General features: G+C 70.9%; 54 protein-coding genes and 2 pseudogenes (1 of these 56 cut by a window edge). 35 read left to right on the plus strand and 21 right to left on the minus strand.

Annotated elements, in window-relative coordinates:
• Together ACWC94_RS25095 and ACWC94_RS25100 are read left to right on the plus strand one after the other, a co-directional pair.
• A partial coding sequence (locus ACWC94_RS25095) for a carbohydrate ABC transporter permease (RefSeq protein WP_450799190.1) occupies nt 1–1,280 on the plus strand: 1,280 nt, incomplete at its 5' end.
• 10 nt (nt 1,281–1,290) lie between these two features.
• Nucleotides 1,291–2,130 (plus strand): carbohydrate ABC transporter permease, encoded by an 840-nt coding sequence (locus tag ACWC94_RS25100; RefSeq protein ID WP_450799194.1) that lies wholly within the window; start codon nt 1,291–1,293, stop codon nt 2,128–2,130.
• Between the two features lie 49 nt (nt 2,131–2,179).
• Here the strand turns inward: ACWC94_RS25100 and pgl are convergent, their stop codons facing one another.
• From pgl to tkt, 5 genes are read right to left on the minus strand one after another with little or no spacing between them, the layout of a single operon-like run.
• Nucleotides 2,180–2,962 (minus strand): 6-phosphogluconolactonase, encoded by a 783-nt coding sequence (pgl, locus tag ACWC94_RS25105; RefSeq protein ID WP_450799196.1) that lies wholly within the window; start codon nt 2,960–2,962, stop codon nt 2,180–2,182.
• The gene (opcA, locus tag ACWC94_RS25110; protein ID WP_450799198.1) at nt 2,959–4,014 is read right to left on the minus strand and encodes a glucose-6-phosphate dehydrogenase assembly protein OpcA; all 1,056 of its coding nucleotides are present in this window, start codon (nt 4,012–4,014) and stop codon (nt 2,959–2,961) included. Before opcA ends, pgl begins: the two co-directional genes overlap by 4 nt.
• The gene (gene zwf, locus ACWC94_RS25115) at nt 4,011–5,549 is read right to left on the minus strand and encodes a glucose-6-phosphate dehydrogenase (protein ID WP_450799200.1); all 1,539 of its coding nucleotides are present in this window, start codon (nt 5,547–5,549) and stop codon (nt 4,011–4,013) included. Before zwf ends, opcA begins: the two co-directional genes overlap by 4 nt.
• A gap of 1 nt (nt 5,550) precedes the next feature.
• On the minus strand, nt 5,551–6,669 hold the full coding sequence (tal, locus tag ACWC94_RS25120; protein ID WP_450799202.1) for a transaldolase: 1,119 nt from the start codon (nt 6,667–6,669) through the stop codon (nt 5,551–5,553).
• 33 nt (nt 6,670–6,702) lie between these two features.
• Nucleotides 6,703–8,790, minus strand: a complete 2,088-nt coding sequence (gene tkt, locus ACWC94_RS25125) for a transketolase (protein ID WP_450799204.1) — start codon at nt 8,788–8,790, stop codon at nt 6,703–6,705.
• Between the two features lie 391 nt (nt 8,791–9,181).
• Here tkt and ACWC94_RS25130 point away from each other — a divergent pair, with 391 nt between their 5' ends.
• The 3 genes from ACWC94_RS25130 to ACWC94_RS25140 all read left to right on the plus strand — a co-directional run bounded on the left by ACWC94_RS25130 (nt 9,182) and on the right by ACWC94_RS25140 (nt 11,797).
• The gene (locus tag ACWC94_RS25130; RefSeq protein ID WP_450799416.1) at nt 9,182–10,138 is read left to right on the plus strand and encodes a heme o synthase; all 957 of its coding nucleotides are present in this window, start codon (nt 9,182–9,184) and stop codon (nt 10,136–10,138) included.
• A gap of 58 nt (nt 10,139–10,196) precedes the next feature.
• Nucleotides 10,197–10,517 carry a hypothetical protein gene (locus ACWC94_RS25135; RefSeq protein ID WP_450799206.1) on the plus strand — a complete coding sequence of 107 codons (321 nt, stop codon included), beginning with the start codon at nt 10,197–10,199 and terminating at the stop codon, nt 10,515–10,517.
• 173 nt (nt 10,518–10,690) lie between these two features.
• Entirely contained in the window at nt 10,691–11,797 is a 1,107-nt protein-coding gene (locus ACWC94_RS25140) for an amidohydrolase family protein (RefSeq protein WP_450799208.1), read from the plus strand.
• A 159-nt stretch (nt 11,798–11,956) separates the two neighbouring features.
• On the opposite strand, the gene ACWC94_RS25145 is transcribed toward ACWC94_RS25140, so the two are convergent.
• Genes ACWC94_RS25145 through ACWC94_RS25160 form a run of 4 tightly spaced genes read right to left on the minus strand, consistent with a single transcriptional unit; the run spans nt 11,957 to nt 15,555 of the window.
• A complete protein-coding gene (locus ACWC94_RS25145; protein ID WP_450799210.1) occupies nt 11,957–12,967 on the minus strand; it encodes a COX15/CtaA family protein in 1,011 nt (336 codons plus the stop codon).
• 47 nt (nt 12,968–13,014) lie between these two features.
• Nucleotides 13,015–13,731 carry an ABC transporter permease gene (locus ACWC94_RS25150; protein WP_450799418.1) on the minus strand — a complete coding sequence of 239 codons (717 nt, stop codon included), beginning with the start codon at nt 13,729–13,731 and terminating at the stop codon, nt 13,015–13,017.
• Between the two features lie 53 nt (nt 13,732–13,784).
• The gene (locus ACWC94_RS25155) at nt 13,785–14,708 is read right to left on the minus strand and encodes an ABC transporter ATP-binding protein (protein WP_450799212.1); all 924 of its coding nucleotides are present in this window, start codon (nt 14,706–14,708) and stop codon (nt 13,785–13,787) included.
• Nucleotides 14,709–14,739: 31 nt separating this feature from the next.
• Entirely contained in the window at nt 14,740–15,555 is an 816-nt protein-coding gene (locus tag ACWC94_RS25160; RefSeq protein ID WP_450799214.1) for an aminoglycoside N(3)-acetyltransferase, read from the minus strand.
• A gap of 183 nt (nt 15,556–15,738) precedes the next feature.
• Here ACWC94_RS25160 and ACWC94_RS25165 point away from each other — a divergent pair, with 183 nt between their 5' ends.
• From ACWC94_RS25165 to dapD, 11 genes are all read left to right on the plus strand, one after another.
• The gene (locus ACWC94_RS25165) at nt 15,739–16,473 is read left to right on the plus strand and encodes a helix-turn-helix transcriptional regulator (RefSeq protein ID WP_450799215.1); all 735 of its coding nucleotides are present in this window, start codon (nt 15,739–15,741) and stop codon (nt 16,471–16,473) included.
• Nucleotides 16,470–17,891 carry a Fe-S cluster assembly protein SufB gene (gene sufB, locus ACWC94_RS25170; protein WP_031166078.1) on the plus strand — a complete coding sequence of 474 codons (1,422 nt, stop codon included), beginning with the start codon at nt 16,470–16,472 and terminating at the stop codon, nt 17,889–17,891. The genes ACWC94_RS25165 and sufB overlap by 4 nt, the downstream gene beginning before the upstream one ends.
• Before the next feature lie 62 nt (nt 17,892–17,953).
• Nucleotides 17,954–19,138 carry a Fe-S cluster assembly protein SufD gene (sufD, locus tag ACWC94_RS25175; RefSeq protein ID WP_450799217.1) on the plus strand — a complete coding sequence of 395 codons (1,185 nt, stop codon included), beginning with the start codon at nt 17,954–17,956 and terminating at the stop codon, nt 19,136–19,138.
• Nucleotides 19,135–19,452 carry a non-heme iron oxygenase ferredoxin subunit gene (locus ACWC94_RS25180; protein WP_039655354.1) on the plus strand — a complete coding sequence of 106 codons (318 nt, stop codon included), beginning with the start codon at nt 19,135–19,137 and terminating at the stop codon, nt 19,450–19,452. The genes sufD and ACWC94_RS25180 overlap by 4 nt, the downstream gene beginning before the upstream one ends.
• A 7-nt stretch (nt 19,453–19,459) precedes the next feature.
• Nucleotides 19,460–20,224, plus strand: coding sequence for a Fe-S cluster assembly ATPase SufC (gene sufC / locus ACWC94_RS25185; RefSeq protein WP_073892537.1), 765 nt, complete (start codon nt 19,460–19,462; stop codon nt 20,222–20,224).
• Complete coding sequence (locus tag ACWC94_RS25190; protein WP_450799219.1) at nt 20,221–21,477, plus strand: cysteine desulfurase; 1,257 nt, start codon at nt 20,221–20,223, stop codon at nt 21,475–21,477. The genes sufC and ACWC94_RS25190 overlap by 4 nt, the downstream gene beginning before the upstream one ends.
• A gap of 18 nt (nt 21,478–21,495) precedes the next feature.
• Complete coding sequence (gene sufU, locus ACWC94_RS25195) at nt 21,496–21,963, plus strand: Fe-S cluster assembly sulfur transfer protein SufU (protein WP_450799221.1); 468 nt, start codon at nt 21,496–21,498, stop codon at nt 21,961–21,963.
• A complete protein-coding gene (locus tag ACWC94_RS25200; RefSeq protein ID WP_030792219.1) occupies nt 21,960–22,292 on the plus strand; it encodes a metal-sulfur cluster assembly factor in 333 nt (110 codons plus the stop codon). The genes sufU and ACWC94_RS25200 overlap by 4 nt, the downstream gene beginning before the upstream one ends.
• 106 nt (nt 22,293–22,398) lie before the next feature.
• Entirely contained in the window at nt 22,399–22,722 is a 324-nt protein-coding gene (locus ACWC94_RS25205; RefSeq protein ID WP_450799223.1) for a DMT family transporter, read from the plus strand.
• The gene (locus ACWC94_RS25210; RefSeq protein WP_450799225.1) at nt 22,722–23,258 is read left to right on the plus strand and encodes a TetR/AcrR family transcriptional regulator; all 537 of its coding nucleotides are present in this window, start codon (nt 22,722–22,724) and stop codon (nt 23,256–23,258) included. Before ACWC94_RS25205 ends, ACWC94_RS25210 begins: the two co-directional genes overlap by 1 nt.
• A 63-nt stretch (nt 23,259–23,321) precedes the next feature.
• Nucleotides 23,322–24,308: a 2,3,4,5-tetrahydropyridine-2,6-dicarboxylate N-succinyltransferase gene (gene dapD / locus ACWC94_RS25215; RefSeq protein WP_450799227.1), complete on the plus strand. Its 987-nt coding sequence runs from the start codon at nt 23,322–23,324 to the stop codon at nt 24,306–24,308.
• 133 nt (nt 24,309–24,441) lie between these two features.
• Here the strand turns inward: dapD and ACWC94_RS25220 are convergent.
• The 3 genes and pseudogenes from ACWC94_RS25220 to ACWC94_RS25230 form a co-directional block, all read right to left on the minus strand.
• Nucleotides 24,442–24,723, minus strand: a pseudogene (locus tag ACWC94_RS25220) (GntR family transcriptional regulator); the annotation flags it as partial.
• Nucleotides 24,720–27,443, minus strand: a complete 2,724-nt coding sequence (locus ACWC94_RS25225) for a tetratricopeptide repeat protein (protein WP_450799229.1) — start codon at nt 27,441–27,443, stop codon at nt 24,720–24,722. The pseudogene ACWC94_RS25220 and the gene ACWC94_RS25225, both read right to left, overlap by 4 nt.
• A 237-nt stretch (nt 27,444–27,680) precedes the next feature.
• Nucleotides 27,681–28,025 carry a hypothetical protein gene (locus ACWC94_RS25230; protein WP_450799230.1) on the minus strand — a complete coding sequence of 115 codons (345 nt, stop codon included), beginning with the start codon at nt 28,023–28,025 and terminating at the stop codon, nt 27,681–27,683.
• Nucleotides 28,026–28,541: 516 nt separating this feature from the next.
• Here ACWC94_RS25230 and ACWC94_RS25235 point away from each other — a divergent pair.
• Both ACWC94_RS25235 and ACWC94_RS25240 read left to right on the plus strand, forming a co-directional pair.
• The gene (locus ACWC94_RS25235; RefSeq protein WP_450799231.1) at nt 28,542–29,207 is read left to right on the plus strand and encodes an 8-oxoguanine DNA glycosylase OGG fold protein; all 666 of its coding nucleotides are present in this window, start codon (nt 28,542–28,544) and stop codon (nt 29,205–29,207) included.
• A 276-nt stretch (nt 29,208–29,483) separates the two neighbouring features.
• Nucleotides 29,484–29,849: a hypothetical protein gene (locus ACWC94_RS25240; RefSeq protein WP_450799232.1), complete on the plus strand. Its 366-nt coding sequence runs from the start codon at nt 29,484–29,486 to the stop codon at nt 29,847–29,849.
• A 107-nt stretch (nt 29,850–29,956) separates the two neighbouring features.
• Here ACWC94_RS25240 and dapA read toward each other — a convergent pair whose 3' ends face one another.
• Nucleotides 29,957–30,859, minus strand: a complete 903-nt coding sequence (gene dapA, locus ACWC94_RS25245; RefSeq protein ID WP_450799233.1) for a 4-hydroxy-tetrahydrodipicolinate synthase — start codon at nt 30,857–30,859, stop codon at nt 29,957–29,959.
• Between the two features lie 159 nt (nt 30,860–31,018).
• Between dapA and ACWC94_RS25250 the strand changes: the two genes are divergently transcribed.
• From ACWC94_RS25250 to ACWC94_RS25270, 5 genes are all read left to right on the plus strand, one after another.
• Nucleotides 31,019–31,159, plus strand: coding sequence for a hypothetical protein (locus ACWC94_RS25250; protein WP_450799235.1), 141 nt, complete (start codon nt 31,019–31,021; stop codon nt 31,157–31,159).
• Entirely contained in the window at nt 31,156–31,851 is a 696-nt protein-coding gene (locus tag ACWC94_RS25255; RefSeq protein ID WP_450799236.1) for a hypothetical protein, read from the plus strand. The genes ACWC94_RS25250 and ACWC94_RS25255 overlap by 4 nt, the downstream gene beginning before the upstream one ends.
• Nucleotides 31,852–32,097: 246 nt before the next feature.
• Nucleotides 32,098–32,655, plus strand: coding sequence for a DUF3618 domain-containing protein (locus ACWC94_RS25260; RefSeq protein WP_450799238.1), 558 nt, complete (start codon nt 32,098–32,100; stop codon nt 32,653–32,655).
• 86 nt (nt 32,656–32,741) lie between these two features.
• The gene (locus tag ACWC94_RS25265) at nt 32,742–33,350 is read left to right on the plus strand and encodes an ArsR/SmtB family transcription factor (protein WP_450799240.1); all 609 of its coding nucleotides are present in this window, start codon (nt 32,742–32,744) and stop codon (nt 33,348–33,350) included.
• A gap of 14 nt (nt 33,351–33,364) precedes the next feature.
• Nucleotides 33,365–34,102: an SRPBCC family protein gene (locus tag ACWC94_RS25270; protein WP_450799242.1), complete on the plus strand. Its 738-nt coding sequence runs from the start codon at nt 33,365–33,367 to the stop codon at nt 34,100–34,102.
• 12 nt (nt 34,103–34,114) lie between these two features.
• On the opposite strand, the gene ACWC94_RS25275 is transcribed toward ACWC94_RS25270, so the two are convergent.
• The gene (locus tag ACWC94_RS25275) at nt 34,115–35,941 is read right to left on the minus strand and encodes an endonuclease/exonuclease/phosphatase family protein (RefSeq protein ID WP_450799244.1); all 1,827 of its coding nucleotides are present in this window, start codon (nt 35,939–35,941) and stop codon (nt 34,115–34,117) included.
• A 266-nt stretch (nt 35,942–36,207) separates the two neighbouring features.
• Here ACWC94_RS25275 and ACWC94_RS25280 point away from each other — a divergent pair, with 266 nt between their 5' ends.
• From ACWC94_RS25280 to ACWC94_RS25300, 5 genes are all read left to right on the plus strand, one after another.
• The gene (locus ACWC94_RS25280) at nt 36,208–37,635 is read left to right on the plus strand and encodes a hypothetical protein (protein WP_450799246.1); all 1,428 of its coding nucleotides are present in this window, start codon (nt 36,208–36,210) and stop codon (nt 37,633–37,635) included.
• 173 nt (nt 37,636–37,808) lie between these two features.
• Nucleotides 37,809–39,257: an alkaline phosphatase PhoX gene (locus ACWC94_RS25285; protein WP_450799248.1), complete on the plus strand. Its 1,449-nt coding sequence runs from the start codon at nt 37,809–37,811 to the stop codon at nt 39,255–39,257.
• 146 nt (nt 39,258–39,403) lie between these two features.
• Complete coding sequence (locus ACWC94_RS25290; protein WP_450799250.1) at nt 39,404–39,904, plus strand: hypothetical protein; 501 nt, start codon at nt 39,404–39,406, stop codon at nt 39,902–39,904.
• A gap of 37 nt (nt 39,905–39,941) precedes the next feature.
• Complete coding sequence (locus ACWC94_RS25295; protein ID WP_450799252.1) at nt 39,942–40,580, plus strand: 2'-5' RNA ligase family protein; 639 nt, start codon at nt 39,942–39,944, stop codon at nt 40,578–40,580.
• Nucleotides 40,581–40,709: 129 nt separating this feature from the next.
• The gene (locus tag ACWC94_RS25300) at nt 40,710–41,282 is read left to right on the plus strand and encodes a TetR/AcrR family transcriptional regulator (protein WP_450799254.1); all 573 of its coding nucleotides are present in this window, start codon (nt 40,710–40,712) and stop codon (nt 41,280–41,282) included.
• Between the two features lie 92 nt (nt 41,283–41,374).
• On the opposite strand, the gene ACWC94_RS25305 is transcribed toward ACWC94_RS25300, so the two are convergent.
• The 7 genes from ACWC94_RS25305 to ACWC94_RS25335 all read right to left on the minus strand — a co-directional run bounded on the left by ACWC94_RS25305 (nt 41,375) and on the right by ACWC94_RS25335 (nt 48,763).
• Nucleotides 41,375–42,628: a TerD family protein gene (locus tag ACWC94_RS25305; protein WP_450799256.1), complete on the minus strand. Its 1,254-nt coding sequence runs from the start codon at nt 42,626–42,628 to the stop codon at nt 41,375–41,377.
• 82 nt (nt 42,629–42,710) lie between these two features.
• Nucleotides 42,711–43,700: a zinc-dependent alcohol dehydrogenase family protein gene (locus ACWC94_RS25310; protein ID WP_450799258.1), complete on the minus strand. Its 990-nt coding sequence runs from the start codon at nt 43,698–43,700 to the stop codon at nt 42,711–42,713.
• Nucleotides 43,697–44,524, minus strand: a complete 828-nt coding sequence (locus ACWC94_RS25315; protein WP_450799260.1) for a carbohydrate ABC transporter permease — start codon at nt 44,522–44,524, stop codon at nt 43,697–43,699. Before ACWC94_RS25315 ends, ACWC94_RS25310 begins: the two co-directional genes overlap by 4 nt.
• Nucleotides 44,521–45,459: a carbohydrate ABC transporter permease gene (locus ACWC94_RS25320; protein WP_450799262.1), complete on the minus strand. Its 939-nt coding sequence runs from the start codon at nt 45,457–45,459 to the stop codon at nt 44,521–44,523. The genes ACWC94_RS25315 and ACWC94_RS25320 overlap by 4 nt, the downstream gene beginning before the upstream one ends.
• Complete coding sequence (locus ACWC94_RS25325) at nt 45,456–46,826, minus strand: ABC transporter substrate-binding protein (RefSeq protein ID WP_450799264.1); 1,371 nt, start codon at nt 46,824–46,826, stop codon at nt 45,456–45,458. Before ACWC94_RS25325 ends, ACWC94_RS25320 begins: the two co-directional genes overlap by 4 nt.
• Nucleotides 46,827–46,911: 85 nt before the next feature.
• Entirely contained in the window at nt 46,912–47,682 is a 771-nt protein-coding gene (locus tag ACWC94_RS25330; protein ID WP_450799266.1) for a DeoR/GlpR family DNA-binding transcription regulator, read from the minus strand.
• A 271-nt stretch (nt 47,683–47,953) separates the two neighbouring features.
• Nucleotides 47,954–48,763 (minus strand): NAD-dependent epimerase/dehydratase family protein, encoded by an 810-nt coding sequence (locus tag ACWC94_RS25335; protein WP_450799268.1) that lies wholly within the window; start codon nt 48,761–48,763, stop codon nt 47,954–47,956.
• Nucleotides 48,764–48,974: 211 nt separating this feature from the next.
• Between ACWC94_RS25335 and ACWC94_RS25340 the strand changes: the two genes are divergently transcribed.
• The 7 genes and pseudogenes from ACWC94_RS25340 to ACWC94_RS25370 form a co-directional block, all read left to right on the plus strand.
• Nucleotides 48,975–49,916, plus strand: coding sequence for a 5-dehydro-4-deoxyglucarate dehydratase (locus ACWC94_RS25340; RefSeq protein WP_450799270.1), 942 nt, complete (start codon nt 48,975–48,977; stop codon nt 49,914–49,916).
• Nucleotides 49,917–49,947: 31 nt separating this feature from the next.
• Nucleotides 49,948–51,111, plus strand: coding sequence for a hypothetical protein (locus tag ACWC94_RS25345; protein ID WP_450799272.1), 1,164 nt, complete (start codon nt 49,948–49,950; stop codon nt 51,109–51,111).
• 177 nt (nt 51,112–51,288) lie between these two features.
• Nucleotides 51,289–51,870 (plus strand): TIGR03086 family metal-binding protein, encoded by a 582-nt coding sequence (locus ACWC94_RS25350; RefSeq protein ID WP_450799274.1) that lies wholly within the window; start codon nt 51,289–51,291, stop codon nt 51,868–51,870.
• Nucleotides 51,871–52,012: 142 nt separating this feature from the next.
• Nucleotides 52,013–52,696 carry a GntR family transcriptional regulator gene (locus ACWC94_RS25355; protein ID WP_450799276.1) on the plus strand — a complete coding sequence of 228 codons (684 nt, stop codon included), beginning with the start codon at nt 52,013–52,015 and terminating at the stop codon, nt 52,694–52,696.
• On the plus strand, nt 52,693–53,604 hold the full coding sequence (locus tag ACWC94_RS25360; protein ID WP_450799278.1) for a dihydrodipicolinate synthase family protein: 912 nt from the start codon (nt 52,693–52,695) through the stop codon (nt 53,602–53,604). Before ACWC94_RS25355 ends, ACWC94_RS25360 begins: the two co-directional genes overlap by 4 nt.
• Complete coding sequence (araD, locus tag ACWC94_RS25365) at nt 53,601–55,334, plus strand: L-arabinonate dehydratase (protein ID WP_450799280.1); 1,734 nt, start codon at nt 53,601–53,603, stop codon at nt 55,332–55,334. Before ACWC94_RS25360 ends, araD begins: the two co-directional genes overlap by 4 nt.
• Before the next feature lie 47 nt (nt 55,335–55,381).
• A pseudogene (locus ACWC94_RS25370) lies at nt 55,382–55,543 on the plus strand (pectinesterase family protein) (its annotated part continues 174 nt past the right edge of the window); the annotation flags it as partial.

Consider the following 55,543-nt stretch of genomic DNA (forward strand, 5'->3'; position numbering starts at 1 on the left):
GGCGGCGCGCCCGGCTGATCGCCCTGCTCTTCGTCTTCCCCGCCCTGCTCCTGCTGGGCGCGCTCGTCGTCTACCCGGTGCTGTTCTCCGTCGGCCGCAGCTTCTTCGACGCCTCCGGCACCCGGTTCGTCGGCGGCGGCAACTACGCCGAGATGTTCCGCGACCCGGCCACCCTGAAGGCCATCCGCAACACCACCATCTGGGTGGTGGTGGCCCCGGCCCTGCTCACCGGCCTCGGTCTGATCCTGGCCGTCCTGGTGGAGAAGGTCCGCTGGGCCACGGCGTTCAAGCTGCTGCTCTTCATGCCGATGGCCGTGTCCTTCCTCGCCGCCGGCATCATCTTCCGGCTCGCCTACGACGCGGACCCGAACAAGGGCGTGCTCAACGCGGCCGTGGTCTCCGTCCACGACGCCTTCAAGGGCTCGTCGTCGTATCCGACGGCCCGGGGCCGTGCGGGTCTGCTGACCCAGGACAAGGACGGCTCCTGGGGTGCGACCGCCTCCAGCGGCCACTCGGTCGCCCTCCCGATGGTCGGCGTCCTGCCCAAGGACCTGCCCGGCAGCGCCGCGCCCGCCCGGCCCGCGGCGGCGGAGAAGGCCGCCTCCGGCGAACTGCGCGGTGTCGTCTACCTGGACTTCACCCCCGGCGGGGGCGGCAGACCGGGCAAGGTCGACCCGAAGGAGAGCGGGCTGCCCGGCATGAAGGTCGAGGCGGTGCGGGACGGCGCCACGGTCGCGAGCACGACGACCGCGGCCGACGGTTCCTTCCGCTTCTCCGGGCTGCACGCGGGCCCGTACACGGTGAAGCTCCCGGAGTCCAACTTCGCGCCGCCCTACCAAGGCGTCTCCTGGCTCGGGCCGACCCTCGTCACCCCGGCGATCATCGGCGCGTACCTGTGGATCTGGACCGGCTTCGCGATGGTCCTGATCGGCGCGGGCCTGTCCACGCTGCCCCGGGACGCGCTGGAGGCGGCCCGGATGGACGGCGCGAACGAGTGGCAGATCTTCCGCCGGATCACGGTCCCGCTGCTCGCACCCGTGCTCACCGTGGTCTTCGTGACCCTCGTGATCAACGTGATGAAGGTCTTCGACCTCGTCTACATCATCGCGCCCGGACCCGTGCAGGAGGACGCCACCGTCCTCGCCACCCAGATGTGGCTCGTGTCCTTCGGCGGCGGCAACAACCAGGGCCTCGGCAGCGCCCTCGGCGTGCTGCTCCTGCTCCTGGTGATCCCCGCGATGGTCTTCAACGTCCGCCGTTTCCGCAGCAGTCAACGATGAGGAGTCAGCGATGAACGCGCTACGCCGCTCCCTGGGCAACGGTCTCGTCCAGGCCGTCCTCGTGGTCATCGGCCTGGTCTGGCTGACCCCGCTCGCGGGACTGTTCCTGTCCTCCCTGCGCTCGGCGCAGGACACGGCGAAGGGCGGCTGGTGGACGGCCCTGGCGAGCCCCGGCCAGCTGTCCTTCGACAACTACTCGGCGCTGCTGAAGAACTCCGGGATGACGCAGGCCTTCTGGAACACGGTCCTGATCTCGGTACCGGCCACGACCCTCGTCGTGGTGATCGCCGCCCTCGCCGGATACGCCTTCGCCTGGCTGGACTTCCCGCTGCGGGAACCGCTCTTCCTGCTGGTGGTGGCCCTGTTGGTGGTGCCGGTCCAGATCGGCCTGCTGCCGGTGGCCAAACTCTTCGGCGCCCTGGGCCTGTTCGGCACGATCCCCGGTGTCGTCCTGTTCCACGTGGCGTACGGGCTGCCGTTCGCGGTGTTCCTGCTGCGCAACTACTTCGCGGAGATGCCGAAGGAGATGCTGGAGGCGGCGCGGATGGACGGCGGCAGCGAGTGGCGCATCTTCACCCGGCTTGTCCTGCCGGTGGGGCGCCCGGCGATCGCCTCGCTCGCGATCTTCCAGTTCCTCTGGGTCTGGAACGACATGCTGGTCGCCCTGCTCTTCGCCGACAGTTCCTCCCAGCCGCTGACCGTGCAACTCCAGTCACAGATCCGGCAGTTCGGCAGCAACATCGACGTCCTGGCGCCGGGCGCGTTCCTGTCCCTGATCGTGCCGGTGGTGGTGTTCTTCGCCTTCCAGCGGCACTTCGTGCAGGGTGTGATGGCGGGGTCGGTGAAATGAGCGACGGCGGGAACCGGAGCTCCCGCCGTCCTCTCCCGCCGCACGTGCCTCACGGCGACGCGGGCGGATACAGCGACCGGGGCAGCTGGGAAGCCGCAGCCGCATCCAGCAGCCACAGGGTGCGGGCACGGCCGTACGCCCCCGCCGCCGGTGCCTGGATCTCACCGGCGCCCGACAGGGCGATGGCCGCGGCCTCCGCCTTGTCCTCGCCGGCCGCGAGGAGCCACACCTCGCGGGCCGACCGGATCGCCGGGAGGGTGAGGGAGACCCGGGTCGGCGGGGGCTTGGGGGCACCGCGGACGCCGATCACCGTGCGTTCCGTCTCCCGGACCCCCGGATGCTCCGGGAAGAGGGAGGCCACATGGGTGTCCGGGCCGACACCCAGCATCAGGACGTCGAAGGTGGGCACCGAACCGTGGTTCTCGGGTCCGGCCGCCTTCGCCAGCTCCGTCGCGTACGCCTCGGCCGCCGCATCGACGTCCTTGCCGTACGGGCCGTCGGAGGCGGGCATGGCGTGCACGCGCTCCGGGTCCAGCGGGACGGAGTCCAGCAGCGCCTCGCGGGCCTGCGTGACATTGCGCTCGGGGTCGCCCTCGGGGAGGTAGCGCTCGTCGCCCCACCACAGGTCGAGGCGGCCCCAGTCGATGGCGTCCCGCGCGGGCGCCGCCGCCAGCGCGGCCAGCAGGCCGTTGCCGTTGCGCCCGCCCGTGAGGACCACGGACGCGGTGCCCCGGGAGGCCTGCGCGTCCACGATCTTCGTGATCAGGCGGGCCGCGGCGGCCCGCGCCATCAGTTCCTTGTCGCGGTGGACGACCAGCTGCGGAGTGCTCACTTCGCCGCCGCCTTCCTCGCCGGTGCCTTCTTCGCGGTCTTGGCCGCGGCCTTCTTCGCCGGTGCCTTGGCCGCTTCCGCCACGGGCTGCGCCTCGGCCACCGGTTCCTGAACAGACTGCTCCGGAACCGTGTTCAGCCGCTCCACGCCATAGCGCAGTGCCGACGCGTAGGTGTCGTCCGGGTCGAGCCGGCGCAACTCCTCCGCGATCAGCTCGGCGGTCTCCCGCCGCTTCAGCGCCACCGCGCGGGCCGGCTGGCCCTCGATGGACAGCGTGGCGAGCGAGCCGTCCGCCCGGTCCAGCACGATCGGCCCGCAGTCGGTGTCCATGCGGACGGCCGTGAGGCCCGGGCCCGAGGACAGCGAGCGCTTCACCGGTACGTCCAGCCGGTCCGCGAGCCACATCGCCAGCAGCTCACAGCTCGGATTGAACTCCTCGCCCTCCACCTCGACGCCCTTCACCTCACAGACCACCTGGTCCAGGGCCGCCGCGAGCATGGAGCGCCACGGCGTGATCCGGGTCCAGGACAGGTCGGTGTCGCCGGGTGTGTAGGCCTCCGCGCGGGCGGACAGCTCCCGCACCGGCTGCTCGGCGGCGTAGGTGTCGGTGACCCGGCGCTGGGCGAGCGCGCCCAGCGGGTCCTTCGCCGGGTCCACCGGGGCGTTCACCGGCCACCACACGACGACCGGCGCGTCCGGCAGCAGCAGCGGCAGGACGACCGAGTCGGCGTGGTCGACGACCTCGCCGTACAGCCGCAGGACCACCGTCTCGCCGGTGCCCGCGTCCGCGCCCACCCGCACCTCGGCGTCCAGCCGCGAGGACGTGCGGTCGCGCGGGGAGCGGGAGACCCGCTTGATGACCACCAGCGTGCGCGAAGGGTGCTCGCGCGACGCTTCGTTGGCGGCCTTCAGGGCGTCGTAGGCGTTCTCCTCGTCGGTGACGATGACGAGGGTGAGGACCATGCCGACGGCGGGCGTGCCGATGGCGCGACGGCCCTGCACGAGCGCCTTGTTGATCTCTCCGGCGGTGGTGTCGGTCAGGTCTATCTTCATGGCCGGCGCCAGCTCCGTCCGTCTCGTGCGAGCATCTCGTCCGCCTCGGCGGGGCCCCACGTGCCCGACTTGTACTGCGCGGGCCTGCCGTGCTTGTCCCAGTACTCCTCGATCGGGTCGAGGATCTTCCAGGACAGCTCGACCTCCTCCGTGCGCGGGAAGAGGTTGGCGTCGCCGAGCAGGACGTCCAGGATCAGCCGCTCGTACGCCTCCGGGCTGGACTCCGTGAACGACTCGCCGTACGCGAAGTCCATGGAGACGTCCCGGATCTCCATCGAGGTGCCCGGCACCTTGGAGCCGAACCGCACGGTCACGCCCTCGTCCGGCTGGACCCGGATGACGATCGCGTTCTGGCCCAGCTCCTCCGTCGCCGTGGTGTCGAAGGGGGAGTGCGGGGCCCGCTGGAAGACGACGGCGATCTCCGTCACCCGGCGGCCGAGGCGCTTGCCGGTGCGCAGGTAGAAGGGGACGCCCGCCCAGCGGCGGTTGTCGATCTCCAGCTTGATCGCCGCGTACGTGTCGGTCTTCGACTTCGGGTCGATGCCCTCCTCTTCGAGGTAGCCGATGACCTTCTCGCCGCCCTGCCAGCCGCCCGCGTACTGCCCGCGCACGGTGCTGCGGCCCAGGTCCCTGGGCAGCCGTACCGCGCCGAGCACCTTCTCCTTCTCCGCGGCCAGCGCGTCCGCGCCGAAGGAGGCCGGCTCCTCCATGGCCGTGAGGGCCATGAGCTGGAGCAGGTGGTTCTGGATGACGTCACGGGCGGCGCCGATGCCGTCGTAGTAACCGGCCCGGCCGCCGATGCCGATGTCCTCGGCCATGGTGATCTGCACGTGGTCCACGAACGACCGGTTCCAGATCGGCTCGAACATCGTGTTGGCGAAGCGCAGCGCCAGGATGTTCTGGACGGTCTCCTTGCCGAGGTAGTGGTCGATCCGGAACACCTGGTCCGACGAGAACACCTCGTGCACGACCTTGTTCAGCTCCTCGGCCGACTCCAGGTCGTGGCCGAACGGCTTCTCGATGACCGCGCGCCGCCAGGAACCGCCCGACTGGTCGGCCAGCCCGTGCTTCTTCAGCTGCTGGATGACCACCGGGAAGGAGCGCGGCGGCACCGACAGGTAGAAGGCGAAGTTGCCGCCCGTGCCCTGTGCCTTGTCCAGCTCCTCGATGGTGGCGCGCAGCCGGTCGAAGGCGTCGTCGTCGTCGAAGGTGCCCTGGACGAAGCGCATCCCCTGGATGAGCTGCTGCCAGACCTCCTCACGGAACGGTGTGCGGGAGTGCTCCTTCACCGCGTCGTGCACGACCTCGGCGAAGTCCTCGTGCTCCCAGTCGCGGCGGGCGAAGCCCACCAGCGAGAAGCCCGGCGGCAGCAGACCCCGGTTGGCGAGGTCGTACACCGCGGGCATCAGCTTCTTGCGCGACAGGTCGCCCGTGACACCGAAGATGACCAGACCCGACGGCCCCGCGATCCGCGGGAGCCGTCGGTCGGCCGGGTCACGAAGCGGGTTCGCTCCGGAACCGGAAAGGGGTGACAAGTCAGCCCTCCGAAGGGGCGAGGCGCTCGAGCTCCGCCTGGGTGGACTTCAGCAGGTCGTTCCAGGACGCCTCGAACTTCTCGACGCCCTCGTCCTCCAGCACCTGCACGACGTCGTCGTACGAGACGCCGAGCTTCTCCAGCGCGTCCAGGTCGGCACGCGCCTGCGCGTAGGTGCCGGCGACGGTGTCACCGGAGATCTCGCCGTGGTCCTCGGTGGCCTCCAGCGTGGCCTCCGGCATGGTGTTGACCGTGTTCGGGGCGACCAGCTCGGTGACGTACAGGGTGTCCGGGTACGCCGGGTCCTTCACACCGGTCGACGCCCACAGCGGACGCTGCTTGTTGGCGCCCGCGTTCTCCAGCGCCTGCCAGCGGTCCGAGGAGAAGACCTCCTCGTACGCCTGGTACGCGAGACGCGCGTTGGCGACGGCGGCCTTGCCGCGCAGCGCCTTGGCCTCGTCGGTGCCGATCCCGTTCAGGCGCTTGTCGATCTCGGTGTCCACGCGGGACACGAAGAAGGACGCCACGGAGTGGATCAGCGACAGGTCCAGGCCGCGCTCCTTGGCCTTCTCCAGGCCGGAGAGGTAGGCGTCCATGACGGCCCGGTACCGCTCCAGGGAGAAGATCAGGGTGACGTTGACGCTGATGCCGAGGCCGATCGTCTCGGTGATCGCCGGCAGACCCGCCTGGGTGGCCGGGATCTTGATCAGGGTGTTGGGCCGGTCCACCAGCCAGGCCAGCTGCTTCGCCTCGGCGACGGTGGCCTTCGTGTTGTGCGCCAGGCGCGGGTCGACCTCGATGGAGACCCGGCCGTCCTTGCCGCCGGTGGCGTCGAAGACCGGCCGCAGGATGTCGGCGGCGTCGCGGACGTCCGCCGTGGTGATCATGCGGATGGCCTCTTCGACGGTGACCTTGCGGGCGGCGAGGTCGGAGAGCTGCTGCTCGTAGCCGTCGCCGGCGGAGATCGCCTTCTGGAAGATCGTCGGGTTGGTGGTGACGCCCACGACGTGCTGCTGGTCGATCAGCTCGGCGAGGTTGCCGGACGTGATCCGCTTGCGCGACAGGTCGTCCAGCCAGATCGCGACGCCTTCCTCGGAGAGGCGCTTGAGTGCGTCTGTCATGGAATTACATCTCCTACGTGTCGTATATGAGCGTCAGCGCTGGGCGGCGGTGAGGGATTCCCGGGCCTTGGCGGCCACATTCTCCGCAGTGAAACCGAACTCGCGGAAGAGGACCTTGCCGTCGGCGGAAGCACCGAAGTGCTCCAGGGAAACGATGCGGCCGGCATCCCCCACGTACTTGTGCCAGGTCAGCCCGATGCCCGCCTCCACGGCCACCCGGGCCTTGACGGACGGCGGCAGCACGGAGTCCCGGTACCCCTGGTCCTGCTGCTCGAACCACTCGACCGACGGCATGGACACGACCCGCGTGGGCACGCCCCCGGCCTGCAGCTGCTCGCGCGCCTCGACGGCCACGTGCACCTCGGAACCGGTGGCGATCAGGATGACCTGGGCCTCCCCGCCCTCGGCCTCGAACAGGACGTAGCCGCCACGGGCCGCGTCCTCGTTGGGCTCGTAGGTCGGCACGCCCTGACGGGTCAGCGCCAGACCGTGCGGCTGGCCCTTGCCGAACTCCTTGGTGTAGCGCCTCAGGATCTCGCGCCAGGCGATCGCGGTCTCGTTCGCGTCGGCCGGGCGGACGATGTTCAGGCCCGGGATGGCGCGCAGCGAGGCCAGGTGCTCGACGGGCTGGTGGGTGGGGCCGTCCTCGCCGAGGCCGATGGAGTCGTGCGTCCACACGTACGTCACCGGCAGGTGCATCAGGGCCGACAGGCGCACCGCGTTGCGCATGTAGTCGGAGAAGACGAGGAAGGTGCCGCCGTAGATCCGGGTGTTCCCGTGCAGGGCGATGCCGTTCATCTCGGCGCCCATGGAGTGCTCGCGGATGCCGTAGTGGATCGTGCGGCCGTAGGGGTTCGCCTCCGGCAGCGGGTTGCCCTCGGGAAGGAAGGAGCTGTCCTTGTCGATGGTGGTGTTGTTCGACCCGGCCAGGTCGGCGGAGCCGCCCCACAGCTCGGGGATCACCGCGCCCAGCGCCTGCAGCACCTTGCCCGAGGCGGCGCGCGTGGCGATGGCCTTGCCGGGCTCGAAGACCGGAATCTTCTCCTCCCAGCCGGTGGGCAGCTCACCCGCGCTGATGCGGTCGAACTCGGCCGCGCGCTCCGGGTTGTCGTCCCGCCACAGCTGCAGGGACTTCTCCCACTCGGCCTTCGCCTGGGCACCGCGCTCCAGGGCCTTGCGGGTGTGGCCGATCACCTCGTCGGAGACCTCGAAGGTCTGCTCCGGGTCGAAGCCGAGGACACGCTTGGTGGCCGCGACCTCCTCCTCGCCCAGCGCCGAGCCGTGCGCGGCCTCGGTGTTCTGCGCGTTCGGGGCGGGCCAGGCGATGATGGAGCGCATCGCGATGAAGGAGGGCCGGTCGGTGACGGCCTTCGCCTCCTGGATGGCGGCGTGGATCGCGACCGGGTCCAGGTCGCCGTTGGCCTGGGCCTCCACCCGCTGCACATGCCAGCCGTACGCCTCGTACCGCTTGACCGTGTCCTCGGAGACGGCCGTCTCGGTGTCGCCCTCGATCGAGATGTGGTTGTCGTCCCACAGCAGGATCAGATTGCCCAGCTTCTGGTGCCCGGCCAGCGAGGACGCCTCGGCGGAGATGCCCTCCTGCAGACAGCCGTCACCGGCGATGCAGTAGACGAAGTGGTCGAACGGGGACTCGCCCTGCGGGGCGTCCGGGTCGAACAGACCGCGCTCGTAGCGGGCCGCCATCGCCATGCCCACCGCGTTGGCCACACCCTGCCCGAGCGGACCGGTGGTGGTCTCCACGCCCTGGGTGTGCCCGTACTCCGGGTGGCCCGGGGTCTTCGAACCCCAGGTGCGGAAGGCCTTCAGGTCGTCCAGCTCCAGGCCGAAGCCGGCCAGGTACAGCTGGGTGTAGAGGGTCAGGGACGAGTGGCCGGCGGACAGCACGAAGCGGTCGCGGCCCACCCACTGCGGGTCGGCCGGGTCGTGCCGCATCACCTTCTGGAAGAGGGTGTAGGCGGCCGGAGCCAGGCTCATCGCCGTACCGGGATGGCCGTTGCCGACCTTCTGTACGGCGTCGGCGGCCAGGACACGGGCGGTGTCCACGGCCCGCTGGTCCAGGTCGGTCCACTCAAGGTCTGTGGTGGTCGGCTTGGTGCTCACCCTGGGTCAGGGCTCCTCTCCACATGTCGGTCGCCGGTCTTCGGGGCATGCGCCCACCCGGCCGCCGGCGTGCTTCTGCCCGCCGGCCGCTGCCGAGCCTACCCCTGTGAGGACGTGCATTTTTTCGAGTGTTTCCAGACTGCCGGGACTCCGTCGGATCCGCCTCCCGACTGGCCGAACGCCGTATTCGGCACATGAATACGGACACTGACATCTGAGCGCTCAATCGAGTGCCGGGGCCCCTCTTATGGGGCCCCTCTCATGGGGGCCGCCAACACGACCCCACCCCCGCGAAGGCCGGGGTATGGGCAACGTCTAAAGTGGCGTGGTACGCGCGAGCCTTTACCGGGACTTCACACGGGGGGGGCTTGCTGGGATGTCTCTGTCAGGGGTGTGCGTGACGGCCGTCGAATCACGTCCAGCGGGCGTGCTGGGTGGTGCGAGCCAAGGCCCGGTTCACCGGCCGTTCGGGGCCCGTGTCAAGGCGTTCGTGGCTCTGACCAAGCCGCGGATCATCGAGCTGCTGCTCATCACCACCGTTCCGGTGATGTTCCTGGCGCAGCAGGGCGTGCCGGACCTGAAGCTGGTCCTGCTGACCTGCGTGGGCGGTTACCTCTCGGCGGGCGGCGCCAACGCGCTCAACATGTACATCGACCGCGACATCGACGCCCTGATGGACCGCACCTCGCAGCGGCCGCTGGTGACCGGCATGGTCAGCCCGCCCGAGTGCCTGGCCTTCGGCATCACCCTCGCCGTCGTCTCGACGCTGCTGTTCGGCCTCACCGTCAACTGGCTGAGCGCCTGGCTGTCGCTCGGAGCGCTCCTCTTCTACGTCGTCGTCTACACGATGATCCTCAAGCGGCGTACGTCGCAGAACATCGTGTGGGGCGGCATCGCCGGCTGCCTCCCGGTCCTCATCGGCTGGTCGTCGGTCACGAACTCGATGTCCTGGGCGCCGGTCATCCTCTTCCTCGTCATGTTCTTCTGGACGCCGGCGCACTACTGGCCGCTGTCCATGAAGGTCAAGGAGGACTACGCGCGCGTGGGCGTGCCGATGCTGCCGGTCATCGCCTCCAACAAGGTCGTCGCCCGGCAGATCGTCATCTACAGCTGGGTGATGGTCCTGGTCTCGCTGCTCCCCACCCCGCTCGGCTACACCGGCTGGTTCTACACGGCGGTCGCCGTGGCGGCCGGCGGTTACTGGCTCTGGGAGGCGCACGGTCTGCAGAACCGGGCGAAGGCCGAGGTGACGGGCGTGAAGCTGAAGGAGATGCGGCTGTTCCACTGGTCGATCACCTATGTGTCGATCCTGTTCGTCGCGGTCGCGGTGGACCCGTTCCTGCGCTGACGCACGTCACACAGGTCCGCTCTCGCCAGTCGATCTACTCGTGAGTAGCATCCTGGTCATGGCAGACACGCAGCAGGTTGACCCGAAGGCCGAGCGCACGGCGGCGAAGCTCGCCCACCAGATCAGCACCTTCGCCAAGGCCCACGGCGGCGCCGAGGGCCAGGTGGCCCACATCGGCGAGCGCGGCGCCCGTATCGTGCTCGTGGGCGAGGACGGCGGCTGGGGCGACCTCGTGGCCCCCAGCACCGAGATCGCCGAGAAGGCCGTCGAGAAGTCCGGCATCACCGTCCACGAGTCCTTCGACGGCGAGTTCGCCGCGAAGGTGACGACCGGGCAGTACGAGTGGAAGCGCATGGCCGGCATGCAGATCGGCGGCTGACCGGCGCGCCGAAGAGGCGCGGGGCCGTGTCGATGTGCGGCTCCGCCGCGTGGGCGCGAGTAACCAAAGACGACCCGCGGCCGCCGAACTACGAACAGTCCCGAGCTCATCCGCGACCTCGAACCCCGTTCACCCGTTAGGCCGGTCAAGCCAGCGCACGCGGGGAGCCTCGGATGATCGAAACGCCGTCCCTCGTGGACCAGTACTGCCACGGCGTACTGCGGACGGAACTGGGCCTCGGCACCTTCGAGGCCCAGCTGGCCCGCACCGAGGGCCCACCCGCGCCCGGCACCACCCTCTTCGACACCCAGACGGGCTTCGCCGTACGGCGCTGGTGCCCGCCCCTGCTCGGCCTCGAACCGCACTGCCCGCCCGCCCGCTATCTGGCCCGGCGCCGCGAACTGGGCGTCCTGGAAACGGGCCGCAGGCTGCTGCGCGGCAGCGGTATCACCACGTACCTCGTCGACACCGGCCTGCCCGGCGATCTCACCGGCCCCGCCGAGATGGCCTGTGACGGCGGTGCCCAGGCCCGTGAGATCGTCCGCCTGGAGCTGCTCGCGGAGCAGGTCGCCGACACGTCGGGCACCGTCGAGTCCTTCCTCGCCAACCTCGCCGAGTCCGTCCACGGCGCCGCCGCGGACGCCGTCGCCTTCACCTCCGTCGCCGGCCTCAGACACGGCCTGGCCCTCGCGCCCGAGCCGCCGGGACCGGGGGAGGTGCGGGGCGCGGCGGGCCGCTGGCTGGCCGGGCGGCGGGTCGGCGGCGCGCTCACCGACCCTGTGCTGCTCCGGCACCTGCTGTGGATCGCGGTCGCCTCGGGCCTGCCCCTGCAACTGCACGCCGGGCTCGGCGAGCCGGGCTCCCGCATCGACCGCACCGACCCCGTGCTGCTCACCGACTTCGTCCGGGCCACAGCCGGCCTCGGTACCGACCTGATCCTGCTGCACGGCTATCCGTACCACCGCCACGCCGCCCATCTGGCCGGGGTCTTCCCGCACGTCTACACCGACTCCGGCGCCGGACTCGTGCGTACCGGCGCCCGCGCGGCCACGGTCCTCGCCGAGATCCTGGAGCTGGCCCCCTTCGGCAAGATCCTCTTCTCCACCGGCGCCCACGGGCTGCCCGAGCTGCACGTCGTCGGAGCCCGCCTCTTCCGCGAGGCCCTGAGCCGGATCCTGGGCACCTGGGTCGCCGACGGCGCCTGGTCGCTGGAGGACGCCCAGCGGGTGGCCCGCATGGTCGCGGCGGACAACGCGCGCCGGGTCTACGGACTGGGGTGAGCCGTCCGTGTCTCGTCGCCGGCACCCCCGCCGACACCGGCCGCCCGCACGTCACCCGGGCGCACGGACGCGTGCTGTACGGCGGTGCTCCGGGCGGCCCTCGGCGCTCGCGCCGAGGGCGAGGACGTCACGACGCGCTGGTCACCGCGTACGCGTGACTCACGCGCGCGTGCCCACGGTCACCTCGGCCGAGGGACCGGGCAGGTCGAGGGTGTCCTGCGGGCGCTCGCGGAGCGCCATCAGGACGCGCAGGACGCCGATCCACACCAGGCAGGAGCCGAACATGTGCAGCGCGACCAGCAGCCCGGGCAGATGGGTGAAGTACTGCACGTAACCGATCACGCCCTGACCGAGCAGGATCAGGAACAGCTCCCGTGTCCGCGCCAGCGGCCCCCGCGGCGCGTCCACCGCCTTCAGCACGAACCACAGCGCGAACGTCAGCGTCACCACGATCCACGCGAGCACCGCGTGCAGCTTGGCCACGGTCTCCCAGTCGATGGGGATCCGCTTGACCTCGCTGGAGTCACCCGCGTGCGGCCCGGCTCCGGTCACCACCGTGCCGGCGACGACGAGCAGCAGGGACGCGGCCACCAGGAACCACACCAGCTGCCGTACGGCCGTGCCGACCAGCGGCCGGGGCGCTCCGTCGCCCTCGCGGGTGCGCTGCCACATCACCGCGGCGACCGCGACCAGAGCCGTCGCCGACAGGAAGTGGACCGCGACGGTGTACGGGTTCAGGCCCACCAGCACCACGATGCCGCCGATGACCGCGTTGCTCATCACCAGCCAGAACTGCGCCCAGCCCAGCCGGGTCAGGCTGCGTCGGTACGGCTTCTCGGAGCGCGCGGCGATGATCGCCCAGCCGACCGCGGCGCACAGCACGTACGTCAGCATCCGGTTGCCGAACTCGATCGCGCTGTGGTAGCTCAGCGCGCTCGTCGGTGTGAGCGAGCCGTCGGTGCACTCGGGCCAGGTCGGGCAGCCGAGGCCCGAGGCGGTCAACCGGACGACACCGCCGGTGACGACGATGACCACCGACATCACGAGCGCGGCGAGGGCCGCCCGCTGGACGGTCCGGGGCTGCGGAGTCCAGTGGTCGGCGATGAAGGCGAGCGGGTTGCGCAGAGCCGCTACGGCGTCGGCGGGGTTCAGCTTGGGCACGGACACCATCGTAGGCCGCCGCTTGTGCACACTTTCACGAGGGTCCACCGTACGGCTCACTCCCAGCGGAAGAACCTTCCCGCGGCGGCCAGTCCGACGACCGCCCACACCGCCAGGATCCCCAGGTCGCCCCAGGGCATCCCGGCTCCGTGCTGGAGCACGTCCCGCAAGCCGTCCGACAGCGCGGAGATGGGCAGCATCCCGAGCACGTGCTGTGCGGCCGGGCCGAACTTGTCCAGCGGCACGATGACGCCGCCGCCGACGAGCAGCAGCAGGAAGACCAGGTTGGCGGCGGCCAGGGTCGCCTCCGCCTTCAGCGTGCCCGCCATCAGCAGCCCGAGCCCGGAGAAGGCGGCCGTACCGAGGACGAGCAGGAGCAGGACGGCGGCGGGGTTGCCGTGCGGGGACCAGCCCAGCGCGAAGGCGATCACCGTCAGCAGGATCACCTGGAGAACCTCGGTGACCAGCACGGACGCCGTCTTGGCGGTCATCAGGGCCCAGCGGGGCAGTGGCGAGGAGGCGAGCCGCTTGAGTACGCCGTAGCGGCGCTCGAAGCCGGTCGCGATGGCCTGCCCGGTGAACGCCGTCGACATCACGGCCAGCGCCAGGATGCCGGGGGCCAGGAAGTCCACCGCCTCGCCCTTGCCGGTGTCCACGATGTCCACGGAGCTGAAGAGCACCAGCAGCAGGGTCGGGATGACGACCGTCAGCAGCAGCTGCTCGCCGTTGCGCAGCAGCATCTTCGTCTCCAGCGCCGCCTGCGCCGCGATCATGCGGGGGAGGGGCGCCGCACCCGGCTGGGGGGCGTACGTACCGGTTGCGGTCGTCACGAGCGCAGCTCCTTGCCTGTGAGCTCCAGAAAAACGTCCTCCAGCGTGTGCCGCTCCACCGAGATGCGGTCCGGCATCACTCCGTGCTGGGCGCACCAGGAGGTCACGGTGGCCAGCAGCTGCGGGTCGACCTTGCCGACGACCCGGTAGCTGCCCGGGGTCAGCTCGGCGGCCGTGCAGTCGGCCGGGAGGGCCTTCAGCAGGGAGCCCACGTCGAGGCCGGGGCGGCCGGTGAAGCGCAGGGTGTTCTCGGCGCCGCCCTTGCACAGCTCCTCCGGGGAGCCCTGGGCGATGACCCGGCCGCCGTCGATGATGGCCACGTCGTCGGCGAGCTGCTCGGCCTCTTCCATGTAGTGCGTGGTGAGGATCACCGAGACCCCGTCCGCGCGCAGGTCCTTCACCAGGTCCCAGGTGGCCCGGCGGGCCTGCGGGTCCAGTCCGGCCGTGGGCTCGTCCAGGAAGACCAGTTCCGGGCGCCCCACGACGGCCATGGCGAGTGCGAGCCGCTGCTGCTGGCCGCCGGACAGCCGCCGGTAGCCGGTCCGCCCGCAGGCGCCCAGCCCCAGCCGCTCGATCAGCGCGTCCACGTCCAGCGGATGCGCGTGCAGCTTGGCCACGTGGCGCAGCATCTCGTCGGCCCGGGCGCCGGAGTACACGCCGCCGGACTGGAGCATCACACCGATACGGGGACGCAGCTCGGCGGACTGGCGCACCGGGTCGAGGCCCAGGACCCGCACCGTGCCGGAATCCGGCTTCCGGTACCCCTCGCAGGACTCGACCGTGGTCGTCTTCCCCGCCCCGTTGGGACCGAGTACGGCGGTCACGCCCGCCTCGGCCACCAGGTCGAGGCCGTCCACCGCGGTCTTCGTGCCGTACCGCTTCACCAGGGCCTGGACCTGAACCACGGGCTCGCTTCGCATGGGTCCAGAGTCTAGGGAAGCGCCGGGCCGGTCAGGCGCGGGGGTGGGAGATCTCCTCCTCACGGGGCCGGTGGACGGCCAGCCACCGCTCGGCGTAGGCCACGGCGTCCGCGACGGGGAACAGCCGGGCCTCGGCGGCGCCGACCCTTCCGCGTACCACGGGACGGTCCCGTTCGAAGTCGTGCCCCAGTTCGTCGAAGCGGTCGGAGGTGATCGACACCTCGACCACGGTCTCCCAGCCGCCGCCCGGCGCCGGGCGGCCGACCTCCGCCAGCGGGGACGGGATGCGGTACTCGGCCAGGTGGAAGCTGGTGCAGGAGTCGTATCCGGCGCCCAGCAGCAGCACCCGGGCGCCCAGCTTCTCCAGCCGGGCGAGCGGGCTGCGCTCGCCGAGCCGGCAGTCGGGCGCGTGGCCGCCGGTGATCTCCCGCGCGTGCGGGCCGAGCGCCGCGAACGAGGTCTGCGGGTGTGCGCTGCGCAGGGCGCCGGGCCAGGTCCGTACGGTCTCCGGGACCACGCCGACGCCGCGGGTGGGGGTGATCAGCGGGTCGTAGGCGGGCATCGTGGCGCGGATCCGGTCCCACCACTCCTCGGGCACCGGAGGGTTCCCCCACACGGCCGGGTCGGACAGGTCGGCCGACTGGGTCGGGACGACCAGCGTGCCCGACGGGCCGAGGGCGTCGAGGAGACCTTGGACGACCGCGACGGCGCCTCCGTTCACCCAGCCGAGCGAGCGGAGGGAGGAGTGCACCAGGAGGATCTCGCCGGTTTCCACACCCAGCAGACGCAGCTGTGCGGCGATGGTGTCGCGCGTGACGAGAGGGCCGGTCGGAGGGGGTGTCGGCATGGTTCGCGAGTCTTCCCGACGGACCCGTCCGCCGCCACCGATTTGCCTGGTCAGGGCCTCGCGAATGATCGATCAAAGATCGTTTCCGCAGGTCGGATTAGGTATCCCTAAGTGACGCAGGGCACCGCTCGATGATCCGGACGGCGCTTGTCAGGCTCCGCGGAATTACGCAACAATGGCGTTGTGAAAAACGTCGGCGAGGCTCGGGAGACCCCCCTGGGGGCCCCGCAGGAGGAACTCGCGACCGGTGAGCGCTCCACGCGCAACCGCGTCGCGCGATCCATCCTGGACCACGGCCCGTCGACCGTCGCCGAGCTCGCCGGCCGGCTGGGACTGACCCAGGCGGCCGTCCGGCGTCACCTGGACGCACTGGTCGCCGACGACGTCGTGGAGGCCCGCGAACAGCGCGTGTACGGCACGCGCACACGTGGCCGCCCCGCCAAGGTCTTCGCGCTGACCGACTGCGGCCGCGACGCCTTCGACCAGTCGTACGACAAGCTCGCCGCGGACGCGCTCCGCTGGATCGCCGAGCAGGGGGGCGGCCCCGAGGCGGTCGCCGCCTTCGCCCGCGCCCGGATCACCGCCCAGGCGCGCGCGTACCGCAAGGCGATCGAGGCCGTGACGCCCGACAAACGCGCGGAAGCGCTGGCCAAGGCCCTGAGTGTCGACGGGTACGCTGCTACGGCGCGCAGCGCACCGGTCGGCGAGCAGCTGTGCCAGCACCACTGCCCGGTCGCCCATGTCGCGGAGCAGTTCCCGCAGCTGTGCGAGGCGGAGACGGAGATCTTCGCGGAGCTGCTGGGTACCCACGTCCAGCGACTGGCGACCATCGCGCACGGCGACGGCGTCTGCACGACGTTCATCCCCAAGACATCCACTGACGCACCTGCAAGCACGGCCGGGAGGAACCCCGCATGACTCTCCCCACGGAGACTGCCCACCCCGAACTCGAGGGCCTGGGCAAGTACGAATACGGCTGGGCCGACTCCGACGTGGCCGGTGCCTCCGCCAGGCGCGGCCTGAACGAGGAGGTCGTCCGCGACATCTCCGGCAAGAAGTCGGAGCCGGAGTGGATGACCAAGCTGCGCCTGAAGGGCCTGAAGCTCTTCGAGAAGAAGCCGATGCCGAACTGGGGCTCCGACCTCTCGGGCATCGACTTCGACAACATCAAGTACTTCGTGCGCTCCACGGAGAAGCAGGCGGAGTCCTGGGAGGACCTGCCCGAGGACATCAAGAACACCTACGACAAGCTGGGCATCCCGGAGGCCGAGAAGCAGCGCCTCGTCGCCGGTGTCGCCGCCCAGTACGAGTCGGAGGTCGTCTACCACCAGATCCGCGAGGACCTGGAGGAGCAGGGCGTCATCTTCCTCGACACCGACACCGCCCTGAAGGAGCACCCGGAGCTCTTCAAGGAGTACTTCGGCACGGTCATCCCGGCCGGTGACAACAAGTTCGCCGCGCTGAACACCGCCGTGTGGTCCGGCGGCTCCTTCATCTACGTGCCGAAGGGCGTGCACGTCGAGATCCCGCTGCAGGCCTACTTCCGTATCAACACGGAGAACATGGGCCAGTTCGAGCGGACCCTGATCATCGTCGACGAGGGTGCCTACGTGCACTACGTCGAGGGCTGCACGGCCCCGATCTACAAGTCGGACTCGCTGCACTCCGCGGTCGTCGAGATCATCGTCAAGAAGAACGCCCGCTGCCGCTACACGACCATCCAGAACTGGTCGAACAACGTCTACAACCTGGTCACCAAGCGCGCCGTGGCCTACGAGGGCGCGACCATGGAGTGGATCGACGGCAACATCGGCTCCAAGGTGACGATGAAGTACCCGGCCGTCTACCTGATGGGCGAGCACGCCAAGGGCGAGACCCTGTCCATCGCCTTCGCGGGCGAGGGCCAGCACCAGGACGCCGGTTCCAAGATGGTCCACATGGCGCCGAACACCTCGTCCAACATCGTCTCCAAGTCGGTGGCGCGCGGCGGCGGCCGTACCTCGTACCGCGGCCTGGTCGAGATCGGCGAGGGTGCCCACGGCTCCAAGTCCAACGTGCTGTGTGACGCGCTGCTGGTCGACACCATCTCCCGCTCCGACACGTACCCCTACGTCGACGTCCGCGAGGACGACGTGTCCATGGGGCACGAGGCGACCGTCTCCAAGGTCTCCGAGGACCAGCTCTTCTACCTGATGAGCCGCGGTCTGACCGAGTTCGAGGCGATGGCGATGATCGTGCGCGGCTTCGTCGAGCCGATCGCCAAGGAGCTGCCCATGGAGTACGCCCTCGAGCTCAACCGGCTGATCGAGCTGCAGATGGAAGGCGCGGTCGGCTAAGACCCGCGGTCCGGACGACAGCTAGCGAAATCTGACGCAGGAAAGAGAGCAGACCGACAGCCATGGCTGAGGCTCAGAACATCCCCGTGGGATCCACCACCGCGGGCCAGATCGCGGTCGCCGCCGAGTCGACCGTCGTCTCGCGCATGAGCGCGCCCCCGTCCTTCGACGTGGCGGACTTCCCGGTCCCCCACGGACGTGAGGAGGAGTGGCGGTTCACGCCGCTGGAGCGGCTGCGCGGGCTGCACGACGGCACCGCGGTCGCCACCGGCGACGGCGTGAAGGTGGACGTCCAGGCCCCCGAGGGCGTGACCGTCGAGACCGTCGGCCGCGACGACGCCCGCATCGGCCGGGCCGGCACCCCGGTGGACCGCGTCGCCGCCCAGGCGTACTCCGCCTTCGAGCAGGCCGGCGTGGTCACCGTCCCCAAGGAGACGGTGCTCACCGAGCCGATCCGTATCGCCGTGCACGGCGAGGGCGGGGTCGCCTACGGCCACCAGGTGATCGAGCTGGGCGCCTTCGCCGAGGCCGTCGTCGTCATCGACCACACCGGTGACGCGGTACTCGCCGCCAACGTCGACTACGTCCTGGGCGACGGTGCCAAGCTGACCGTCGTCTCCGTCCAGGACTGGGACGACAAGGCCGTGCACGTGGGCCAGCACAACGCGCTGATCGGCCGGGACGCCACCTTCAAGTCGTTCGTGGTCACCTTCGGCGGCGACCTCGTACGCCTGCACCCGCGCGTCGCCTACGCCGGCACCGGCGGCGAGGCCGAGCTGTTCGGCCTGTACTTCACCGACGCCGGGCAGCACCAGGAGCACCGCCTGCTGGTCACCCACAACACCCCGCACTGCAAGTCGAACGTCGTCTACAAGGGCGCGCTCCAGGGCGACGACGCGCACGCGGTCTGGATCGGCGACGTGCTCATCGAGGCCAAGGCCGAGGGCACGGACACCTACGAGATGAACCGCAACCTGGTCCTCACGGACGGCGCGCGCGTCGACTCGGTGCCGAACCTGGAGATCGAGACCGGCGAGATCGTCGGTGCCGGCCACGCCTCCGCCACCGGCCGCTTCGACGACGAGCAGCTCTTCTACCTGATGGCCCGCGGCATCCCGGAGCACGAGGCCCGCCGTCTGGTGGTCCGCGGCTTCTTCGCCGGGCTCGTCCAGCAGATCGGTGTCGCCGACATCGAGGAGCGCCTGCTCGCCAAGATCGAAGAGGAGCTGGAGGCTTCGGTCGCATGACCTTCGTACGCGCCTGCGGGCTGAGCGAGCTGGAGGAGGACACCCCGAAGCGGGTGGAACTCGACGGCACGCCGGTCTCGGTCGTCAAGACCGAGGGGGAGGTGTTCGCGATCCACGACATCTGCTCCCACGCGAACGTCTCGCTGTCCGAGGGCGAGGTGGAGGACTGCCAGATCGAGTGCTGGCTGCACGGCTCCGCCTTCGACCTGCGCACCGGCAAGCCGTCCGGCCTCCCGGCCACGCGCCCCGTCCCCGTATACCCCGTAAAGATCGAAGGGGACGACGTTCTCGTCTCCGTCACCCAGGAGTCCTGAGGCACCCATGGCAACGCTTGAAATCCGAGACCTGCACGTCACCGTCGAGGCCGACAACGCCACGAAGGAGATCCTCAAGGGCGTCGACCTCACCGTGAAGCAGGGCGAGACGCACGCCATCATGGGCCCCAACGGCTCGGGCAAGTCGACCCTCGCCTACTCGCTCGCGGGTCACCCGAAGTACACGATCACCAGCGGCACCGTGCTGCTCGACGGCGAGGACGTCCTGGAGATGTCCGTCGACGAGCGCGCCCGCGCGGGCCTGTTCCTGGCGATGCAGTACCCGGTCGAGGTCCCCGGCGTCTCGGTCTCCAACTTCCTGCGCACCTCCGCCACCGCCATCCGCGGCGAGGCCCCCAAGCTGCGCACCTGGGTGAAGGAGGTCAAGGAGGCCATGGAACGCCTCAACATGGACCCGTCCTTCGCCGAGCGGAATGTGAACGAGGGCTTCTCCGGCGGTGAGAAGAAGCGCCACGAGATCCTTCAGCTGGAGCTGCTCAAGCCGAAGGTCGCGATCCTCGACGAGACCGACTCCGGCCTGGACGTCGACGCGCTCCGCATCGTCTCCGAGGGCGTCAACCGCGTCCGCGAGACCGGCGAGGTCGGCACCCTGCTGATCACGCACTACACGCGCATCCTGCGCTACATCAAGCCCGACCACGTCCACGTGTTCGCCGGCGGCCGCATCGTCGAGTCCGGCGGCCCCGAGCTCGCGGACAAGCTGGAGAACGAGGGCTACGAGGCATACGTGAAGGGTGGCGCATCCGCGTGACACAGCTGCCGGGCCTCCTCGACACCGAGGCGATCCGCAAGGACTTCCCCGTACTGGACCGCGTCGTCCACGACGGCAGGAAGCTCGTGTACCTGGACAACGCGGCGACCAGCCAGAAGCCGCGTCAGGTACTGGACGCCCTGAGCGAGTACTACGAGCGCTACAACGCCAACGTCCACCGCGGTGTGCATGTGCTCGCCGAGGAGGCCACGGCGCTGTACGAGGGCGCACGCGACAAGGTCGCCGCGTTCGTCAACGCGCCGAGCCGCGACGAGGTGATCTTCACCAAGAACGCCTCCGAGTCGCTGAACCTCGTGGCGAACATGCTGGGCTGGGCCGACGAGCCCTACCGGGTGGACCACGAGACCGAGATCGTCATCACGGAGATGGAGCACCACTCCAACATCGTGCCGTGGCAGCTGCTGGCACAGCGCACGGGCGCGAAGCTGAAGTGGTTCGGCCTCACCGACGACGGCCGGCTCGACCTGTCCAACATCGACGAGATCATCACCGAGAAGACGAAGATCGTCTCCTTCGTGCTGGTGTCGAACATCCTGGGCACGGTCAACCCGGTCGAGGCGATAGTGCGCCGCGCGCAGGAAGTCGGCGCGCTGGTCTGCATCGACGCCTCCCAGGCCGCCCCGCACATGCCGCTGGACGTACAGGCCCTGCAGGCCGACTTCGTGGCCTTCACCGGTCACAAGATGTGCGGCCCGACCGGCATCGGCGTCCTGTGGGGCCGCCAGGAGCTCCTGGAGGACCTTCCCCCGTTCCTGGGCGGCGGCGAGATGATCGAGACCGTCTCGATGCACTCGTCCACGTACGCCCCGGCGCCGCACAAGTTCGAGGCGGGCACGCCCCCGATCGCCCAGGCGGTCGGTCTCGGCGCCGCGATCGACTACCTCCAGTCGATTGGCATGGACAAGATCCTCGCCCACGAGCACGCGCTCACCGAGTACGCGGTCCAGCGCCTGCAGAAGGTCCCGGACCTCAGGATCATCGGCCCGACGACGGCCGAGGACCGCGGCGCGGCGATCTCCTTCACGCTCGGTGACATCCACCCGCACGACGTGGGCCAGGTCCTGGACGAGCAGGGCATCGCCGTCCGCGTCGGCCACCACTGCGCGCGGCCCGTCTGCCTGCGCTACGGAATTCCTGCGACCACGCGAGCGTCGTTCTACCTGTACTCCACGCCGGCCGAGATCGACGCACTGGTCGAGGGGCTGGAGCACGTTCGGAACTTCTTCGGCTGAGGGACGTGAGCTGAGACCGTGAAGCTGGATTCGATGTACCAGGAAGTCATCCTGGACCACTACAAGAACCCCCATGGGCGTGGTCTGAGGGATGGCGACGCCGAGGTACACCACGTGAACCCGACGTGCGGCGACGAGATCACCCTCCGTGTGAAGTACGACGGCACGAAGATCGCGGACGTCTCGTACGAGGGCCAGGGCTGCTCCATCAGCCAGGCCTCCGCCTCCGTGCTGAACGAGCTGCTGGTCGGCAAGGACCTGACCGAGGCGCAGAAGATCCAGGAGACCTTCCTGGAACTGATGCAGTCGAAGGGAAGGATCGAGCCGGACGAGGCGATGGAGGACATCCTGGAGGACGCGGTCGCGTTCGCCGGTGTCTCCAAGTACCCCGCGCGGGTCAAGTGCGCCCTCCTGAGCTGGATGGCGTGGAAGGACGCGACGGCCCAGGCGCTGGGTGGCGCCGCCGCCGAAAGGAAGACGGCATGACCGACACCGCTGAGATGAAGCCGGCCTCCGAGGAGGAGCTGCGCGAGGCCCTGATGGACGTCGTCGACCCCGAGCTGGGCATCGACGTCGTCAACCTCGGCCTGATCTACGGCATCCACATCGACGACTCCAACATCGCGACCGTCGACATGACCCTGACCTCCGCGGCCTGCCCGCTGACGGACGTCATCGAGGACCAGGCCAAGTCCGCCACGGACGGCCTCGTCAACGAGCTGCGCATCAACTGGGTCTGGATGCCCCCGTGGGGCCCCGACAAGATCACGGACGACGGCCGCGAGCAGCTTCGGGCGCTCGGCTTCAACGTCTGAGGCAGAGCCTGCGAAAAGGGGCCACGGCAGCACGCCGGGGCCCCTTTTCGTATGTGCGGAAGACGCATGTGTACGGCCGTACACAACGCTGTGTACGATCGTACACATGGGATACCTGACGCTCGCCGGCGCCATAGCCGCCGAGGTCGCCGCGACGACGGCGATGAAGTACAGCGAGGGGTTCAGCCGGCTCTGGCCCTCGCTCGTGACGACTCTGGGCTACCTCGTCTCCTTCGCGCTGCTCGCCCACACACTGAAGACCGTCCAGATCGGCACGGCGTACGCGATCTGGTCCGGAGTGGGCACCGCGGCCATCGCCGTCCTCGGCCTGCTGCTCTTCGGGGAGGGGCTGAGCATCGCCAAGGTGGGCGGGATCCTGCTGATCATCGGGGGAGTGGTCGTGCTGAACCTGGGCGGGGCGAGCCACTGATGCCGCGCCGCTACGACCCCGACCGGCGCCGCCGCATCATCGACGCGGCGATCCGTGTCGTCGGCAGGGACGGCATCGCCGGTCTGAGCCACCGCTCGGTCGCCGCCGAGGCGGACGTCCCGCTCGGTTCCACGACGTACCATTTCGCCACCCTGGAAGAGCTGATGGTGGCCGCGCTGCGGCAGGCGAACGAGAACTTCGCCAGGGTGCTGGCCGAACGGCTGCCGGAGCAGGACGGCGACGGCGACCTCGCCGGGGAACTCGCCGGCGCGCTCGGCGAGTGGCTGGGCGGCGACCGTACGGGTGTGGAGCTGGAGTACGAGCTGTATCTCGCGGCCCTGCGGCGCCCCGCGCTGCGCCCCGTCGCCGCCGAGTGGACCGAGGACGCGGCGGCGCTGCTGGCCCGGCGCACCGACCCGGTCACGGCCCGCGCCCTGCTCGCCCTGATGGACGGCATCAGCCTCCAGGTGCTGCTGACCGGCGGTTCGTACGACGAGGAGTACACCCGCGCCGCGCTGGCTCGGCTGATCCCCTGAAGGCGCGCCCGGCACGTGAGACGCGGTTCGCCCTCACGACCCCGCTCACGTTAGGTTTTCCCCATGACCGAGTCTGCTTCCCGCACCACCGGCGCCGTCGCCGCCGGCCTTGCCACCCTCGCCTCCGACGGCACCGTTCTCGACACCTGGTTCCCGGCCCCCGAACTGGTCGAGGAGCCGGGCCCGGCCGGCACCGAGCGGCTCACCGCCGAGCAGGCGGCCGAGCTGCTGGGCGGCGGCGCGACCGCGGCGATCGGCCCGGACGCCCGCCGGGGCGTCGAGGTGGTCGCGGTCCGCACGGTCATCGCCTCCCTCGACGAGAAGCCGCTCGACGCCCACGACGTCTACCTGCGCCTGCACCTGCTCTCGCACCGCCTGGTCAAGCCGCACGGCCAGAGCCTGGACGGCATCTTCGGCCACCTCGCCAACGTCGCCTGGACCTCGCTCGGCCCGGTCGCCGTGGACGACATCGAGAAGGTGCGGCTCAACGCCCGCGCCGAGGGCCTGCACCTCCAGGTCACCTCGATCGACAAGTTCCCGCGCATGACGGACTACGTCGCCCCCAAGGGCGTACGCATCGCCGACGCCGACCGGGTCCGCCTCGGCGCGCACCTCGCCGAGGGCACCACGGTCATGCACGAGGGCTTCGTCAACTTCAACGCCGGCACGCTCGGCACCTCCATGGTCGAGGGCCGGATCTCCGCGGGCGTCGTGGTCGGCAACGGCTCCGACATCGGCGGCGGCGCCTCCACCATGGGCACCCTGTCCGGCGGCGGCAACGTGATCATCTCCATCGGCGAGCGCTGCCTGATCGGCGCCGAGGCGGGCGTCGGCATCGCGCTCGGCGACGAGTGCGTGGTCGAGGCCGGCCTCTACATCACCGCGGGCACCCGCATCACCATGCCCGACGGCCAGATCGTCAAGGCCCGCGAGCTCAACGGCGCCTCCAACATCCTCTTCCGCCGCAACTCGGTCAGCGGCAAGGTCGAGGCCCGCCCGAACAACGCGGTCTGGGGCGGCCTGAACGACATCCTGCACAGCCACAACTGATCATTGGCGGCCGTGACCTGCGGCCGCCTTATCGATCAACGCTCTGACCTGCTGCTGAGCTGTCGGCAGTTGTCGACGTTGGTCACCATCGAGCGCCCTTCCACGGCCCCTGGGCGGCCCGGGAGGGCGCTTGTGCGTGGGCCCCGCTCCAAGAGACCGCGGCCATGCGGTTCACGTCGCCTGCCCCTGCGTGCGGCCCTCCCTCGGGGAGGACGACGAGTGTGCCGGCGGTGAGGTCGTACGGTTCCCATCTCGTGGACAGCTGCACCGGCTTGGCGTCGGCCAGGCACTCGTACGTCGTCCGGACGCACAGGTCACCATGGGCGATCCGGAGCCGAGTCGGGATCTCTGCGGGAGCCGGCGCTTTGGCCTCCGTCCGGCTCTCCCAGTCCCCTTGCCTGCCCGGGGCGTTCATGTCCGCCCGGAACGGCGACCCGTCGGGCCGCTCGCGCGCGGACGAACGGACTTATCGGCTTCTGAGAGGCGCCCTTGGTCGTGATCGGTCGTTGTGATTGCAGTACTCGGTTGCTGTACGGCTTGGGCAGCGCTGCGAACGTGAGTGAGGTTGTTGCGGGCGGTGAGCGTGTCGGGGTGGTCGGGGCCGAGGAGGCGTTCCCGGTCGGTCAGGACCTGTTCGAGTAGTTCGAGCCCTTCTTGGGCACGCCCCGCATCGTGGTAGGAGATGGCGAGGTTGTTGCGGGCGGTGAGCGTGTCGGGGTGGTCGGGACCGAGGAGGCGTTCCCGGTCGGTCAGGACCTGTTCGAGTAGTTCGAGCCCTTCTTGGGCACGCCCCGCATCGTGGTAGGAGCCGGCGAGGTTGTTGCGGGCGGTGAGCGTCGCGGGGTGGTCCGGGCCGAGGAGACGCTGCATGTCGGTCAGGACCTGCTCGAGCAGTTCGAGCCCTTCCTGGGCGCGCCCCGCATCGTGGTAGGAGTTGGCGAGGTTGCCACGGGCGGTGAGCGTGTCGGGGTGGTCCGGGCCGAAGAGGCGTTCCCGGTCAGCCACGACCCGCTCGTGCAGTTCGAGCGCCTCCTGGATGTGCCCGGCATCGCGGTAGGAGTTGGCGAGGTTGCTGCGGGCCGAGAGGGCGTCGGGGTGATCCGGACTGAGGAGACGCTGCATATCGGCCATGACCCGTTTGCGTAGTTCAAGCGCCTCCTGGATGCGCCCGGCATCGTGGTAGGAGTTGGCGAGGTTGTTGCGGGCGGAGAGGGTGTCGGGGTGGTCCGGGCCGAAGATGCGTTCCCGGTCAGCCACGACCCGCTCGTGCAGTTCGAGCGCCTCCTGGGCGCGCCCCGCATGATGGCAGGAGGTGGCGAGGTTGTTGCGGGCAGTGATGGTGTCGGGGTGGTCGGGGCCGAGGAGGCGTTCCCGGTCAGCGACGACCCGCTCGCGCAGTTCGAGGGCCTCCTGGATGCGCCCGGCATCGCTGTAGGAGACGGCGAGGTTGCTGCGGGCTGAGAGGGCGTCGGGGTGGTCGGGGCCGAGGAGGCGTTCCCGGTCAGCGGCGACCCGCTCGCGCAGTTCGAGGGCCTCCTGGATGCGCCCGGCATCGCCGTAGGAGTTGGCGAGGTTGTTGCGGGCGGTGAGCGTGTCGGGGTGGTCCGGGCCGAAAAGGCGTTCCATGCTGGCCAGGACCCGCTCGTGCAGTTCGAGGGCCTCCTGCGTGCGCCCGGCATCGCGGTAGGTGTTGGCGAGGTTGTTGCGGGCGGAGAGGGTCTCGCGGTGGTCCGGGCCGAAGATGCGTTCCCGGTCAGCCAGGACCTGCTCGTGCAGTTCGAGGGCCTCCTGAATGCGGCCGGCATGATGGTGGGAGACGGCGAGGTTGCTGCGGGCAGTGAGGGTGTCGGGGTGGTCTGGGCCGAGGATGTCGCAACTCTGCTGATAGGCCCTCTGATCGTATTCAAGAGCCTGTTTGTAGAGGCCTACTGCTGTCAGGCTGCTGCTGACCTGGTAAATGCACCTGTGTGTTGCTGGCTTCCACAGGTACGGGCGGGTGTGGTGGTCAAGAAGCATGGTGTTCGCGCGCAGTGCCGCGGACAGGTCGCGGTCGTGGTGATCGAGGTCGGGCCACAGGCTGAGGATCGTGTCAGCCGCGGTACGGGCAAGCGCGGGCAGTGCTTGGGGCGGGATCGTCTCGCGTATGGCCCGGGCGGTCAGGGCGTGGACGCGGATCGGTGCCTGGGTGGTGTCCTGGGCGATGAGGGCGTAGGTGCGCAGGCACTCCAGCGCGGTGTGGATGTCCTGCTCGGCGATGGCTGGCTGACGTCCGCGCAGCCAACGCCGGCGGCCGGGGCGCAACGTGCGCAGATGTGCCCTCACCGGCGGTGTGGTCCACAGGTCGGCGGGGTGGCCGAGCGGGTCCATGAGCGCGATGAGTTCCAGGAGCGGACGGGCGAGGCGGGTGGCGTCTGCGGCCTGCACGGCGTTGAGCGAGACGAGAAGGGCCGTGGTGACGGGACGTCCGTAGCCCTCGGTGTCCGCATTCGGCGGCAGGAGATCGCTCAACTTGTTGCCGGTGTCGCGGAAGCGCTCCAGATAGTCGGCGATGCTGCACCGCTTGTTGATCACGTAGGCGGCGGCGTGGCCAAGGGCCAGCGGTAGACGGCCGAGTTCCTCGGCCAGCCGGTCGGCCTCATCGGCGTCGTAGAGGCGGGGGTGCCCCGCGTCGGCGAGGCGGCGATGCAGGTAGGCGCGGGCTTCCTCGACGGTGTAGAGATCCAGGCGGATCAGCTTGCGCCCCTGGCCGCTGAGCAGGGCGTCACTGCGCCGAGTCGTGGCGAGGACCCAGCCGGTCCGGTGGCTGCCGTCGGGCCACCAGGGATCGACGGCTTCTGGGTCGATGATGTCGTCCAGCACGATCAGCCAACGCCGCTCGGTGGCAGGCAGCCACGCAAGGAACGCTTTGGCCGCGGCGGCGACATCCCCCGAAGCACTGCCCGGGAGGCCGAGCCGGTCGGCGGCATCGGCATAGGCGGTGATGATCTGGTCGGGCTCGGTCGCATTCGCCCACACCAGGACGTCCAGTCCGCTGTCCCGCGACCGTTCCTGGTCGCGCAGCTCACGGGCCAGCGCGGCGGCGAGCTGGCTCTTACCGACCCCGCCGTCGCCGGCCAGCACCTGCGAGAGCACCACACTGCCACCCGCAGAGCGGGCCTGCCTGACTGCCTCGCGGGCCTGGGCACGTGATTGAAAGGCCGCGGCCAGCCGCGGAACGGTGCCCACCCATACCGGCCACTCGACCTGAGACGCCGTCACGGGTGGCACCTGAACATGCACGTCACCCGCGATCTGGGTGACGGACCCCTGAGCATGGGCGCGCTGCCACATCCGGCGCTGACTCGGGCCCTGTCTCACAGCTGCGATCCCCCACTACGCCCGGTTGCCGCCGACCTGGTCGATGTCACCGCCGCCGCGCGCCTTCTGTCGGATGCTCTCCCGCAGAACACGACGGCGGGTCGCGGGCGTCCCACCCCGGTCTCCCCCCGTCTGTGTGATGTTCCCCTGCCCGCGCGCCGACTGCCGCGCCCTGCGCATCGGGGAGGCGCCCGTTGGGCCGGGACCGGCCTGGGACGCCCACCAGCCGACGGCCGCCAGAACGCCGGCCGCGACCACCCCCGCGACGGGCCCGATGACCTCCCACGGGTCCTTTCCACCGTCGGACAGCACCGCCCAGGGCACCGCGACAACGAAGAAGGCCACAACCGAAGCGGCCACCGCCACGATCCACCGCGCTACTGCCTGCATGCCCGTCCCCCGACACCCACCCGTGCCAACACGCTCTGGAACAACCCATGTTGGCACGGAACCTCTCGCCTGCACGCACACCTGCAGGGAACCGATGCGAACAACAGGGGGTCGGTCCACGCGGTCAATGAAGCCGACTGCCGCCGTGGACCATCGAGCGCGTGACAGCCGCGCATGACGCGCTGCCGGACGCCTACCAGGAGATGGTCTCCCTGGGGGCGGGCTGCGGCCTGCGACAAGGCGAAATCTTCGGCGGCAAGGAACGGCATGTGCCGTTGCCGGAGTCGGTCTCCTTCGCGGTGGCCGCGCACATCACCACACCCGCACCGGCCGAGATCACCTTGCCGTGGAAGACGCTCGACGGCCCGCCGATCAGGGCCTCGCACCACCATGTCCGCCCGCCGCCCCATATTCTTTGGCCCACGACCTCTTCGTCCCGAAGTAACTTGGACGGGGCACGCCGTCGTCATGGCCAGGGGGAGCATGATGGAGCAGCTTCGGAAGCTCGTTGTCCGCTACGGCGCGTGCGAACAGCAGCCCGTACGCTTCCGTCCGGAAACGTGGCGCTCGCGACTGGAGACGCACGGAGCGGCGCACGTACTCGATATCGGCAGGTCTGCGAACGGGACGAACGGTGGCCGTCTCGTCGACCGGGGCGACCTGACCCGTCTCCGTGACCGCGTCGGTGACGATCCCGGCGGCCTGCGCGACCTGTTCGTGGCCGTCATGATCTGGGGCTCGGGTACCACCAACGGACGTGGGCCGCGGTACACCGAAGCGGCGCTGTCCGACCCGCGTATGCCCACTGTCCTGCGGACCACGCGCGAAGCGGTTCGAGACGGCGACCTGAGCGGGGCCTATCGAAGGTTCGTCCTCAAAGGGGTGGGGCGGTCCTTCTTCACCAAGTGGTTCGCGGCCGTGGACGACCGCGACGCCGCATGCGACCGGGCCCTGATCCTCGACGACCGGGTCTTTCGTTCGCTGAACGCCCTCGGGTGGTCCAGTGGGAAGGCGGCCGGCACACGCCACTGGCCCACCCGGTACGCCACCTACGTCGGCGCCATGCACGGCTGGGCCTCGTCTGCGGGAGTCACGGCGGACTGGCTCGAGTGGCTCCTCTTCCATCTGAACGGTCGCGTTGACGAGCCCTGAGCCTGGGAAAGCCGAGGCGATCCACGGACGGCCGCAGGGCCCCGCGCGCCCGGGCACGGTTCCTGTCGGCCGCCCGCGGTGACCACACGAACCGAGGCGTGCTCCGGCGCCGGCCGGGGTGTGACCGCGGGCTGCTGCATTGGCATCACGGACGTCACCGGGTCGGGGCAATGCGCCACCGGCCCGCGAGCCGGACGTTCCAAACAAGTGCGACTATCACATCACTGTGACATGTCGGCTACGGACCGTCACTGCGTCCGGTAGGAGGACCCATCGATGAACCTCACCCCGAAGCGTCTGCTCGGCACTGCCGCGGCGGTGGCCACGGGCGCCACGGCCCTGCTCGGCGTCGGCGCAGGCACCGCCAACGCCACAGGCAGAGCGCACTGCGACCGTGCCGAACGGGCCATTTGGATAGACGACCCCAGCCGCAACATGACCGGTCACCACTGCAGCCTGCCGGACGACAAGAGCCGCTGGTACACCGTCGAGATCGACACCCTGGTAGAGCCGCACTACACGTCGGACTATCTGAACGGAAGCGTCGACCGGACCGAGACCCTGCACGACAGGACCATCAGGTGCCTGGGCTACACGTCCGAGAACGGCACGGTGAACTGGTTCGGCTGCGTACCCCGCTGACACCAGCGAGGGCTCCCGGGCCCATGCCCCTGCCCCTCGGCCCGGTCGGGCCTTCCCCGACGCGCTTCGTGCGCACTCGCCGGCGGTCACTCCTCACCGAGTGCTGATCACCCCGCGACCAGCTCCGCCCGCAGTGCCAGCAGCCCGTCGGCCGTCTCGCGGCCGGCGGGCAGCAGCGGTGCGCGTACGGGGCCGGCGGGCAGGCCGAGGCGGGTGAGGAGGGCCTTGGCGGTGACTGCCCCGGGCAGGCCCGCACCCGTCATCGCCTCGATCAACGGCGTGGTCCGCAGCTGGAGTTCCGTCGCCCCGGCGGTGTCGCCCGCGTCGAACGCGTCGAAGATCGCGGCGATGTGTCCGGGAACGGCGTTGGCGACCGTGCTCACACAGCCCGCCGCCCCGACCGCGTACAGCGCGAGCACATGCTCGTCGCAGCCCGCGTAGTACGCCAGGTCCGTGTGGGCCAGCACCTTCTGGGTGCCGAGGACGTCGTACGAGCAGTCCTTGACGGCCACGATCCGCGGGTGCGCGGCGAGGCGGATCACCGTGTCCGGCTCGACGCGGGTGCCGGTGCGGCCGGGGATGTCGTACAGCATCACGGGCAGGGCGCTTGCGTCGGCGACCTCGCGGAAGTGCGCCTCCACCGCCTCCTGCGGCGGCCTGCTGTAGTACGGCGTCACCACGAGCACTCCGTCGGCGCCCGCCCGGCCGGCCGCGAGGGTCAGTTCGACGGTGTGCCGGGTGTCGGCCGTGCCCACGCCCGCGACCAGGGACGCCCGGTCGCCGACCGCTTCCCGGACGGCCGCGATCAGCTCCGCCTTCTCGGTGTCCGTGGTGGTGGGGGACTCGCCTGTGGTGCCGTTCAGCACCAGGCCGTCGCAGCCCTCGGCCACCAGCCACGCGGCCAGCTTCCGGGCGCCGTCCAGGTCGAGGGCGCCCGCCTCGGTGAACGGCGTGATCATCGCGCAGAGGGTGCGGCCGAAGGGCGGGGAGGTCGTCCGTGTGCTTGTCATGGGAGTAGTCTCGGCACCACGTGCGTGAAGCTCTACTTAATTCTCCTGCGAGGTATTGATAAGCACCGCTGTAATGTCAGAGGGCTCTATGTCCAACTCGGCATCTCATGGGTCACTATGGCCGGAGGGTCACCGACGTCGTCAGTCATGGGAGGCACCATGAAGCTCGGCAAGGCGCTGGCCACCGGGGTCGCCGAGGAGCGGCCGCTCGTCCGTGAAGAGGAGATCCCGGCGCCCGAGGAGACCGTCCGCGTCGAACCGGCCGAGCCGGCCCGCGAAGAGGTTCCGGCCGCCCGATGAGACTGCGGCTCCCGGCGGAACGCCCTACGGAGCCGCCGACCGGATACAAGATCGCCCACCCCGTGCTGTCCCAGGACGGCATCCGGGCCGGGTTCACCGGAGTGTCGCTCGGCGGTGCGCTGCCGTACGGCGTCCTCGACGACGCCGCGTGCGTCTACGGGCGGCGGCACCGGCCGCCGGCGCGGCTGTGCGACTGCGGGTTCCACTGCGTCCATGAGCGCGGGGACGCCGAGGCCATGCTGTGCACCGCCGAGCACCGGACGGCCGTGTTGCTGGAGGTCTCCGTGCTCGGTGCGTACATCCGCTTCGAGCGCGGCTTCCGCTACGCCCGGCAGCGGGTGCGCACGGCGACCGCGGGCCCGTGCGCCTGCGGCGCCACCGCCGCCACCCTGGCCGACGCCGGCTGGGGCAGGCCCGGCTGGCTGGCCCTCGCCCCCGTCTGCGCCGGCTGTGTGCGGGGCCGTACGTCCGTCTCGCTCGCCGGGTTCGCCCGGCTGGCCGGGGAGGGGCTGCGGGTGGTGGCGCGGGGCGGTGGTACGGGGTTCCCGTCCGGCGTGCCGGCGGACGGGGTGGAGCCGGGTGTGCCCGAACTCGCCGCGGAGGCGGCGCTGTTGCAGGCGCGCCTCGACTGGTTCCAGAGTCAACTGGCGCGCCTCGGCGAGCGCGGGGACGGTGCGGGCGAGCAGGGCTGACGGTCTGCGGTCCGGGTACCCGGGTCCGGGGCGCGCGTGCGGGTGCGCGGGCAGGGATGCCTGCGGCGGCCCGTGCGGGTGCGTCGTGGCTGGAGTCGCGCCTACGGTGGTCTGTGAGTCGGTGCCGCGCCGGGTAAGTGTCCGTCCTTGGTCCGGCGGGCTGCTCGCCGCGTGGTGAAGGAGGCCGCTGCGGGCGGACGCCACCCGGCATGCCCCCGGCCGCCTTGCGCGGCCTCAGGAGGCGTCATGCGCATCGCCATAGCAGGAAAGGGCACACCGATGATGCACAGGACCCCGCACCGCTCGGGCGCCAAGGGCCCCGACGAGCTGCGGCAGCAGATCGAGCAGACCAGGCACCAACTCGGGCACGCCGTCGCCCAGTTGGTCGGCAGGGCCGATGTCAAGGGGCGGGCCCGGGTGCGGGCCGCCGACCTCAAGGACAAGGCCGGCGCCATGACCGTGCAACTGCGCGCGAGCGCCGCCCACGCAGGTCACGGCGTGCAGGGCCGGGCCGCGAAGGCCGGGCACGCGATGCAGGGCAGGGCCGTGCAGGCAGGGCACGCCGTACAGGGCCGGGCGGCCAGGGCAGGGCACGCCGTGCAGGGGCAGGCGGCCAAGGCAGGGCACGCGGTGCAGGACCGGGCCGGGCGTGCGGGGCACGCCGTGCAGGACACGGTTCCCCAGCCGCTGCGCGGTGCGGCGCGTGCGGGCATGCGCCATCCCGGTCCGGTCCTCGTGGCGGGCGTGCTGGGCGCGGCCGCGGTGACGGCCGCGATCGCGTGGCGCAGGATGCGGCGCCACTGAGGCGTCCGGCAGGGAGTCGACGCCACCCACTCACCGACAACTGCGTCCGTCTGGACAAAAAAAGTTGTCGGTGAGAGGGTGGGCGCATGCTGGACGTGACCGTGATCGAGGACCCCGAGGCGGCCGCCGTGTCGCTGGACCCCGTGCGGGCGCGGCTGCTCGCCGAGCTGGCCACGGAACCCGCCTCGGCGGCCATGCTGGCCGGCCGGGTCGGACTGCCCCGGCAGAAGGTGAACTACCACCTCAAGGCGCTGGAGCGGCACGGCCTGGTCGAGCTGGCGGGCGAGCGCCGCAAGGGCAATGTCACCGAGCGGCTGATGCGCGCGACCGCAGGGTCGTACGTCATCTCGCCCGCCGCCCTCGCCGCGGTGCAGCCGGACCCGGACCGCTTCCGGGACCAGCTGTCCGCGCGCTGGCTGCTGGCGCTCGGCGCCCGTCTGGTGCGGGACGTCGGGGCGCTGATCACCGGCGCCGCCAAGGCCCGCAAACGGCTGGCGACCTACGCCCTGGACGGCCAGGTCCGCTTCGCCTCCGCCGCCGACCGCGCGGCCTTCGTGCGGGAGCTGACGGCGGGCGTGAGCGCGCTGATCCGCAAGTACGACGCACCCGACGCCGAGGACGGCCGTGACCACCGGATCGTCGTCGCCCTCCATCCCACGGTCAAGGACCAGCCCACCCCCGTGCCGGATCAGTGAGCAGGAGCCCCGCCATGTCGAAGGAATTCGAGATCGTCCGCGAGTTCGAGGTCGACGTCCCTCCGGAGGAGGTCTGGGAGGCCGTCACCACCGGTACCGGCGGCTATCTGTGGCCGATGGACCCGCCGGAGCCCCGCGAGGGCGGCAAGGGACCCTTCGGGTCGACGGTCACCGCCTGGGATCCGCCGCACCGCTACACCAACCGCAGCGAGGACGTGGGCTTCCCGGTTCAGTCGGTCAACCAGCTGGACTACACCATCGAGCCGCGCGACGAGGGCCGCCGGGCCTGGGTGCGCTATGTGCACAGCGGTGTCTTCACCGACGACTGGAACAACCAGTACGACGGCGCCAGCAAGCACACCAACTTCTATCTGCACACCCTGTGCGAGTACCTGACGCACTTCGCGCCCCGCCCCGTCGCCTTCGCCCAGCTGAGCGGGCCCGAGGCCACGCGGAGCCCGCGGGCGCTCGCCGCCGTCGGCCGGGCGCTCGGCCTGGCGGACGACGCGGGCGCCGGTACGAAGGTGAGTGTGCGGGGACCCGGCGGGGCGCCCCTGGACGCCGTACTCGACTACCGGAACCCGTACTTCATCGGGCTGCGCACCGACAGCGCCCTCATCCGCCTCTTCGGACGCGGGCACTGGGGCGCGCCGCTCGGCATCAGCGTGCACGACTTCGCGCCGGACGCCGATGCCGAGGCGAACGAGGCCGCCTGGCAGGACTGGCTGAACGGCGTGTTCAGCCGGTCCTGAGCCTCATGGGGTTCACGGGCGGAACCGCAGCACCTGCGGGTCGTGGTCGCTGATCTGGTCGTTGAACTCCGAGTTGACGTGCACGCTGTCGTACTCGAAGTCGCAGCCGCGCCGGATCGCCGGGCTGATCAGGATCTGGTCCAGGACCTGCTCGTTGCCCTGGTAGTCGTAGGTGTAACGCTCGCTCCTGGGCAGCGACTTGATCGCCGACCACAGCTCGCCGTCACCCTCGAGGATCTGCGCCGTCTCGGAGAACTCGAAGTCGTTCATGTCGCCGAGCGCGATGACGTTCGCGTTCTTCTGGACGTCCAGAATGCTCTTGACGAACGCGTTCACCTCGGTCGCCTGGGCGTGGCGCTGGATCTCCGAGCTGCGCACCGGCGGCTGGTACTGCGAGGCCAGACCCTGGTCGCCGCCCTTGGAGTTGAGGTGGTTGGCGATCACGAAGACCGTCTTGCCGCGGAAGACGAACTCGCCGGCCAGCGGCTTGCGGCTGTTGTTCCAGGCCGCGTTCCCCGGGTCGATCCGGCCCGGGGACGCCGTCAGCTGCGCCTTGCCGTGCACCTTCGTGACGCCGACCGCCGTGGTGGAGTCGCCGCCCGGACGGTCCACGAAGGACACCCGCTCGGGGTTGAAGAGGAACACCTGGCGGATGTTGCCGCCCGGTTGGCCGCCGTCCTGGTCGTTGACCGGGTTGATGGAGCGCCAGTCGTACTTCGGGCCGCCCGCCGCGACGATCGCGTCGATCAGCTTGTTCACGGTCCCGCTCGCGTCGACCGTGCCGTCGTCCTTGGCGCCGTTGTCGTCCTGGATCTCCTCCAGGGACACGATGTCCGGCGACTGCAGGTTGTTCACGATCGCGGCGGCGTGCTGGTCGAAGGTGGCGTCGGACGGGTCGAGGTTCTCGACGTTGTACGTCGCCGCCGCCAGCTCGCCGCGCGACTGCTTCCGCGTGGTCTCCCGCTCCAGGCCGCCGCTCTCCAGTGTGCCGAGCTGGCTCGCGACGAGGGTGTAGCCGCCGAACTGGTTGAAGTCCAGCGGGCCGGTGGTCGTACCGGAGAGGGTGTCGCCGACGTTCGCCTTCGGGAAGTCGGCGGTCGAACCCAGCGACTGGACCTGCAGCCGGCCGGTGTTCTGGGAGTCATAGGAGCCGTAGACCGTGCCGCCGCGGCGGTTGCGGTGCTCGTACGGCTTCACCGTGACCCACAGCTCGCTGTAGGGGTCGGTCGCGGTGACCACGCGGGCGTCCGCGACCTGGACGTTCATGCCCTCCAGGGACTCGTAGTAGTCCAGGGCGTACGCGGACGGGTCCAGGGTCAGGCCGTTGATCGAGCCGTTCGCCGCGGTGTCGCCCCCGGGGGCGTACGCGTCCGGCACCGAGTCCTCGTCGATCACGACCGGTGCCGGGACCGGGTTGCCGGTGGAGGCGGTGGTGACGATCGGCTTGGTGATCTCCGTGACCGACTGGTTGCCGGAGGAGGTGCCGCCCGGGACGTACTCGGAGACCGTGCCCGTCACCGTCACCGAGTCGCCGGCCGCGACCTTCGGAGCGGAGCCGGTGAAGACGAAGACGCCCTCACTGGTGGCCGGGTCGTCGTCCGGGGTCGGATCCTGCATCCAGAAGCCTTTGGAGGAGCCGTAGGTGCGGATGGCCGTGACGATGCCGGGGACGTCCGTGACCTGCCGGCCGGCGAGCGGCGATATTCGGGTGGTGCCCTGGATGTCGTGGATGCGCACCGAGTCCGCATGGGCGGGGGTGGTGAGGACGACGGCGGACGCCGCACTGCAGACGGCGGCGACGGTGAGCGCGGCGAGGCGCGCGGAAGACCTGCTCGGCAAGGGATCCCTCCGGGGACGTACGTGAGCGCCGGGACGAGGGTGGAACGGGAGCGTGCGGGGCTCGTAGCCCTCCGTGACACGCATAGAGCCGAGTGAACAGTTGTCCCCCCAACTTCTACGCGCGTCAATCTCCAGCCTGACGCGGGGAGTTGTCAAGGTTTCGGCCATGTACGGCCGCTGACGGGCAGATGAACCGGGCGGCATGGGTGGAAATCCGTCTAGGCTGAGCGGTTGAGCCCGTTCACGGTGTTGAGGAGAACCAGCCGATGTCAGACAGCTCCCCCCTGCCGCCCGTACGGCTGCACCCCGAAGCGGAGCTGGCGCGCGCCGCGCTGTCCACGCCGTTGCTGTCCCGTGCCGCCCGCCTCGCCCGCTGGGCCGGTCCCGACACCCGCGTGGACGCCGGCGGCGGACTGGCCGAGGAGCAGCTTCCGGCCGCCGCGGAACTGCTCGGACTGAGCGGTGACGACGCCGCCGCGTACGCCGGTGAGGCCTGGCGGGTCGCCGTCGACGCCGGACTGGTCGAGATCGTGGACGAGGAGGCCGGGACCGTCCGGGCCGGTGCGGAGCTGACGCTGCTCACCGGGGGCTCCCCGGCCGATGTGCTCGCCGTGTGGCTCACCGCGCTGGAGACCGTCATCGCCGACGCGAGCGTCCCCGATCTGGATGATCTGGTCGACGCCCTGGACGAGGGCGGTGAGATCGATTTCTCGTCACTCGACTGGGACCCGGAGGCCGAGGCGGACTTCCTCGACGGCGTCCTCGGCAACCTCTATCTGCTGACGGTGAGTGAGGACGGCGCCGGTGACGGCCCGGTTCCGCTGCCCGCGCTGGCCGCCTCGATGCTCGTCCCCGACGGCATGGGCGAGCCGACCAACGACGTCCTGGAACAGGTCTCCGACGCGATGATGCGGCTGGACGACCAGTTCCGGGTGCTGGAGCCGGTCGGACTCGTGGAGTACCAGCCGGTGGACGAGGCTCTGATGGCCGACACCGACGAGGAGCCCGCCGCACCGGTGGACGACACCGACGTCTCCCGCTACGGCATGGTCCGGCTCACCCCGCTCGGTGTGTACGGGCTGCGGGCGCGGCTGCTGGAGGCCGGTTTCCAGGCGCCGGCCGTCGGTGAACTGGCCGACAAGGGAGCGGACGCGCTACTCGACGGGACGGCGGGGTTCGGGCAGGCCGCCGCCCGGGCCGAGACCGAGCAGTGGCTGATGCGACGTGAACCGCTTGCGGCGGCACGGGAGTTGCTGGCCGCGGCCCGGGGCGCCGACGCGGGCGCCCCGCTGCGGAGGCTGCGCTGCCAGCAGGCGCTGTCGCTGGTGGGCGCGGAGGCGGAGCCGGCCCTCCGCGAGGTGCTGGACGACCCCGAGCTCGGCGGCCTGGCCCGGGTGTGGCTCAGCGAACGGGGAGCTGAGGAGGTCCCGGCCCCGTCCGAGGCGCTGGTCTTCTGGCTGACCATCGACACGGTCGCCGCGCAACTGGCCGCCGAGGGCAACTCGGAGGAACTCCAGGCGCTGGTGGAGGGACTGGCGGCACAGCACAGCGGGTTCTTCTCCGCGGCCTGGCGGGTGGAGCATCCGGCCACGGCCGATGTGCTGGAGGCGATGGGGCGGCTGCATCCGGACAAGAAGGTGGCGAAGGCGGCGCGGAAGGCGGCGTTCAAGGCGAGGTCGCAACACGGCGCCTGACGACTCCTGGGCCGGTCGTGGGCCGGTGCATACGGATGGCATGCGGATTCTTGAACACGGGCCGGTGAAGTAGCCCGGTGTTCAACTCCCGTTCAAGGTGTGGCGGGAGCGTGTGCGCCGAACGAGGTCCGCCACCCCCTCCACGGCACTCCCACCGTCTCAGGAGACACACCATGTCGCTCACCCGCAGGGACTTCGCCGGAAAAGGCGCGATCACCGGTGCCGGATTCGCCCTGGCGGGCAGCGTCGGCGTGCTCGCCACCGCGCCGAACGCCCTTGCCGCGGTGGACATCGACAGCGCCGGGGACGAGTCGGCGCACGGTGGCCGCGACGGCGTCGGCTACGGCCCGTTGATTCCCGACCCGAACGGCGTCCTGGCCCTGCCCGCGGGCTTCACGTACCGGGTCATCACCTACAGCGGCAGGACCACGCTGGAGTCCGGCGAGTTCACCCCCTCCCACCACGACGGCACCGCCACCTTCGCGGGTCCCCGCGGCGCGACCCTCCTGGTCAACAACCACGAGCTCAAGGGCCCCCGCGCGGCCTGGCAGTACCCCGTCCCGCTCACCGAGGGCCTCGTCTACGACCCCGCCGCGGCCGGCGGCTGCACGGTCGTCGAGGTGCGCCGCGACCACGTCGCCGAGTGGGTCGGCATCGCCGGCACCTCCACCAACTGCGCCGGCGGCAGGACCCCTTGGGGTACCTGGCTCACCTGCGAGGAGACCGAGGACAAGGCCGGCCAGAACGGCATGACCAAGGACCACGGCTACGTCTTCGAGGTCGACCCCGCCGACCGCCGCGCCAACCGCGACCCCAGGCCCGTCAAGGCCCTCGGCCGCTACGCCCACGAGGCCGTGGTCGTCGACCCCAAGCGCGGCCACGCCTACCTCACCGAGGACGCGGCCGGCCCGAACGGGCTCCTGTACCGCTGGACCCCGCCGGAGGGCTTCCGGCACGGTCGCGGCGGGTTCCGCGCGCTCGCCGACGACGCCGGTGTCCTCCAGGCCTTCAAGTGCTTCGACTCCGGCGGCAGGCTCGTCGACGACCTCTCACGCGCCACGAGGACCGGCACGGTGTACGGCGTCGACTGGGTGGACGTCCCGGACCGCGACGCGCAGACGGTCGCCGTCCGCAAGCAGTTCACCGACGGCCAGGTCACCCGCGCCCGCAAGCTGGAAGGCATGTGGTGGGGCGACGGCGGCGCGTACGTCGTCTCCTCCTACGCCCGCGCGGAGAGCCCCGTCCAGCACGACGGGCAGGTCTGGTTCTACGACCCGGGGCGCCGCACCCTGACCCTGAAGGTCCTGCTCGGCGTCAACCCCGACCCGTTCGAGGACGGTGACTTCGACGGCCCGGACAACATCACCGTCTCCCCGTACGGCGGCCTCGTCATCGCCGAGGACGGCGAGGGTGTCCAGCACCTGTTCGGCGCCACGGAGAGCGGTCGCACCTACCCGATCGCCCGCAACGAACTCAACATCGGCACCGCAGCGGAGCCGGAATACAGCGAGTTCACGGGGGTCACCTTCTCGCCCGACGGCAAGACCCTGTTCGCGAACATCCAGACGCCGGGCATCATGCTGGCCGTCACGGGGCCGTGGAAGCGCGAGAAGCGCGGCTGAGATACGAACTCGGCGAGGGGGGACGGCAGGGCGCGCGGTCGACACGGCCCTTCACCTTGGATCACAAATTACTACGTTCTGTGCATATATTCTCACGCTGAGTAGTCGATAGAAATCGTGCACGCTCAGGTGAGAAAGGGTCAACCATGCGTAGATTTCAGCGCGCAGCGCTCGTGGCCGCAGTGGTCACGGGGCTGTCCGCCCTCGGGGCCGGTACCGGCTTCGCCGACGACAACGACGGTCCGCAGCAGGTCTCCGCGGTGGCTTCCGCCCAGGCCACCGCCGTGGTCACGTGGGGTGCGCCGTCCAGCGACCCGCAGTCGGACTCGCAGTCCGATGCACAGTCCGACTCGCAGTCCGATTCGCAGTCCGTCTCGGTCACGGCTCCGCCGGTGAAGGAACCGGCGAAGCCGGCAAAGCACCAGCGGAAACCATCGAAGCCCACGCACGAGCAGAAGCCTTCCAAGCCGAAGCAGGAACAGAAGCCTTCCAAACCCAAGCAAGACCACAAGAACGAAAACAAGAACCACGGCGCGAAGCACACCCACAAGCACCCGGCGGAAGAACCCGGACACAAGAAGGACGCCGCGAAGCACGGCCACCAGCACCACGGACGGCAGCGCACCCTTCGGTTGATTGAGGAGTGAGGCGGCGGCCGTCGGCGGGCAGGGCCATGATGGCGGTGTGCCCTGCCCCTCGACGCCCGGCCCGGCCGAAGCCTTCGGCCGGCTCGAGGCGGTCCCCACGCCCCGGACCGCCGTGGCATGGCTTCCCCCGGCCGAACTCTGGCCCGCCATCCAGCGCATCCGCGTCGCACACGACCCGCAGATCCGCCGCTGGCCCCCTCATGTGAACCTCGTCTTCGGATTCGTACCGGAGGAGGACTTCCCCGCGGCGCTCCCGCTGCTGGCAGCCGCGGCCGCCGGGTGCGAACCCTTCGACATCCGGCTCAGCGGAGTCCACGCGTTCCGCCACCGGACCTACGCCACCGTGTGGCTCGACCCGGCGGCGGCCGGCCTCGCACCCTGGACGCAGCTCCGGCGCGCGCTGGCGGAGCCCTTCCCGTACTGCACGGAGCGCTTCCCGCGCTTCGTCCCGCACCTCTCGCTCGGCCGCACCCGTGCCCCGCGCGTCCTCGCGGCCGAGTGCGCCGCCCGGCTCGGCGTGCTGCACGCGCGCGTCGCCGAGATCGACGTGCTCGCCCGCCGCGGTGACGGCCCCATGCGGACGCGGGCCACCATCGGCCTGGGCACCGGTGCCGTACACCGGCACCTCGGCCCGGACCCGGCCACCGGCGGGTACGAGCCACCCGGGCGGTGCTGACGAATGGCGGCGAGCGCTTCGCGGGGGAGGTGCTCCCGCCCGGCTCGCTGGTGCACACTCGGGTGTCGGCGCCGGCCATCATCCCGGTGGTCACGACGACGAGGACGGCGACAAGCGGGGAGTGACGGGATGCCGCGGGTGAGACCCATGCGTGCGGACGCTCGGCGCAACTACGAGCGGTTGCTGAAGGTGGCGGCGGAGGCCTTCGCCGAGCATGGGGAGAACGCGTCCCTCGACGACATCGCCAAGCGGGCGGGTGTCGGCGCGGGTACGCTCTACCGGCACTTTCCGACGCGGCAGAAGTTGCTGGAGGCCGCGTACGTGGACCGGATCGAGGCGCTGGGGACGCGGGCCGACGAACTGGCGCGGGAGCTGCCGCCCGGCGAGGCGCTGACGGAGTGGCTGTACGAGCTGGGCGTCGGCACGATCCAGGTGCGGGGTATGAAGGCGCTGCTCGGTTCGGCGGTCACGGACGGCGGTTCGGCGGCGCCGACGGAGTGCGGAACCGTGGTCAAGGGGGCGGTGGCGCGACTGGTGGAGGCGGCGCAGGCGGAGGGATCCCTGCGGGGCGACGTCGAGCCGATCGAGGTGCTGCGGCTGGCGCACGGGGTGGCCGTGGCGTCGGAGCTGGCCAACGGGCAGGGGCGACAGCTGCGACGTTACCTGACCCTGCTGGCGGAGGGACTGCGGCCGACGGGATGAGATTGGCCCCGGGCCATCAGCCGGAGGGTCTCCGCTCCCGGCCGGGCCGGAGCGGGGGACGGCCGCCGTCCCCCGCTCCGGCCCGCACGGTGTCACAGCGCCCGAGCCCCCGGCTCCACCATGTTCCGTACCGTCCGGGCCTTCACGAACTCGCCCATCGCCGTCATGTCCCACTCGCCGGAGAACTGCCGGACCAGCTTGGCCATCATCACGCCGGTCTGGGGCTCGGCGTGGGTGAGGTCGAAGCGGACCAGTTCCTCGCCGGTGGTGGCGTCCAGCAGGCGGCAGTAGGCCTTGGCGACCTCGGTGAACTTCTGGCCGGAGAAGGAGTTGACCGTGAAGACCAGGCCGGTGACCTCCTGGGAGAGTCGGCCCAGGTCGACCGTGATCACCTCGTCGTCGCCGGCGCCCTCACCGGTGAGGTTGTCGCCGGAGTGCCTGATCGCGCCGTTCAGGATCGTCAGCTTGCCGAAGTAGCAGCTGTCGACGTGGTTGCGCTGCGGGCCGTAGACGATGACCGAGGCGTCCAGGTCGATGTCCGCGCCCCGGAACGCCGGCTCCCAGCCGAGTCCCATCTTGACCTGGGAGAGCAGCGGACGGCCGCCCTTCATCAGGGACACGGTCTGGTTCTTCTGCAGGCTGACCCGGCCCTTGTCGAGGTTGATCTTTCCGGCGCCCGGAGCGGGGGCGGGCGGGGCCGGGGGCGCGGACACCGGCGGGGCGGGCGGCATGACCGGGGTCTGCGCGGCCGGCGCGGGCGGGGGCGCCGGGGTCTGCACGGGGGGCGCGGGCGGGGAGACGGGGGTCTGGATGGCGGGCGCCGGCGGGGTCGCCGGCTGGGGCGGCGCCGCGGGCTCCTCCACCGTCACCCCGAAGTCCGTCGCGATGCCGGCCAGTCCGTCGGCGTAACCCTGGCCGACGGCGCGGGCCTTCCAGGCGCCGCCCCGGCGGTAGATCTCCACGACGACCAGTGCCGTCTCCGTGCCGAGCTGCGGCGGGGTGAACGTGGCCAGCACCGCGCCGCCGTCCGCGTCGCGGAGCGTGGCCGTCGGCTCGATGCCCTGGAAGGTCTGGCCGGCCGCGTCCGGGCTGGCCGTGACCACGATCTTCTCGACGTCCGGCGGGACGGCGGCGGTCTCGACGGTGATCGCGTCCGGGGCCGCACCGCCGCCGGACGTGTAGCGCACGCCGGGGCCCGCCGGCTGGTTGTAGAAGATGAAGTCGTCGTCCGAGCGCACCCTGCCGTCGGCGGTGAGCAGCAGGCCCGACACGTCGAGCCGCACCGGCGCGGCCACGTCCACCGTGACACGGGCGGCCGACAGAGGGATGTTCGAGCCAGGGGTCATAGCTGTCATGCCGGGTGAACGAACGACACCGCTTTACCGTTCCCTTACCCGCCGGAACCCCTCGAACGGCCCGCCGAACGGCCTACGGCACCACCACGATCTTCCGTCCCACCCCGGCCGCGAACTGCTCCAGCGCCTGCGGGTACCGCTCCAGCGGGATCCGGTCGCTGATGAACACCTGCGGATCCAGCACGCCGTTCGCGAACAGCTCGGCCGCCCGCTCGAAGCTGTGCAGGACGGCCATCGAACCGGTGATGGTGATCTCCTGGTTGTAGATGCGGTACGGATCGATCGTCACCCGGGTCGCGTAGTCGGCCACCCCGAACTGCAGGAACGTGCCCGCCTTCGCCACCCGGTCCAGGCCGTCCTGGATCGCCGCCGCGTTGCCGGTCGCGTCCACGACCACGTCCCAGCCCCGGGGCCGGTCCAGCTCGTCCGCACTCGCCGCCGAGGCGGACACCCCCAGCTGCCGGGCCGTCTCCAGGCGCGCCGGGTTCACGTCCACCATGTCCACGCTCGCCGCGCCCGTCCGCTTGGCCAGCTCCAGCATCATCAGGCCCATGGTCCCGGAGCCGTAGATCAGGACGTGGGCGCCGAGGCGGGCGCGCAGGACGTCGTAGCCGCGGACCGCGCACGACAGGGGCTCCACCAGCGCCGCGTCCTGCGTGCGCACGTGTTCCGGCAGCTTCACGCAGTTCGCCACCGGCGCCACCGCGAACTGTGCCGCGCCGCCCGCCGTGGTCACGCCGATCGCGGCCCACCGCTCGCACAGGTTGTTGTGGCCGGTACGGCAGTAGCGGCACTCGTAGCAGTACAGCGAGGGGTCCACGGCCACCCGGTCGCCGGTCGCGACCTCGGTGACCTGGCTGCCCACCCCGACCACCGTGCCCGCGAACTCGTGCCCGGGGACGATCGGCAGCTTGGGCGCGAACTCGCCCTGCAGGATGTGCAGGTCGGTGCCGCACAGGCCGCACGCGGCCACTTCCACGACGACCTCGCGCGGTCCCGGCGTCGGGTCGGGGACCTCGGTGACGACGGCGCGGCCCACGGACTCGATGACGGCGGCCTTCATTTCACGGCTCCCAACGACAGGCCCTGGACCAGCTTGTCCTGGGCGGCGAACCCCGCGGCGAGCACCGGCAGGGAGATGACGAGCGACGCGGCGCACACCTTGGCGAGGAACAGGCCCTGGCTGGTGATGAAGCCGGTCAGGAAGACGGGGGCGGTCTCGGCGACCACGCCCGTGAGGACCCGGGCGAACAGCAGCTCGTTCCAGCTGAAGATGAAGCAGATCAGGGCCGTCGCCGCGATCCCGGGCAGGGCGATCGGGGCGACCACGCGCGCGAGGATCGTCGGCAGCCGGGCGCCGTCGATCTGCGCCGCCTCGATCACCGCCACCGGGACCTCGGCGAGGAAGGACTGCATCATCCACACCGCGATCGGCAGGTTCATGGAGGTGTAGAGGACGACCAGGAGCCAGATGTTGTCGAGCATCCCGGCGTTCTTCGCGAACAGGTAGATGGGCAGCAGACCGGCCACCACCGGCAGCATCTTCGTGGACAGGAAGAAGAACAGGACGTCCGTCCACTTCTTCACCGGCCGGACGGACAGCGCGTACGCCGCCGGGAGGGCCAGCAGGAGGACGCACAGTGTGGAGACCACCGACGCCACCGTGGAGTTGATCAGCGCGGGCCACGGGCTCGGCCCGCCGCCGCTGCCGAAGAACTCGCGGTAGCCGTCGAGCGTCAGCGACGCGGCGAAGGACGGCGGGTTGGTCGCCGCGTCCGCCTCGGAGTGGAAGGACGTCAGGGCCATCCACGCGATCGGCAGGAAGAACACGATCCCGGCGAACCAGGCCAGCAGGCCGAGCCCGTTGCGGCGCAGTACGGCGTTCATGCGCGGGACACCTCCTCGCGGAACAGGGACGACACCACGCGCAGGGCGAAGGTCGCGATGATGATCGAGCCGATGACGACCAGGACCCCGGCGGCCGAGGCGAGCCCGTTCTCGTGGGCCTGGTAGAAGCTCTGGTAGACGGTGTAGGGCAGGTTCGCCGTCCCCAGGCCCCCCGAGGTGATCGTGAAGACCGCGTCGAAGTTCTGGACGATGTAGATCGAGCCCAGCAGGGCGCCGAGCTCCAGATAGCGGCGCAGATGGGGCAGGGTCAGATGGCGGAAGATCTGCCAGTCGTTCGCGCCGTCGACCCGTGCGGCCTCGATCTGCTGCTGGTCCCGGCTCTGCAGCCCGGCGAGCAGGATCAGCATCATGAACGGCGTCCACTGCCACACCAGGGCGGCCTCGACCGCGAGCAGCGGGGTGTGCGAGATCCAGTCGGGCTGTGGCCCGCCCACATCGTGCAACAACCCATTGAGCAGGCCGTATTCGGGGTTGTAGAGCACATGCTTCCAGAGCAGGGCCGCGGCCACCGGCACCACCAGGAACGGGGCGATGAGCAGGGTGCGGACGACGCCCCGGCCGCGGAACCTGCGGTCCAGCAGCAGCGCCAGAGCCAGCCCCAGCACCAGGCTGGCCAGCACCACCGCCACCGTGAGCAGCACGGTCGTCCACACCGAGTGCCGCAGGTCGGCGTCGGTCAGCACCTGGTGGTAGTTGTCGAGGCCGGTGAAGTGCCGGGCCTTGGGGTAGAGGGCGTTCCAGTCGAAGAAGGAGATCACCAGCGTGGCCACGAACGGCAGCTGGGTCACGGCGATCATGAAGACGAGGGCCGGCAGCAGCGGGGCCCGGGTGGCCCAGGCGCGCAGCCGGGCCGAGGGTTGATTCGACGTTCTGGCGGGAGCGGCCGCGTACGGGGCCGTGGTCGTCGCTGTCATCGTCCCTCGTACTCCTTGGAGATCTTCTCGGCGAGCCCTTGCGACGTCTTCAGGGCCGAGGCGACGGACTGGCGTCCGGCGATGGCCGCGCTGATCTCCTGGGAGACCTTGGTGCCGAGGTCGGTGAACTCGGGGATGCCGACGAACTGGATGCCGGGCGCGGGTCGCGGCTGTACGCCGGGGTCCTGCGGGCGGGCGCTCTCGATGGCCTGCCTGGTCATCTCCTGGAAGGCACCGGCCTCCTTGCGGTAGGCGGCGTTCGTGTACGTCGACGCACGCTTGCCGGCGGGGACGTCCGACCAGCCGCTGGTGTCGCCGACCAGCTGTTCGTAGCCCTTGCCGGACGCCCAGGAGACGAACTTCCAGGCCTTGTCGGGGTTGCGGGAGGCCTTCTGGATGCCCCAGGCCCAGGTGTACAGCCAGCCGGAGGACGGTGTCCTCTCGACGGGGGCCGGCGCATAGCCGAGCGTGCCCTTGACGGGGGAGCCCGCGGCCTCCAGGGAGCCGGCCGCGGAGGTGGCGTCGTACCACATGGCGACCTTGCCCTGGGTCATGTCGTTCAGGCACTCGGCGAACCCGGACTGCGCGGCGCCGGACTCACCGTGCGCGCGGACGAGGTCGACATAGAACTTTGTCGCCTTCTCGAACTCCGGGGAGTCCAGGCGGGCCTTCCAGTGCTGGTCGAACCAGGTGCCGCCGAAGGTGTTCACGACCGTGGTGAGCGGCGCCATCAGTTCGCCCCAGCCCGGCAGTCCGCGCAGGCAGATGCCCTTCATGCCGGGCCGCGCACCGTCCACCCGCGCGGCCAGGTCGGCGACCTGCCGCCAGGTCGGGTGGGCCGGCATGGTCAGGCCCTTCGCCGCGAACACGTCCTTGCGGTACATCAGGAAGGACGACTCGCCGTAGAAGGGCTGCCCGTAGAGCCTGCCGTCGTCGCCGGTGAGGGACTGGCGCATCGGCTTCAGGACGTCCTGTTCGTCGTACGAGGGGTCCTTCGCGACGTAGGCGTTCATCGGGTGCAGCCAGCCGTTGCGGGCGTAGATCGGGATCTCGTAGTTGGAGAGGGTGGCCACGTCGTACTGGCCGGCCTGGTTGGCGAAGTCCTGGCTGATCTTGTCGCGCACGTCGTTCTCGGGCAGGACGGTGAAGTTGACCTTGATGCCGGTCTCCTTGGTGAAGTGGGCGGCGGTCAGCTTCTGCAGCTCGGTCATCTGGGGGTTGTTGACCATGAGCACGTTGATGGAGTCGCCGCCGGAACCGGTCCCGCCCGCACCGGCCCAGCAGCCGGAGAGCAGCGGGGCGAGCAGCGTCCCTACGGCGGCCGTGGCGAGCGTGGCTCGCGGCCTCCGTCGGCTCGGGATACGCATGGATCGCTCCTGGGGATGTGGAGGTTTGGGGATATAAGGGGCACAGAGAGACGGGGGACGCCCCTGACGGGGACGAGGTGGACTTTCAGACCCGGATGACCTGCGGGCCCAGCAGGGAGTAGCGGTGGGCTTCGGCGGCCGGGAGCTGGGAGCTCGTCACGATCGCCTCCAGCGCGCCGATCTCGGCGAACCGGCAGAAGCTGACCGCACCGAACTTGGTGTGCACGCCCGCGAAGACGGTGCGGCGCGCGGCCCGGACGGCCTGTGCCTTGACCTCGCTGACCGCCGGGTCGGGCGTGGTCAGGCCGTACTCGCGGGAGATGCCGTTGGCGCCGATGTAGGCGAGGTCGAGGACGAAACCGGCGAGCATCTTCGTCGTCCAGTGGTCGACGGTGGCCAGCGTGCCGGCCCGCACCCGGCCGCCGAGCAGCAGCACCGAGACCTGCTCGGCCTCCGCCAGGGCGCCCGCGACCGGCAGGGACGCGGTGACCACCGTCAGCGGCCGGTCGGTCGGCAGGGCCTCGGCGATGAGCTGCGGGGTGAATCCCTCGTCCACGAAGACCGTCTCCGCGTCCCCGAGTAGCTCGGCCGCGGCGGCGGCGATCCGGCGCTTCTCGGGCACGTGGCTGGTGGCACGGAAGGCGAGGGTCGTCTCGAAACCGGCGCTCTCCACCGGATAGGCGCCGCCGTGCGTCCGACGGACCAGGCCGTGGTCCTCCAGGGCGCGCAGATCGCGCCGGATGGTCTCCTTGGCGACGCCCAGTGCGGCGGCGAGCGCGGTGACGTCGACCGAGCCGCTCACGCGAGCGGCCCGCACGATCTCGCGCTGGCGTTCTTCCGCCGTCCTCGTGCTCATGGTGTCACCCACCTTCCCGCGGAGCTGCCCGTTCGGGCCTTGGGCAAGTTTCTACCGGGGGCGTGCGCCGCTGACCAGGCTTGCCGGCGGTCCGATGCTGCCCGGATGTGCCCGTCTGCCGGACGGGCCGCCCGGCCCGGACCTGCGAAGCCGTGCGCGGCGGGGTGGGAGCGGGCGCCGCGGATGCCCGAATACGGCGGCGGGCGGGCCCGTTCGGTGCCCGCCCGCACGCGTGAGCGATCGTTTTCGGCCCCGCGGGCCGACGGTGAGGTCAGTACGGCCAGATCGGCGGGTCGTTCACGAAGTGCCCGCCGAGGTGGCTGTGCGCCGGGTTCTCCGGGTCCAGCTCGCCCTGCTCGGCGATCAGCTTCTCGGCGTACGGCTCGGAGTCGTCGCGCGGCTCGTACCCGAGCGCCCGTGCGCTGGTGAGGTCCCACCACAGCCGGGTGTTGGCGGAGGAGCCGTACACGACCGTGTGGCCGACCTCCTCGGCGGTCAGCGCCGCGTGGAAGAGGCGGGCGCCGTCGGCCGGGCTCATCCACACCGAGAGCATCCGCACGCTGGTGGGCTCCGGGAAGCAGGAGCCGATGCGCACGGACACGGTCTCCAGGCCGTGCTTGTCCCAGTACAGCTGGGCGAGGTCCTCGCCGAAGGACTTGGACAGGCCGTAGAAGGTGTCCGGGCGGCGGGGGGTGTCGACCGGGATGGGCGGCTCGCCCGGGCGCGGGGCCGGTGTGAAGCCGACGGCGTGGTTGGAGGAGGCGAAGACGATCCGGGGCACGCCCTCCTGGCGGACGGCTTCGTAGAGGTTGTAGGTGCCCGCGATGTTGGACCGCAGGATCTTCTCGAAGGGGGCTTCCAGCGAGATGCCCGCGAGGTGGAGGACCGCGTCCACGCCCCGCACGGCCTCGCGCAGCGCCTCCGTGTCGGCGAGGTCGGCGGTGATCGCGTCCGGCTCGCCCTCGACGGCGCGCACGTCGAACAGGCGCAGTGTGTAGCCGTACCCCGGCAGCAGGGCTCGCATCAGGGTGCCGAGCCCGCCGGCGGCGCCGGTGAGCAGAACGGTGCGGGGAGCGGGCATTCGTGGTTCTCCTTGTGGACGATATTCACATGTGTGGACACGCTAGGAAGGTTCGCGGTGCGCCGTCAAGTCTCCTCTGATCTGCGCGGATTCGCTGATGGGTGGCGGGTTCGCCCGCTTGACCCGCCACAAGGGGGCCCTTAGCGTGGTCGAGTTCAGAAATGTGGACGCTGATCATAAATATGCACCGACGTGTCTCCAGGGAGATCCCGTGACACCAGCCCCTCTCAACGAACGGCTCAGAGATCCCCGCGGGCCGCTCTTCTTCCCCGTCACGGCCTACGGCTGCGACGGCTCACTCGACCTCGACGCCTACCGCACCCATGTCCGCCGGGGTGTCACGGCCGGCGCCGCCGCGGTGTTCGCCTGCTGCGGCACCGGGGAGTTCCACGCGCTGCTGCCGGAGGAGTTCGAGGCCTGCGTCCGGGTGGCCGTGGAGGCGGCGGGCGGACGGGTCCCGGTCGTCGCGGGCACCGGCTACGGCACCGCGCTCGCCGTCCGCTACGCGCGTCTCGCCGAGGCGGCGGGTGCCGACGGCCTCCTCGCCATGCCGCCGTACCTCGTCCTCGCCGGCCAGGAGGGACTGCTGCGGCACTACCGGGAGATCGCCGCGGCCACCGCCCTGCCGGTGATCGTCTACCAGCGCGACAACGCCGTCTTCACCCCGCGGACGGTGGTGGAACTCGCCCGCACCGAGGGGATCACCGGCCTCAAGGACGGCCTCGGCGACCTCGATCTGATGCAGCGGACCATCAGCGCCGTACGCACCGAGGCCCCCGGTGACTTCCTGTACTTCAACGGCCTGCCCACCGCCGAGCAGACCCAGCTCGCCTATCACGCCCTCGGCGTCACCCTGTACTCCTCGGCCGTCTTCTGCTTCGCCCCCGAGATCGCCCTCGCCTACCACCGGGCCCTGGCCGCGGGCGACACGGCGACCCTCCAGCGCCTGCTGGACGGCTTCTACCGCCCGTTCGTGGAACTGCGCGCCCAGGGCCGTGGCTACGCCGTCTCGCTCGTCAAGGCGGGCGTACGGCTGCGCGGCCTGGACGTCGGCGAGGTCCGGCCCCCGCTGCAGGAGCCGGCCGAGGACCACGTCGAACGACTCGCCCGGCTGATCGAGCGGGGATACGAACTGCTGGAGGAGGACGCGTGAGCGAGCGTCCGTACGGCTCGGAGGAGGTCGCGTGAAGGCGTCGGCGTTCGTCTACCCCTGGGACGTCAACGGGGACCCCCGGGCCCCGGCACGCATCGCCGGGCTCGGCGTCGAGCAGGTGACCCTCGCCGCGGCCTACCACTCCACCCGTGCCCTGACCCCCCGCCATCCTCGCCACCGCATCGTCACCGCCGAGTACGCGGCCGTCCTCTACCCGGCGGGCGAGCGCTGGGCGGGCCGTGGTCTCAGGCCGTACCCCGCCGGCCGCTGGGCCCCCGGTGACGCCTACGGGGAGGCCGCGCGGGCGCTCGCCGCGGCCGGCCTGGAGGTGCACACCTGGGTCGTCCTCGCCCACAACTCCCGCCTGGGCGCCGAACACCCGGACACCTCGGTCGTCAACGCCTACGGCGACCCCTACCCCTGGGCGCCCTGCATCGCCCAGCCGGCCACGCGCGCGTACCTGGTCGACCTGGCCGCCGAGGCCGCCGTACGCCCCGGCGCGCACGGCACCGAGCTGGAGTCCCTCGGCTGGTACGGGCTGCAGCACCTGCACGCCCACGACAAGACCGCCGGGGTGGGGCTGGGGGAGGCCGGGCAGTACCTGATGTCCCTGTGCTTCTGCCCGTCCTGCCGCGCCGGGTACGGCACCCGGGGCCTCGACCCGGACGAGTTGGCCGGTTCCGTGCGCGCCGCGCTGGAGCCGCTGTGGCGGGGCACGGCGGACGACGAGGGCTGGCCCACGGTCGCCCAGCTGCTCGGTGCGGAGACGGCCGCCCGCACGCGCGCGTGGCGTGACGACACGGCGGGCACCCTCCAGGAGGAGGCCGTCGCCGCCGTACGCGCCGCCGCACCGGCCGGCTTCCAGGTCCTGCTGCACGCCGACCCGGTCTCCCACCACTGCGGTGCCAACGCCGGCGTCGACCCCGTGCGCGTCCTGTCCGTCGCCGACGGTGTGGTGGTGCCCTGCACGGGCGGGACGGCTTTGCTCGGGCCGTTCGCCGAACAGGCCGGGGAGCGGACGGTGCTGGCCGCCAACCTCACCGTCGTCTCCGGGATGGGCGGAAGTCCCGGCTCCCTCACGGCGGACGCGGCACGCGCGCGTGCGCGGGGGGCGACGGAGCTGCGGCTCTACCACGCGGGGCTGGCGTCGGACTCGGACCTCGCCGCGGTGCGCGCGGCGCTGTCCGCGCGCTGAGCCGGCGAAGCCGCCGCCCCCAGCGGCGCGACACCGTACAGCGCCTGGGGGGTCGCGAGCTCGCGGGGCGCCGCGGCCGCGGGCGGGGATCCCCCCGCCCGGCACCGCACCGATGAGTTTCCTCGTGCCGGCCGGTCATCCCTGCGTACAAGCGGCGCAACCCCGAAGGAGTGCGACATGACCATGGTCGACCTCGGCCCGCAGGCCCGGATCGTGGCGCGGCTCGCCGAGTCCGTGACCGACGAGCAGCTGTCCGCCCCCACACCGTGTCCGGACTGCGCGGTGCGGAATCTGCTGGGCCACATCCACATGCTCTCCGTGGCCTTCCGCGACGCGGCCCGCAAGGACCTCGGCGCGACGACCGACACCAGCCCGAACGCCGCCGTCCCGGACATCGGCCCCGGCTGGCGCGAGGAGCTGCCCAAGGCCCTGGACGAACTCGCCGACGCCTGGCGTGACCCGGCCGCCTGGACCGGCATGACCCGCGCGGGCGGGGTGGACCTGCCGGGCGAGGTCGCCGGTGCGGTCGTCGCCGACGAACTGGTGATCCACGGCTGGGACCTGGCCCGCGCCACCGGCCGGCCCTACGCTCCCGACCCGGCCGCCCTGGACTCGGCCCACGGCTTCCTCCTCGCGGCCGCCGAGGACCCGAACCGCGGAAACGGCCTGTTCGGCCCGGTCGTCCCGGTCCCGCCGGAGGCGCCCCTGCTGGACCGGGCGGTGGGCCTGAGCGGGCGGGATCCCCAGGCGCGCCCCTAGCAAGGGGCCACCCCGAGTTCCCCCCGCCCCCGCCTATCTTTTGTCAGAAGCATTGACGAATCCCCGGCCCCCTCCTACTTTCATCGCGTCGTACTTCGTACGTCATATATGAGACGCGACAGGTGAGATCCGAGAGGGCCGCATGACCTCTGTGCCCACGCCGATCCCGTCCCGCACGCAGTATGTGCTGGACGCGATCAAACACCGCATCCTGACCGGGCGGTTGACGCCCGGTCAGGCCCTGGTCGAGACGGAGCTGGCCGCGCAGTTCGGGGTGTCCAAGACCCCGGTGCGGGAGGCGCTGAAGACCCTCGCCGGGACCGGTCTCGTCGTGATGAGCCAGTACAAGGGCGTCACGGTGCGCATGGTGGACGCGGACATGGCGCGCGAGGTGTACGACGTGCGGCTGCTGCTGGAACCGGAGGCGCTGCGCAGGGCCGTGGGGCGCGGCGCCCCCTTCGACGCCGCGCGCGACGCGCTGGACCGGGCCGACCACGCCACCGACACCGCCGAACGGTCGCTCGCCAACCGGGAGTTCCACCGCGCCCTGTATCTGCCGTGCGGCAATCCGCTGCTCGGTCGGATGCTGGACGAGGTCCGCGACCAGGCCGCGCTGGTCTCCGCCGTCGCCTGGGCCGCCGACCCCTCCTGGGAGCGGGAGGCCGCCGAGCACCGGGAGATCCTGCGGATGGCGCTCGACGGCGACGCCGACGGCGCGGCGCGCGCCCTGCACGCCCACATCGCCTCCTTCGTCCGGCGCGCGTTCCCCGCGGGCACCGAGGCCGCCGAGGCCACCGACCCCCACGCACAGGAGGGTCATCAATGAGCGGCGTGACGTTCGAGGCCCAACGGGCGGCCCTGGCCGACGTGGTGGCCATCCCGGTGACTCCCTTCGCCGAGGACGGCACCGTCGAGCAGGACACCCACCGGGCCCTCCTGCGTCGCCTGCTCGACGGCGGGATCCGCACCCTCACGCCCAACGGCAACACCGGCGAGTTCTACGCCCTCACTCCCGAAGAGCGCCGCCTGATCACCGAGTCGACCATCGAGGAGGCGGGCGAGCGCGCCGTGATCCTCGTCGGTGTCGGCCACGACCTGCCCACCGCCGTCGCCTCCGCCCGGCACGCCCGCGACCTCGGCGCCGGGATGGTCATGGTCCACCAGCCCGTCCACCCCTACGTCTCGGCGGCCGGCTGGGTCGACTACCACCGCGCCATCGCCGAGGCCGTGCCCGAGCTGGGCGTGGTGCCGTACATCCGCAACGCCCAGCTGCCCGGCGCCCGGCTCGCCGAACTCGCCGACCGCTGCCCGAACGTCGTCGGGGTCAAGTACGCCGTCCCGGATGCCGCCCGCTTCGCCGCTTTCGCGCGCGACGCGGGTCTCGACCGCTTCGTCTGGGTCGCCGGTCTCGCCGAGCCGTACGCCCCCTCCTACTTCTCGGCAGGCGCCACCGGCTTCACCTCCGGGCTCGTGAACGTCACCCCCGCCGTTTCGCTGCACATGATTGAAGCGCTTCGATGCGGCGACTACCCGGCCGCCATGAAGGTGTGGGAGCAGATCCGCCGCTTCGAGGAACTCCGGGCCGCGCACGGCTCCGCCAACAACGTCACCGTCGTCAAGGAAGCCCTTTCCGCACTCGGCCTGTGCCGCCGCGACGTCCGCCCGCCGAGCAGGCCCCTGCCCGAGGACGAGCGCGCCGAGGTCGCCGCCATCGCCGCCGGGTGGTCCATGTGAACGCGCCCCGTACGAGCCCCGAACGGCTCAGGAGCCACCAGTGGTACGGCACCGGGGGGCTGCGGTCCTTCAGCCACCGGGCCCGGACCCGGCAGCTCGGGTATCTGCCCGAGGAACACCTCGGCAAGCCCGTGATCGCCGTGCTCAACACGTGGTCCGACATCAACCCGTGCCATGCGCACCTGCGGGACCGCGCCCAGGCGGTGAAGCGGGGGGTGTGGCAGGCCGGCGGTTTTCCGCTGGAGTTCCCGGTCTCGACGCTCAGCGAGACCTTCCAGAAGCCGACGCCGATGCTCTACCGGAACCTGCTGGCGATGGAGACCGAGGAACTGCTGCGGTCCTATCCGGTCGACGGGGCCGTGCTGATGGGCGGGTGCGACAAGTCCACGCCCGCGCTGCTGATGGGCGCGGCCAGCGCCGATCTGCCCGCCGTCTTCGTGCCCGCCGGGCCCATGCTGCCGGGGCACTGGCGGGGCGAGGTGCTCGCATCCGGTACGGACATGTGGAAGTACTGGGACGACAAGCGGGCGGGCCTCATCGGCGACTGCGAGATGAGCGAGCTGGAGAGCGGGCTCGCGCGCTCCCCGGGGCACTGCATGACCATGGGTACGGCGTCCACGCTGACCGCCGCGGCCGAGGCCCTCGGCGTGACCGTGCCGGGCGCGTCGAGCATTCCCGCCGTCGACTCCGGGCACGACCGGATGGCCGCCAAGGCCGGGATGACCGCCGTGGAACTGGTACGCGGCGACCGGAGGCTGTCGCGGATCCTCACCCGTGAGGCGTTCGAGGACGCGGTCACGACGGTGCTGGGGCTCGGCGGCTCCACCAACGCCGTCATCCATCTGATCGCCATGGCCGGCCGGGCCGGGGTGAAGCTCACCCTGGACGACTTCGACCGCATCGCCCGGACCGTGCCCGTCCTCGCCAACGTCCGCCCCGGCGGCCAGAAGTACCTGATGGAGGACTTCCACTTCGCGGGCGGCCTGCCCGGTTTCCTGTCCCGGATCACCGACCTGCTCCACCTGGACCGGCCGACCGTTTCGTACGACACCCTGCGCGAGCAGCTGCGGGGCGCCCGGGTGCACGACGACGACGTCATCCGCCCCCGTGACAACCCGGTCGCGAGCGAGGGCGGGGTCGCGGTCCTGCGCGGCAACCTCTGCCCGGACGGCGCGGTCATCAAGCACATCGCCGCCGAACCCCGACTGCTGAGGCACACCGGGCCCGCCGTCGTCTTCGACGACTACAGGACCATGCAGCGCACCATCAACGACCCCGCCCTCGGCATCACCGCCGACAGCGTGCTGGTGCTGCGGGGCGCCGGGCCCAAGGGCGGCCCCGGCATGCCCGAGTACGGCATGCTCCCCATCCCCGACCACCTGCTCAAGCAGGGGGTGCGGGACATGGTCCGGATCTCCGACGCCCGGATGAGCGGCACGAGTTACGGCGCCTGTGTGCTGCACGTGGCCCCCGAGTCGTACATCGGCGGCCCGCTCGCGCTCGTGCGCACCGGGGACCTCATCACCCTGGACGTCGGGGCCCGCAGCCTCCGTCTCCACGTGGACGGCGAGGAGCTGGAGCGCAGGCGGGTCGCCTGGACGCCGCCGCCCGCCCGGTACGAGCGCGGCTACGGCGTCCTCTACAACGGGCACATCACCCAGGCCGACACCGGCTGCGACTTCGAGTTCCTGGCCCGGCCGGGCCAGGTGCCGGACCCGTACGCCGGCTGACCCCCGCACACCACCCGTCGAAGCGCTTCACCCATGTCTGTCCGGCAAGCGCTTCCTGCAGCTTCGTCCTCGCTCCCTCCACGGCCGTCGCCAGCCCGCGGGTACCTGGTCCTGCGGAGCCGGGTGAGCAGCCGGGCCCCCGACGCGTCCTACCAACTGGCCCGCCCCTGGGTACCCGGCTCCGATCCCACCGCCCGCCCGATGCTCAC

Source organism: Streptomyces sp. NPDC001135, assembly GCF_053598395.1.

Excerpts from the sequence above, each read along its gene's own strand:
- ACWC94_RS25150 (WP_450799418.1), bottom strand. The coding sequence starts at position 13,731 with ATGATCGCGGCGCAGGCGGCGCTGGAGACGAAGATGCTGCTGCGCAAC.
- ACWC94_RS25325 (WP_450799264.1), bottom strand. The coding sequence starts at position 46,826 with ATGCGTATCCCGAGCCGACGGAGGCCGCGAGCCACGCTCGCCACGGCC.
- ACWC94_RS25205 (WP_450799223.1), top strand. The coding sequence starts at position 22,399 with ATGGGATACCTGACGCTCGCCGGCGCCATAGCCGCCGAGGTCGCCGCG.
- ACWC94_RS25310 (WP_450799258.1), bottom strand. The coding sequence starts at position 43,700 with ATGAAGGCCGCCGTCATCGAGTCCGTGGGCCGCGCCGTCGTCACCGAG.
- ACWC94_RS25100 (WP_450799194.1), top strand. The coding sequence starts at position 1,291 with ATGAACGCGCTACGCCGCTCCCTGGGCAACGGTCTCGTCCAGGCCGTC.
- dapA (WP_450799233.1), bottom strand. The coding sequence starts at position 30,859 with ATGACAAGCACACGGACGACCTCCCCGCCCTTCGGCCGCACCCTCTGC.
- ACWC94_RS25140 (WP_450799208.1), top strand. The coding sequence starts at position 10,691 with ATGATCGAAACGCCGTCCCTCGTGGACCAGTACTGCCACGGCGTACTG.
- ACWC94_RS25265 (WP_450799240.1), top strand. The coding sequence starts at position 32,742 with ATGCTGGACGTGACCGTGATCGAGGACCCCGAGGCGGCCGCCGTGTCG.
- ACWC94_RS25200 (WP_030792219.1), top strand. The coding sequence starts at position 21,960 with ATGACCGACACCGCTGAGATGAAGCCGGCCTCCGAGGAGGAGCTGCGC.
- sufC (WP_073892537.1), top strand. The coding sequence starts at position 19,460 with ATGGCAACGCTTGAAATCCGAGACCTGCACGTCACCGTCGAGGCCGAC.
- sufB (WP_031166078.1), top strand. The coding sequence starts at position 16,470 with ATGACTCTCCCCACGGAGACTGCCCACCCCGAACTCGAGGGCCTGGGC.
- tal (WP_450799202.1), bottom strand. The coding sequence starts at position 6,669 with ATGACAGACGCACTCAAGCGCCTCTCCGAGGAAGGCGTCGCGATCTGG.
- ACWC94_RS25355 (WP_450799276.1), top strand. The coding sequence starts at position 52,013 with ATGACCTCTGTGCCCACGCCGATCCCGTCCCGCACGCAGTATGTGCTG.
- ACWC94_RS25255 (WP_450799236.1), top strand. The coding sequence starts at position 31,156 with ATGAGACTGCGGCTCCCGGCGGAACGCCCTACGGAGCCGCCGACCGGA.
- ACWC94_RS25335 (WP_450799268.1), bottom strand. The coding sequence starts at position 48,763 with ATGCCCGCTCCCCGCACCGTTCTGCTCACCGGCGCCGCCGGCGGGCTC.
- ACWC94_RS25285 (WP_450799248.1), top strand. The coding sequence starts at position 37,809 with ATGTCGCTCACCCGCAGGGACTTCGCCGGAAAAGGCGCGATCACCGGT.
- ACWC94_RS25305 (WP_450799256.1), bottom strand. The coding sequence starts at position 42,628 with ATGACCCCTGGCTCGAACATCCCTCTGTCGGCCGCCCGTGTCACGGTG.
- ACWC94_RS25350 (WP_450799274.1), top strand. The coding sequence starts at position 51,289 with ATGACCATGGTCGACCTCGGCCCGCAGGCCCGGATCGTGGCGCGGCTC.
- ACWC94_RS25210 (WP_450799225.1), top strand. The coding sequence starts at position 22,722 with ATGCCGCGCCGCTACGACCCCGACCGGCGCCGCCGCATCATCGACGCG.
- ACWC94_RS25360 (WP_450799278.1), top strand. The coding sequence starts at position 52,693 with ATGAGCGGCGTGACGTTCGAGGCCCAACGGGCGGCCCTGGCCGACGTG.
- ACWC94_RS25180 (WP_039655354.1), top strand. The coding sequence starts at position 19,135 with ATGACCTTCGTACGCGCCTGCGGGCTGAGCGAGCTGGAGGAGGACACC.
- ACWC94_RS25290 (WP_450799250.1), top strand. The coding sequence starts at position 39,404 with ATGCGTAGATTTCAGCGCGCAGCGCTCGTGGCCGCAGTGGTCACGGGG.
- ACWC94_RS25135 (WP_450799206.1), top strand. The coding sequence starts at position 10,197 with ATGGCAGACACGCAGCAGGTTGACCCGAAGGCCGAGCGCACGGCGGCG.
- ACWC94_RS25330 (WP_450799266.1), bottom strand. The coding sequence starts at position 47,682 with ATGAGCACGAGGACGGCGGAAGAACGCCAGCGCGAGATCGTGCGGGCC.
- ACWC94_RS25270 (WP_450799242.1), top strand. The coding sequence starts at position 33,365 with ATGTCGAAGGAATTCGAGATCGTCCGCGAGTTCGAGGTCGACGTCCCT.
- dapD (WP_450799227.1), top strand. The coding sequence starts at position 23,322 with ATGACCGAGTCTGCTTCCCGCACCACCGGCGCCGTCGCCGCCGGCCTT.
- ACWC94_RS25260 (WP_450799238.1), top strand. The coding sequence starts at position 32,098 with ATGCGCATCGCCATAGCAGGAAAGGGCACACCGATGATGCACAGGACC.
- ACWC94_RS25280 (WP_450799246.1), top strand. The coding sequence starts at position 36,208 with ATGTCAGACAGCTCCCCCCTGCCGCCCGTACGGCTGCACCCCGAAGCG.
- ACWC94_RS25235 (WP_450799231.1), top strand. The coding sequence starts at position 28,542 with ATGGAGCAGCTTCGGAAGCTCGTTGTCCGCTACGGCGCGTGCGAACAG.
- ACWC94_RS25145 (WP_450799210.1), bottom strand. The coding sequence starts at position 12,967 with ATGGTGTCCGTGCCCAAGCTGAACCCCGCCGACGCCGTAGCGGCTCTG.
- opcA (WP_450799198.1), bottom strand. The coding sequence starts at position 4,014 with ATGAAGATAGACCTGACCGACACCACCGCCGGAGAGATCAACAAGGCG.
- ACWC94_RS25315 (WP_450799260.1), bottom strand. The coding sequence starts at position 44,524 with ATGAACGCCGTACTGCGCCGCAACGGGCTCGGCCTGCTGGCCTGGTTC.
- ACWC94_RS25300 (WP_450799254.1), top strand. The coding sequence starts at position 40,710 with ATGCCGCGGGTGAGACCCATGCGTGCGGACGCTCGGCGCAACTACGAG.
- ACWC94_RS25240 (WP_450799232.1), top strand. The coding sequence starts at position 29,484 with ATGAACCTCACCCCGAAGCGTCTGCTCGGCACTGCCGCGGCGGTGGCC.
- ACWC94_RS25250 (WP_450799235.1), top strand. The coding sequence starts at position 31,019 with ATGAAGCTCGGCAAGGCGCTGGCCACCGGGGTCGCCGAGGAGCGGCCG.
- ACWC94_RS25320 (WP_450799262.1), bottom strand. The coding sequence starts at position 45,459 with ATGACAGCGACGACCACGGCCCCGTACGCGGCCGCTCCCGCCAGAACG.
- ACWC94_RS25160 (WP_450799214.1), bottom strand. The coding sequence starts at position 15,555 with ATGCCGACACCCCCTCCGACCGGCCCTCTCGTCACGCGCGACACCATC.
- sufD (WP_450799217.1), top strand. The coding sequence starts at position 17,954 with ATGGCTGAGGCTCAGAACATCCCCGTGGGATCCACCACCGCGGGCCAG.
- ACWC94_RS25155 (WP_450799212.1), bottom strand. The coding sequence starts at position 14,708 with ATGCGAAGCGAGCCCGTGGTTCAGGTCCAGGCCCTGGTGAAGCGGTAC.